49 protein-coding genes and 1 tRNA gene (1 of these 50 running past the window's edge) are annotated in these 57,671 nt (G+C 69.0%); 34 read left to right on the forward strand and 16 right to left on the reverse strand.

Translation table 11 applies throughout. From position 1 onward, the window contains the following. Together ACZ6Z4_RS37915 and ACZ6Z4_RS37920 are read right to left on the reverse strand one after the other, a co-directional pair. On the reverse strand, window positions 1-878 hold an 878-nt coding region (locus tag ACZ6Z4_RS37915; protein WP_465577053.1), incomplete at its 3' end, for a hypothetical protein. Then, the gene (locus ACZ6Z4_RS37920) at window positions 875-1,231 is read right to left on the reverse strand and encodes a helix-turn-helix domain-containing protein (protein ID WP_465577056.1); all 357 of its coding nucleotides are present in this window, start codon (window positions 1,229-1,231) and stop codon (window positions 875-877) included. The genes ACZ6Z4_RS37920 and ACZ6Z4_RS37915, both read right to left, overlap by 4 nt. Window positions 1,232-1,658: 427 nt before the next feature. Between ACZ6Z4_RS37920 and ACZ6Z4_RS37925 the strand changes: the two genes are divergently transcribed. Genes ACZ6Z4_RS37925 through ACZ6Z4_RS37950 form a run of 6 tightly spaced genes read left to right on the forward strand, consistent with a single transcriptional unit; the run spans window position 1,659 to window position 9,204 of the window. Continuing rightward, on the forward strand, window positions 1,659-2,951 hold the full coding sequence (locus ACZ6Z4_RS37925; protein WP_465577059.1) for an ABC transporter substrate-binding protein: 1,293 nt from the start codon (window positions 1,659-1,661) through the stop codon (window positions 2,949-2,951). After that, window positions 2,951-3,880 (forward strand): carbohydrate ABC transporter permease, encoded by a 930-nt coding sequence (locus ACZ6Z4_RS37930; RefSeq protein WP_465577061.1) that lies wholly within the window; start codon window positions 2,951-2,953, stop codon window positions 3,878-3,880. The genes ACZ6Z4_RS37925 and ACZ6Z4_RS37930 overlap by 1 nt, the downstream gene beginning before the upstream one ends. After that, entirely contained in the window at window positions 3,873-4,688 is an 816-nt protein-coding gene (locus tag ACZ6Z4_RS37935; protein ID WP_465577064.1) for a carbohydrate ABC transporter permease, read from the forward strand. Before ACZ6Z4_RS37930 ends, ACZ6Z4_RS37935 begins: the two co-directional genes overlap by 8 nt. 13 nt (window positions 4,689-4,701) lie before the next feature. Beyond that, the gene (locus ACZ6Z4_RS37940; RefSeq protein ID WP_465577067.1) at window positions 4,702-6,075 is read left to right on the forward strand and encodes a hypothetical protein; all 1,374 of its coding nucleotides are present in this window, start codon (window positions 4,702-4,704) and stop codon (window positions 6,073-6,075) included. Between the two features lie 10 nt (window positions 6,076-6,085). Next, complete coding sequence (locus ACZ6Z4_RS37945) at window positions 6,086-6,973, forward strand: MurR/RpiR family transcriptional regulator (protein ID WP_465577071.1); 888 nt, start codon at window positions 6,086-6,088, stop codon at window positions 6,971-6,973. A gap of 14 nt (window positions 6,974-6,987) precedes the next feature. Further along, window positions 6,988-9,204 carry an FAD-dependent oxidoreductase gene (locus tag ACZ6Z4_RS37950; protein WP_465577076.1) on the forward strand — a complete coding sequence of 739 codons (2,217 nt, stop codon included), beginning with the start codon at window positions 6,988-6,990 and terminating at the stop codon, window positions 9,202-9,204. Window positions 9,205-9,236: 32 nt separating this feature from the next. Here the strand turns inward: ACZ6Z4_RS37950 and ACZ6Z4_RS37955 are convergent, their stop codons facing one another. Further along, window positions 9,237-10,568 (reverse strand): hypothetical protein, encoded by a 1,332-nt coding sequence (locus ACZ6Z4_RS37955; protein ID WP_465577079.1) that lies wholly within the window; start codon window positions 10,566-10,568, stop codon window positions 9,237-9,239. A 988-nt stretch (window positions 10,569-11,556) separates the two neighbouring features. Beyond that, window positions 11,557-12,006 carry a hypothetical protein gene (locus tag ACZ6Z4_RS37960; RefSeq protein ID WP_465577082.1) on the reverse strand — a complete coding sequence of 150 codons (450 nt, stop codon included), beginning with the start codon at window positions 12,004-12,006 and terminating at the stop codon, window positions 11,557-11,559. Window positions 12,007-12,040: 34 nt separating this feature from the next. Between ACZ6Z4_RS37960 and ACZ6Z4_RS37965 the strand changes: the two genes are divergently transcribed. Continuing rightward, complete coding sequence (locus tag ACZ6Z4_RS37965) at window positions 12,041-12,550, forward strand: hypothetical protein (RefSeq protein ID WP_465577087.1); 510 nt, start codon at window positions 12,041-12,043, stop codon at window positions 12,548-12,550. A 1,320-nt stretch (window positions 12,551-13,870) separates the two neighbouring features. Here the strand turns inward: ACZ6Z4_RS37965 and ACZ6Z4_RS37970 are convergent. The 3 genes from ACZ6Z4_RS37970 to ACZ6Z4_RS37980 all read right to left on the reverse strand — a co-directional run bounded on the left by ACZ6Z4_RS37970 (window position 13,871) and on the right by ACZ6Z4_RS37980 (window position 18,077). Further along, a complete protein-coding gene (locus ACZ6Z4_RS37970) occupies window positions 13,871-15,244 on the reverse strand; it encodes a TrpB-like pyridoxal phosphate-dependent enzyme (protein WP_465577090.1) in 1,374 nt (457 codons plus the stop codon). Window positions 15,245-15,438: 194 nt separating this feature from the next. Next, the gene (locus ACZ6Z4_RS37975; RefSeq protein ID WP_465577093.1) at window positions 15,439-16,470 is read right to left on the reverse strand and encodes an adenosine deaminase; all 1,032 of its coding nucleotides are present in this window, start codon (window positions 16,468-16,470) and stop codon (window positions 15,439-15,441) included. A gap of 413 nt (window positions 16,471-16,883) precedes the next feature. Continuing rightward, the gene (locus tag ACZ6Z4_RS37980; RefSeq protein WP_465577096.1) at window positions 16,884-18,077 is read right to left on the reverse strand and encodes a pyridoxal phosphate-dependent aminotransferase; all 1,194 of its coding nucleotides are present in this window, start codon (window positions 18,075-18,077) and stop codon (window positions 16,884-16,886) included. A gap of 292 nt (window positions 18,078-18,369) precedes the next feature. Between ACZ6Z4_RS37980 and ACZ6Z4_RS37985 the strand changes: the two genes are divergently transcribed. From ACZ6Z4_RS37985 to rplA, 5 genes are all read left to right on the forward strand, one after another. Beyond that, a tRNA-Trp gene (locus tag ACZ6Z4_RS37985) sits at window positions 18,370-18,442 on the forward strand. Between the two features lie 55 nt (window positions 18,443-18,497). Continuing rightward, window positions 18,498-18,740 carry a preprotein translocase subunit SecE gene (gene secE, locus ACZ6Z4_RS37990; protein WP_145802759.1) on the forward strand — a complete coding sequence of 81 codons (243 nt, stop codon included), beginning with the start codon at window positions 18,498-18,500 and terminating at the stop codon, window positions 18,738-18,740. Between the two features lie 353 nt (window positions 18,741-19,093). Beyond that, window positions 19,094-19,948, forward strand: coding sequence for a transcription termination/antitermination protein NusG (gene nusG, locus ACZ6Z4_RS37995; RefSeq protein WP_465577553.1), 855 nt, complete (start codon window positions 19,094-19,096; stop codon window positions 19,946-19,948). Between the two features lie 9 nt (window positions 19,949-19,957). Beyond that, window positions 19,958-20,389 (forward strand): 50S ribosomal protein L11, encoded by a 432-nt coding sequence (gene rplK, locus ACZ6Z4_RS38000; protein WP_184798850.1) that lies wholly within the window; start codon window positions 19,958-19,960, stop codon window positions 20,387-20,389. 100 nt (window positions 20,390-20,489) lie between these two features. Further along, window positions 20,490-21,212 (forward strand): 50S ribosomal protein L1, encoded by a 723-nt coding sequence (gene rplA / locus ACZ6Z4_RS38005; protein WP_363672514.1) that lies wholly within the window; start codon window positions 20,490-20,492, stop codon window positions 21,210-21,212. 76 nt (window positions 21,213-21,288) lie between these two features. On the opposite strand, the gene ACZ6Z4_RS38010 is transcribed toward rplA, so the two are convergent. Together ACZ6Z4_RS38010 and ACZ6Z4_RS38015 are read right to left on the reverse strand one after the other, a co-directional pair. After that, window positions 21,289-22,134 (reverse strand): methionyl-tRNA formyltransferase, encoded by an 846-nt coding sequence (locus ACZ6Z4_RS38010; RefSeq protein ID WP_465577101.1) that lies wholly within the window; start codon window positions 22,132-22,134, stop codon window positions 21,289-21,291. Window positions 22,135-22,152: 18 nt separating this feature from the next. Further along, window positions 22,153-23,211, reverse strand: a complete 1,059-nt coding sequence (locus ACZ6Z4_RS38015) for an alpha-hydroxy acid oxidase (RefSeq protein WP_465577104.1) — start codon at window positions 23,209-23,211, stop codon at window positions 22,153-22,155. A 215-nt stretch (window positions 23,212-23,426) separates the two neighbouring features. Here ACZ6Z4_RS38015 and srmL point away from each other — a divergent pair, with 215 nt between their 5' ends. Further along, on the forward strand, window positions 23,427-24,539 hold the full coding sequence (srmL, locus tag ACZ6Z4_RS38020) for a PheS-related mystery ligase SrmL (RefSeq protein ID WP_465577108.1): 1,113 nt from the start codon (window positions 23,427-23,429) through the stop codon (window positions 24,537-24,539). Window positions 24,540-24,560: 21 nt separating this feature from the next. On the opposite strand, the gene ACZ6Z4_RS38025 is transcribed toward srmL, so the two are convergent. The 4 genes from ACZ6Z4_RS38025 to ACZ6Z4_RS38040 form a co-directional block, all read right to left on the reverse strand. Further along, window positions 24,561-25,949, reverse strand: a complete 1,389-nt coding sequence (locus ACZ6Z4_RS38025) for a GntP family permease (RefSeq protein WP_465577110.1) — start codon at window positions 25,947-25,949, stop codon at window positions 24,561-24,563. A gap of 61 nt (window positions 25,950-26,010) precedes the next feature. Further along, window positions 26,011-26,640 carry a bifunctional 4-hydroxy-2-oxoglutarate aldolase/2-dehydro-3-deoxy-phosphogluconate aldolase gene (locus ACZ6Z4_RS38030; RefSeq protein WP_465577115.1) on the reverse strand — a complete coding sequence of 210 codons (630 nt, stop codon included), beginning with the start codon at window positions 26,638-26,640 and terminating at the stop codon, window positions 26,011-26,013. Window positions 26,641-26,716: 76 nt separating this feature from the next. Then, complete coding sequence (locus ACZ6Z4_RS38035; protein WP_465577117.1) at window positions 26,717-28,351, reverse strand: N-acyl-D-amino-acid deacylase family protein; 1,635 nt, start codon at window positions 28,349-28,351, stop codon at window positions 26,717-26,719. Continuing rightward, window positions 28,351-29,658 (reverse strand): type III PLP-dependent enzyme domain-containing protein, encoded by a 1,308-nt coding sequence (locus tag ACZ6Z4_RS38040; protein WP_465577121.1) that lies wholly within the window; start codon window positions 29,656-29,658, stop codon window positions 28,351-28,353. The genes ACZ6Z4_RS38035 and ACZ6Z4_RS38040 overlap by 1 nt, the downstream gene beginning before the upstream one ends. A 112-nt stretch (window positions 29,659-29,770) precedes the next feature. Here ACZ6Z4_RS38040 and ACZ6Z4_RS38045 point away from each other — a divergent pair, with 112 nt between their 5' ends. The 6 genes from ACZ6Z4_RS38045 to rplL all read left to right on the forward strand — a co-directional run bounded on the left by ACZ6Z4_RS38045 (window position 29,771) and on the right by rplL (window position 34,437). Further along, entirely contained in the window at window positions 29,771-30,766 is a 996-nt protein-coding gene (locus ACZ6Z4_RS38045; RefSeq protein ID WP_465577126.1) for a sugar kinase, read from the forward strand. Continuing rightward, window positions 30,763-31,497, forward strand: coding sequence for an IclR family transcriptional regulator (locus tag ACZ6Z4_RS38050; protein WP_465577131.1), 735 nt, complete (start codon window positions 30,763-30,765; stop codon window positions 31,495-31,497). Before ACZ6Z4_RS38045 ends, ACZ6Z4_RS38050 begins: the two co-directional genes overlap by 4 nt. 10 nt (window positions 31,498-31,507) lie before the next feature. Beyond that, window positions 31,508-31,909 carry a RidA family protein gene (locus ACZ6Z4_RS38055; protein ID WP_465577134.1) on the forward strand — a complete coding sequence of 134 codons (402 nt, stop codon included), beginning with the start codon at window positions 31,508-31,510 and terminating at the stop codon, window positions 31,907-31,909. Between the two features lie 28 nt (window positions 31,910-31,937). Then, window positions 31,938-33,125, forward strand: a complete 1,188-nt coding sequence (locus ACZ6Z4_RS38060; protein WP_465577137.1) for an MFS transporter — start codon at window positions 31,938-31,940, stop codon at window positions 33,123-33,125. 236 nt (window positions 33,126-33,361) lie between these two features. Continuing rightward, window positions 33,362-33,985, forward strand: a complete 624-nt coding sequence (rplJ, locus tag ACZ6Z4_RS38065; protein ID WP_465577141.1) for a 50S ribosomal protein L10 — start codon at window positions 33,362-33,364, stop codon at window positions 33,983-33,985. Window positions 33,986-34,050: 65 nt separating this feature from the next. Then, window positions 34,051-34,437 carry a 50S ribosomal protein L7/L12 gene (rplL, locus tag ACZ6Z4_RS38070; RefSeq protein ID WP_355458816.1) on the forward strand — a complete coding sequence of 129 codons (387 nt, stop codon included), beginning with the start codon at window positions 34,051-34,053 and terminating at the stop codon, window positions 34,435-34,437. A 69-nt stretch (window positions 34,438-34,506) separates the two neighbouring features. Here rplL and ACZ6Z4_RS38075 read toward each other — a convergent pair whose 3' ends face one another. Both ACZ6Z4_RS38075 and ACZ6Z4_RS38080 read right to left on the reverse strand, forming a co-directional pair. Further along, window positions 34,507-35,229, reverse strand: a complete 723-nt coding sequence (locus tag ACZ6Z4_RS38075; RefSeq protein ID WP_465577146.1) for an acyltransferase family protein — start codon at window positions 35,227-35,229, stop codon at window positions 34,507-34,509. Then, window positions 35,226-36,647 (reverse strand): acyltransferase family protein, encoded by a 1,422-nt coding sequence (locus tag ACZ6Z4_RS38080; protein ID WP_465577150.1) that lies wholly within the window; start codon window positions 36,645-36,647, stop codon window positions 35,226-35,228. Before ACZ6Z4_RS38080 ends, ACZ6Z4_RS38075 begins: the two co-directional genes overlap by 4 nt. Window positions 36,648-36,665: 18 nt before the next feature. Here ACZ6Z4_RS38080 and ACZ6Z4_RS38085 point away from each other — a divergent pair, with 18 nt between their 5' ends. From ACZ6Z4_RS38085 to ACZ6Z4_RS38155, 15 genes are all read left to right on the forward strand, one after another. Then, entirely contained in the window at window positions 36,666-37,613 is a 948-nt protein-coding gene (locus ACZ6Z4_RS38085; RefSeq protein WP_465577153.1) for an ABC transporter ATP-binding protein, read from the forward strand. Beyond that, complete coding sequence (locus tag ACZ6Z4_RS38090; protein WP_363677111.1) at window positions 37,610-38,383, forward strand: MlaE family ABC transporter permease; 774 nt, start codon at window positions 37,610-37,612, stop codon at window positions 38,381-38,383. The genes ACZ6Z4_RS38085 and ACZ6Z4_RS38090 overlap by 4 nt, the downstream gene beginning before the upstream one ends. Window position 38,384: 1 nt before the next feature. Further along, the gene (locus ACZ6Z4_RS38095; protein ID WP_465577157.1) at window positions 38,385-39,212 is read left to right on the forward strand and encodes an MlaE family ABC transporter permease; all 828 of its coding nucleotides are present in this window, start codon (window positions 38,385-38,387) and stop codon (window positions 39,210-39,212) included. Further along, window positions 39,209-40,528: an MCE family protein gene (locus tag ACZ6Z4_RS38100; RefSeq protein ID WP_465577160.1), complete on the forward strand. Its 1,320-nt coding sequence runs from the start codon at window positions 39,209-39,211 to the stop codon at window positions 40,526-40,528. The genes ACZ6Z4_RS38095 and ACZ6Z4_RS38100 overlap by 4 nt, the downstream gene beginning before the upstream one ends. Beyond that, window positions 40,525-41,559, forward strand: coding sequence for an MCE family protein (locus ACZ6Z4_RS38105; protein WP_465577163.1), 1,035 nt, complete (start codon window positions 40,525-40,527; stop codon window positions 41,557-41,559). The genes ACZ6Z4_RS38100 and ACZ6Z4_RS38105 overlap by 4 nt, the downstream gene beginning before the upstream one ends. Then, window positions 41,556-42,569, forward strand: a complete 1,014-nt coding sequence (locus tag ACZ6Z4_RS38110; RefSeq protein ID WP_465577166.1) for an MCE family protein — start codon at window positions 41,556-41,558, stop codon at window positions 42,567-42,569. The genes ACZ6Z4_RS38105 and ACZ6Z4_RS38110 overlap by 4 nt, the downstream gene beginning before the upstream one ends. After that, entirely contained in the window at window positions 42,566-43,765 is a 1,200-nt protein-coding gene (locus ACZ6Z4_RS38115) for an MCE family protein (RefSeq protein ID WP_465577169.1), read from the forward strand. Before ACZ6Z4_RS38110 ends, ACZ6Z4_RS38115 begins: the two co-directional genes overlap by 4 nt. Then, window positions 43,762-44,994, forward strand: coding sequence for an MCE family protein (locus ACZ6Z4_RS38120; protein WP_465577173.1), 1,233 nt, complete (start codon window positions 43,762-43,764; stop codon window positions 44,992-44,994). Before ACZ6Z4_RS38115 ends, ACZ6Z4_RS38120 begins: the two co-directional genes overlap by 4 nt. Next, the gene (locus tag ACZ6Z4_RS38125; protein WP_465577175.1) at window positions 44,991-46,283 is read left to right on the forward strand and encodes an MCE family protein; all 1,293 of its coding nucleotides are present in this window, start codon (window positions 44,991-44,993) and stop codon (window positions 46,281-46,283) included. Before ACZ6Z4_RS38120 ends, ACZ6Z4_RS38125 begins: the two co-directional genes overlap by 4 nt. After that, the gene (locus ACZ6Z4_RS38130) at window positions 46,280-46,792 is read left to right on the forward strand and encodes a hypothetical protein (RefSeq protein ID WP_465577178.1); all 513 of its coding nucleotides are present in this window, start codon (window positions 46,280-46,282) and stop codon (window positions 46,790-46,792) included. The genes ACZ6Z4_RS38125 and ACZ6Z4_RS38130 overlap by 4 nt, the downstream gene beginning before the upstream one ends. Then, window positions 46,792-47,394, forward strand: a complete 603-nt coding sequence (locus tag ACZ6Z4_RS38135) for a hypothetical protein (protein WP_465577180.1) — start codon at window positions 46,792-46,794, stop codon at window positions 47,392-47,394. The genes ACZ6Z4_RS38130 and ACZ6Z4_RS38135 overlap by 1 nt, the downstream gene beginning before the upstream one ends. 256 nt (window positions 47,395-47,650) lie before the next feature. Continuing rightward, window positions 47,651-51,136, forward strand: coding sequence for a DNA-directed RNA polymerase subunit beta (rpoB, locus tag ACZ6Z4_RS38140; protein WP_363677095.1), 3,486 nt, complete (start codon window positions 47,651-47,653; stop codon window positions 51,134-51,136). 65 nt (window positions 51,137-51,201) lie between these two features. After that, window positions 51,202-55,062, forward strand: a complete 3,861-nt coding sequence (locus ACZ6Z4_RS38145) for a DNA-directed RNA polymerase subunit beta' (protein ID WP_363677093.1) — start codon at window positions 51,202-51,204, stop codon at window positions 55,060-55,062. A 211-nt stretch (window positions 55,063-55,273) separates the two neighbouring features. Further along, window positions 55,274-56,680, forward strand: coding sequence for a nuclear transport factor 2 family protein (locus tag ACZ6Z4_RS38150; RefSeq protein WP_465577185.1), 1,407 nt, complete (start codon window positions 55,274-55,276; stop codon window positions 56,678-56,680). After that, window positions 56,673-57,395, forward strand: coding sequence for a maleylpyruvate isomerase family mycothiol-dependent enzyme (locus tag ACZ6Z4_RS38155; protein ID WP_465577188.1), 723 nt, complete (start codon window positions 56,673-56,675; stop codon window positions 57,393-57,395). The genes ACZ6Z4_RS38150 and ACZ6Z4_RS38155 overlap by 8 nt, the downstream gene beginning before the upstream one ends. Here ACZ6Z4_RS38155 and ACZ6Z4_RS38160 read toward each other — a convergent pair. Further along, window positions 57,392-57,671 carry the 3' portion of a DUF1501 domain-containing protein gene (locus ACZ6Z4_RS38160; RefSeq protein WP_465577194.1) on the reverse strand. Its footprint extends 1,076 nt past the window's final position, so 280 of the gene's 1,356 nt are visible here — the last part of the coding sequence; its start codon lies beyond the right edge, outside the window — the gene reads right to left on this strand; the stop codon is at window positions 57,392-57,394. The two genes, ACZ6Z4_RS38155 and ACZ6Z4_RS38160, sit on opposite strands and share 4 nt — an antisense overlap.

Genomic DNA, 57,671 nt, shown 5'->3' on the forward strand with positions numbered 1-57,671 from the left:
CCTACGCTGATTCCCGAGAGGCTCACGGTTTCGGGCGTAATACCTGATGACAACACCCCCCCCCCCCCCCCCCCTCCTCCCCCCCCCCCCACCCCCCCCCCCCCCCCCCCCCCCCCCCTCGACACCACGACCCCGGCGATACTTGCCAGTGTTCCGAGCGCCTGCCAGTCCGGCGTCGCCCGAGACCGCACCACCCGCCCGTCGAGGAACAACCGGTTGCTCACCCACAACCACAACGCCCCGGCCAAGGCGCCGACCGGCAACGGCAACATCGTCCACGCCAACGAGTCGTGCCGAGGCGAGAAGCTGACCGCCCGTACGCCGTACGCCACCACCAGCGCGACCACCGCGGCGGGCACGGCGATCGCGAGCGCCGCGGCCCACGGTTTGTCGGCGACCGCGGTGGTGAAACCGCGGTGCCCGCGACAGAGCTCCTCGGCGTACGCATCCAGCGCGCCGGCACGGACCCGAGCCTCTCCGGTCCCGATCCACTGGATCCGGCCCGCGCAACGCTTGCCGCGACGCCCCGGCCGGAAGAGGAAGGTCAGGCTGCTCCCGTCGGCGTACACCGCCCGGCCCTCGACCGTCGAGAGGTCCGCCGGCCGCTGCACCCCGAGCAGGTCGTCCGCGGAGCAGATCGTCTGACCGCCGCCGTGCCAGCTGATCTCGACGCCGTGAAAGACACTCTCGCCGGGCGGTGCTGACTCGGGCAGCCAGGTTCCGTCCTCGAGGAAACGGAAGAGTTTGCTCAGCTCAGCGAGGCTGAAGCTCAGCGACGGGATGCAGGACTCTCCGGCCGGTGTCTCCGCGGGGAGCTCGCTGTCGTGCGGCGCGACCAGCCGACGAGGAGGCTGGGTCCTGGCGTCCTCCCACTTCATACCAGTGCACCGCCGCTCAGGACGCCGACCCGGCCGACGACCCACGCGCAGGCGGCAGGAGCCTGATGGCGGGCGTCGCGGGGGAGTGCGTCGATCGCTGTCCAGACCTCGTGCCAGGCGGAAACCTGGTGCTTGGGGACGCTGCACGCCGTCAGGAACGCACGCGTCAGCTCCCACGTCGGCAGCGTGCGGCCGGCCGCCGCCCGCACCAGGTTCGTGTGCGAGTAGTGGGCCCCGGGAGCGAGTTGCCGGTAGGTCAGTCCCGTAGCGGCGCGGAGCCTGCGCAGCCCAGCTGCGAAGGCCTTCAGGGGTGAGCCGTCGTCACAGACCAGTTCGGTTTCGACTCGAGGCATGACCTGCGGTGTTCCCTTCCGTCACGGAGCGTGTTCCCGGTGAGTAGCTGACAAGGGATGAAACTAATGCCACTCCGGCCTGTTCGAGCGCACTTTTTGGTGCAACTTCTGAGTGAATGCTGAACCGCTTTTCCGTGCTCTCCGCAATCGATCGGAAGCTGCCCGATCGCGCACCAGGGCAGGCCAAACCCATCCTTCGGGTCTGATCAAATATCCAGCCCTGGTGTCAACAACAACGGTGCTCCGCGGCGGCGGTTATGCGACTCGCCGGTTCTTTGCAGAGATCTGACGCGGTCGGGAATTGTCTCGGTGGCGACTACGCAAAGTAGTGAAATGGTGTCTGAAAAAGATTTGCATGAAGGGTTGGCAACTCGGGCTCACCTCGTTAATGTCTTGCAGCAATCCACGGTGAGGGGTTGGTGTGCGGATGCGGAACGAGATGTCCCGGCGTGGGTTTCTGGCCGGGGTGGGAGCGGTGGCCGCTGCGGCGGCGGGGTGTTCCTCGGGGAGCACGAGCAAGTCGAGCGTGCTGCAGGTGTGGGGTGGGGTGCCGGCGGCGTCCGGGCCGCAGAAGGTGGTCGACGCGTTCAGGGCGAAGTTCCCGCAGTACCAGGTGAACTACACGCGGTTCGTCAACGACGACCGCGGCAATCTGAAGCTCGACACCGCGTTGCAGGGTGGGCTGGACATCGACGTGTACTTCACGTACGCGCAGGCCAATCTCGCGCTCAGAGCAGGATCGGGGCTGGCGGCTGATCTGACCGATCGGGTCGCGGCCGATCCCGAGCTGAAGGTGTTCCTCGACACCGACCAGCCCCGCGCCTTCCTCGACAACGGGCGGATCAAGGCCCTCGCCACCGCCCGCGAGCCGTACTTCGTGCTGTTCAACGAGAAGCTCCGCGAGCAGGCCGGTGTCGAGCTTCCGCACGACTGGACCATCGACGACTACCGCGCGACCGCCAGGAAGCTGACCACTGACCGGACCTACGGCTGCTACACAATCCCGGACGTCCCGCGGATCAAGCTCGGCCCCAACTACTGGTACGACGGCGACCGCTCGAACTTCGGCGACCCGCACTTCGAGCAGGCGTTCGCGCTCGGCCGCGAGATGATCGCCGACGGCTCGGCCTTTCCCTGGCGCGAGGTGCTCGCCCGCCACCTCGACGCCTACCAGCAGAACTCGTTCCTCCAGCAGGAGTTCCACCTCTGGTCGACGGCGCCGTTCAACCTGCGCTACCTGTACGACGCGAAGAAGTACCCGCACGACTTCAAGGTCTCCTTCGCGCCGCCACCGACCGTGGACGGCGGCGACTGGAACGGCGGTTCGTACAACAACTTCGTGATGGTCAACCCGAAGTCCCCGAAGGCCGACGCGGCCTGGGAGTTCGTGAAGTTCTGGCTCACCGAGGGCTCCGGCCCGATGCTGGCCGGCGGCAAGCTGCCGACGCTCGGCAACGTCACCGACGACCAGGTCGTCGCCGGCGTCCTGGGCAAGGAGCCGGACAAGTACTTCGACGTCGACTCGTTCCGCCGGGTCGTGCTCGGCGCCGAGCCGAAGCTGGCCACCGACACCCGGCTGGCCGGGTTCCCCGAGATCAGCCTCGCGCACGGCCAGCAGCGCGACCTGTGCTGGCTGGGCGAGAAGGACTCCGGCCCGGCCATCCGCGACGTCCGCCGGCTGGCCGACGCCGCGATCGCCCGTACCGAGAGGAGCTCGTGATGGTCTCCGCCACCGTCACCGCGGCCCCGGCCGTCCGGACCGAGAAGCAGCCGGGGATCAGCCCGCGCGGCTGGATCGGTTTCCTGTTCATCGCCCCCAACCTGCTCGGCGTGGTCGCGTTCACGCTGATCCCGCTGGTCAGCGTGATCCTGCTCGCGTTCACCGACTGGAACCTGGTCTCAGGTTTCGGCGGGATCAGCTTCGCCGGCCTGGACAACTTCGTCGCGATCGCCAAGGACCCGGGCTTCTGGAACGCGGTCGGTCTCACCTTCGTGTACGTCGGCGTCAGCGTCCCGCTGACCGTCGTACTGGGTCTCGCGCTCGGGATCGCCCTGAACCGGCCGCTGCCCGGCCGTGCGGTCCTGCGCGCGATCTTCTTCCTGCCCTACATCGTGAACACGGTCGCGATCGGGATGACCTGGCTGATGCTGATGAACCCGAAGGCCGGCCTGGTCAACCAGGTGCTCGGGATCTTCGGCCTCGAGCCGGGCTGGTTCGCCTCGTCGCACTGGGCGCTGCCGGCGCTGATCGTGATGGCGGTCTGGGGCGGTGTCGGGTACTGCTCGCTGATCTACCTGTCCGCGCTGCAGGACGCACCGAAGCAGCTGTACGAGGCGGCCGACATCGACGGCGCCGGGGTCTGGGCGAAGTTCCGCACGATCACCTGGCCGTCGTTGCTGCCGACAACGATCTTCCTGCTGGTGACGCTGATCATCGGCGCCTCGCAGGGCTTCGGGCTGATCGCGCTGATCACCGCCGGTGGTCCGGGGGACGCTACGACGACGATCTCGTACTACATGTACCAGACGGGGTTCCAGTTCTACCGGTTCGGCTACGCCTCGGCGATCGGCCTGGTGACGTTCGCCGGCGTACTGGTCCTGACGCTGCTGACCTGGCGCGCCCAGCGAGGGAGGGCTCTGCATGAGTAAGAAATGGCTCTGGGGGATCCCGCTCTGGATCCTCGCGCTGGCCTTCCTGGCGCCGTTCGCCTGGATGCTGTCGACGGCGCTCAAACAAGACATCGACGCCTACAAGATCCCGATGCAGTGGATCCCCGACCCCTTCCAGTGGGACAACTTCAAGACCGTCCTGGTCGGCGAGACCTCGGTGCTGCCCGCGTTCGGCCGCTCCGTCTTCGTCGCCGTACTGCGGGTCGCGGGTGAGCTGCTGACCGCGACGATGGCCGGCTACGCCTTCGCCCGGATGACCTTCCGGGGTCGCGACAAGCTGTTCCTGCTCTACCTCGCGACCGCGATCATCCCCGCCCAGCTGCTGCTGGTCCCGCGCTTCATCTACTTCCAGAAGCTCGGCCTGTACGACACGCTGTGGGCGCTGATCCTGCCTGGGATGTTCACCGTGCTCGGCACCTTCCTGATGCGCCAGTTCTTCGTCGCGCAGCCGGCCGAGTTCGCCGAGGCGGCCCGGATGGACGGCGCGAACGAGTGGCAGATCTTCCGCCGGATCTACCTGCCGCTGGCCACGCCGGTGCTCAGCGCGCTCGGCATCCTCGCGTTCGTCTGGTCCTGGAACGACTACGAGACGCCGCTGGTGCTGATCAGCTCGCCGGAGCACTACACGCTGCCGCTCGGGCTGACGAACTTCGTCGATGAGCAGGGCTCGATCGCGCCCGGGCTGACGATGGCCGCCTCGGTGGTCTCGATCGTCCCGGTGCTGCTCGTCTTCGTGCTGCTGCAACGCCGCTTCATCGCCGCGATGACCCACACGGGCATCAAATGACAGGGAGTCTGCTGTGAACGTCTCAGGTGTCTTTCCGGAGCTCGCGCAGGTGGGGGACTTCGGCCCGCCGCGCAGCGAGCTCGGCGTCGGTTCGCTGATGCCGTGGAACGGGAAGCTCTACGTCCAGAACTACAACTCGCACAAGGCGGCCAGCGGGGGCGGGGTCAGCCTGCGCCGGATCGACCCGGACTTCTCGATGGAGATCGTCCCGGAGACGCTCGGCGTCGACGGCACCTACACGAACCGCTTCGTGCACTTCCCGACGTCGCAGCTGGTGCTCGGGCCGCACGTGATCGACCGCGAGCACAAGATCCGGACGATTCCCGAGCTCACGCCGTACCGGGTCTGCGGCACCTCGCGGCACCTGACCAAACCCGACACGCACGTGTACGTGCTGGCGATGGAGGGTGAGGTGTTCGAGCTCGACCTCACGACGTACGCGTGTGTGCAGGTCTTCGACCTCAACGACGAGCTCGGCACCGACGGCGAGATGAAGGTGCACTACAAGGACTGCTACACCAGCTTCGGCCGGTTCGTGGTCTGCTCGAACGAGTACGAGGAGGCCGACTGGGACGGGCGTCAGGCCCGCGGGCGACTGGCCGAGTACGACGGCCGCGAGTGGCGGATCCTGGCCCGCAAGCCGTTCACCGCGATCGGCGGCCGGCACGAGTTCGGCGGCACGATCTTCGCTTCCGGGTGGGACCAGGCCTCGGCGATCCTCGAGGTGTTCACCGAGGCGGACGGAAAGTGGACCCGCTACCGGCTGCCGAAGGCGTCGCACACCTTCGACCACAAGTGGCAGACCGAGTGGCCGCGGATCCGCGAGGTCGAGCACGAGCGGCTGCTGCTCGACCACCACGGCATGTTCTACGAGCTGTCGCCATGGGCGTACGGCGGCAGGATCTGGGGCGTCCGCCCGATCTCGACGCATCTGTGGGTGCTCGGCGATTTCTGCTCCTGGCGCGGGATGTTCGTCGCCGGCGCGGACAACGCGTCGCCGAGCCACGGGCTGAACCCGACGACCGCCGAGCCGCAGTCGGGGCTGTGGTTCGGCAAGACCGACGACCTGTGGGGGTTCGGGAAACCGTCCGGTTGGGGCGGGCCTTGGTGGGAGACGCCGGTGGTCGCCGGGGAGCCTTCGGATCCCTATCTGATGACGGGTTTCGACAACAAGTGTCTGCACGTGGAGAACCTGGGCTCTTCGGCCATGACCGTGACGCTGGAGATCGACTTCCACGGGCACGGGCGGTTCGGTGCCTCGACCGCGTTCACCGTCGAACCCGGATCGCTGCACACACACGTTTTCCCGCCGGGCTTCAGCGCGCACTGGGTACGTCTGGTGCCGGACACGGACGGGATCGCCAGCGCCCAGTTCGTCTATACGTGATGATCGCGGAATGGGAAACGACGTGGACAGAGCCGACACCCCCAGCCCGCTGCAGCTCGCGAAACGGGCGCTGCCCGACCTGAACGGCGCGATGCTGCGGGTCGCCGAGCAGATCCTGGCCCACCCCGACGACGTCGCGCGCGGGTCGATCACCAAGCTGGCCGAGGCCGCGCAGACCTCGGCCGCGACGGTGACGCGGCTGTCCACCCACCTCGGTTTCGCGGGCTACCCGGCGCTGCGGGCCGCGCTCGCGATGGAGGTCGGACGCGGTCTCGAGGCCGGCTGGGCCAGCGACATCGGGCTCGCGATCGGGCCGGCCGACCCGCCGGAACAGGTGCTGAACGTGCTGGCGTCGACCCAGGCCAACGCCCTGCGCAACGCGCTCGCCTCGATCGACCTGAACGCGGCGACGCGGGTCGCGGACGCGATCGCGGGCGCCCGGCGTACGCACATCTACGGCGAGTGGGGCGACGCGATCCCGGCCCGCGAGCTGTACATCCGGTTGCTGCGGATCGGCATCCCGGTCTGGTTCTTCGACGGCCCGCAGTCGGCGCAGATCGCCGGGGGACTGCTCGGCGCTTCTGACGTGGCGCTTGTCGTCACCCGCTCCGGGACCGATCCGACGACCCTGGACTTCGTCCGCCGCGCGGCCGCGCAGGACGCCTTGACCGTCGCGATCACCGGCGTCGCCGCGTCGCCGGTCGGCGAGCTGGCCGACGTCACCTTCGACACCGGTACGCCGGTCGGCGGCACCTGGACCGAGTTCTTCGCCGGGCGCGCCAGCGACACGTTGACCGCCGGGCTGCTGTTCGTCCTGGTCGCGCAGCGCGTCCCCGACCACCTCACCGCGAACCACCCGAACGGGCCGGGGCAGCCCGTCGTACATCCCGACACGTAGAAGGGTCTTCCTGCATGCAGCAGCTCGACGTCCGTACCGATCTGACCGTTGTCGGCGGAGGTCTCGCCGGCGTCTGTGCCGCGATCGGCGCCGCGCGGCAGGGCCTGAGCGTCGCGCTGGTGCAGAACCGCCCGGTGCTCGGCGGCAACTCCTCCAGCGAGGTCCGCGTCTGGGTCTGCGGCGCGACCGCGCACGGCGTACAGCACTTCGCTCGGGAGACCGGGATCATGGGGGAGCTGTTCGTGGAGAACCAGTACCGGAACCCGCAGGGGAATCCGTACTACTGGGATCTGGTGGTGCTCGAGGCTGTGCGGGCCGAGCCGAACATCGCGTTGTATCTGAACACCGACGTTCGTTCTGTTGCGGCCGGGGACGGCGAGATCCGGTCGGTGACCGGGTGGCAGATGGGGTCGGAGAAGGAGATCACCTTCCACAGCCCGGCGTACGCCGACTGCTCGGGCGACGGACTGATCGGTTTCCTGGCCGGCGCGGAGTTCCGGACGGGGCGCGAACCGCGGTCGGCGTACGGGGAATCGTGGGCGCCGGAGGTGCCGGACGACAACACACTCGGCAGCACGATCCTCTTCTACAGCAAGGACGCCGGGGAACCGGTCCGTTTCGTCCCGCCGTCGTTCGCCCGCGACATCACGGAGACGTCGATCCCGTCGCGCCGGGTGATCCGCACGGACGCGTACGGCTGCGCGTACTGGTGGATCGAGTGGGGCGGCGCCCTCGACGTCGTCGACGACAACGAGGCGATCCGCGACGAGCTGCAGGCCGCGGTGTACGGGATCTGGGACCACATCAAGAACTCGGGCCTGTACGACGCCGACAACCTCACGCTGGAGTGGATCGGCGCGGTCCCCGGTAAACGCGAGTATCGCCGCTTCGTGGGCGACCACGTGCTGACGCAGCACGACGTACTGGGGCAGGTTCTCTTCGAGGACCGGGTGGCTTTCGGCGGCTGGTCGATCGACCTGCATCCGCCCGGCGGCATGTACGCCACCGAACGCGGCTCGAAACACTGGCACCCCGACGGGAACTACCACATCCCGTTGCGTTCGCTCTACTCGCGCAACGTCCGCAACCTGTGGATGGCCGGCCGCAACATCTCCGCCAGCCACGTAGCCTTCGGCACCACCCGCGTGATGGCCACCTGCGCCGTCCTCGGCGAGGCGGCGGGCGTCGCGGCAGCCGTTGCCCTCAGCAACGGGCTCACCCCTCGCGAGCTGGCCACCGAACACTTCCCGCTTGTCCGCCAAGCCCTGCACCGAGCCGACGCCTCAGTCCTGGGCGTCCCCGACACCGACCCCGCGAACCTCGCACTCACGGCCACCGCCACCGCGTCCTCAACCCTGCGCGACCTCTCCGTGGAAGTCTCCAACGGCACCTGGTCCTTGGACGCCGACCTCGCCATGATCCTCCCCGTCGACCCTTCTTTCGACGGCCTGGAACTCCTCGTCGACGCCACCGAGCCCACCACCCTCACCGCAGAACTCCACGACCCGCTCAAACCCCAGAACTACCTCCCCCTGGCCCACCTCTCCACCTGCACCGTCACCGTCCCTGCCGGCGAGAAGCTCTGGATCCCTCTGCCGTTGTCCCACCACCCTTCGACTCCCTCGAACGTCGTTCTCGTCCTGAAATCCAACCCCGCTCTCTCCGTCCACACCGCCCCCACAGCCCTCCCCGGCACCCTCTGCTTCACCCACCGCACGCCGTCCCCCGACGAGCAGTACACCGACCAGTTCCGCCCCTGGAAACACGTCCTTCCCCGAGCCGGCCTCTGCTACCGCGTCCTCACCCCCACCAGCGCCTACGACCCCTCAAAAACCATCGGCGGCTACTCCCGCCCGTACGGCGGCCCCAACCTCTGGTCCTCCGAAGACCTCGCCTGGGACCCCACCCCAACCCTCACCCTCACCTGGCCGACCCCGGTCTCGTTCTCGGAGGTCGTGGTGATCCTCGACGACGACGTAGAGGAAGACCTCATCAACCTCCACCACCACCGCTCGCCCCACGAGGTCCTTCCGACCCTCCTCCGCGACTACACCCTCGAAGCTCTCACCCCCGAGGGCACGTGGACCGAGCTGGCCACAGTCACCTCCAACCGCCAACGCCTGCAGCGCCACGCGCTACCCGAGGGAGTGGAGACCACCGCCCTCCGCCTGACAGCCCAAGCCACCAACGGCTGCCCGAGAGCCCACGTGGTCTCAATCCGCGCGTACTGAGGAGGTGAGCTTCGCCGCGCAACGGCTGACGATCAGGCGCTGGCCTTGGCTTTGGGTTTGTCCGGTGTGGGTTTGGGGCGGCGAAGGAACGTCCGGGCCGCCACGTGGAGCTGGGCGGCGGCTGCGACGCCGGTATAGCGGTCAGTGCGGGACATGGCGGCGATCTCGCCGACGCGGTGGATCAGTGGGCGGACACGGAACTCGATCGGAATGTCGAGGACCGTGTTCAACGCCTCCAGAGCGCCATCGAGTTCGCCCAGCTCCAGGTGGGCCTTCACCTGCTGCAGGCGGACCATCCGCTCCGCCCCGGCGTTGCGCTTGGCGTCGGTTGCCCGCTCGAACAGCGTCGCGCTGTGGTCGGCCCAGCGAAGCGTCTCCCGGGCCTGCCCGAGCGCGAGGTGCGCATCCGACCAGAGCCCCTCCGCGCGGGCCGACGTACAGAGGAGGAAACCGGAGAGTTCCGGCCGATGCCCCGGTACGGACATCCGCTGCGCGTCGGCGAGCGCCGTACGGGCTTGCTCGGTCCGCCCGGCGCGAGCGAGGTCGACCGCCAGCGCGCTGGCCAGGAACAGCCGCGACGAGCCAACGGCGTACCGCAGCCCGGACTCGGCGTACTCGGCCGCACCGGTGAAGTCGTCCTGCCAGAACGCCGTCGTGTGCTGCGTCGCGCGGACCCACGCCCGCAGGTCGTTGTGGTCGGCGGCGTCGGCGCACGCCCATGCCGTCCGGGTATGGATCTCGGCAAGGTCCGGGCGCCCGAGATCGACCGACATCCAGCCGAGGATGGTCAGCGCCCAACCGGCCGCCGAGTAGAGATCACGGGTCTGCGCCGGCGACTGCCGCCCGCCGAGCAGCTCGAACGCGCGGTCGCGAATCGCCCGCGACCGCAGGAACAGCTCCTTGGTCGGAACCCGCAGGTACTGCCGCGAGACCCGCTCGATGTCCGAGTGCAGCTGCTCGACGGTCAGTTCCCCGACGTTCGACGTCTCCGCCATCGGCAGGATCGACACCGACTCGTCGGCCGTCCGCACCATCTCGGCCTCCAGCCCCACCATCGACGAGATGCTCGCCTCCAGCTCCCCCTGCCCCGGCCGCGTCCCCGGCGAGAACCCGAGCTCGTTGTCCGTAGCAACGTTCAGCACCTTCCGCAGCCCCGCCCGGTACGCCGCCCCCGGCCAGCGCACCACCCCGCGTTCCAGCTTCGCGATGTAGTGCCCGTCCAGCTCGTAGTCGATCCCCGTGGTCTCCCACAGCCACCCACAGACCGCGTTCGCCAGCTCCCCCCGAGACATGCACTCACCCGGCACCACCCGCGACGGAATCCGCTCCCGAGCGTCCCGCAACAATCCGTTCACCTCCGACATGCCGCAACTGTAGGAGCGCGACCACGCTCGGTGACCACCGTTTCGCCCCCTGTGGACGAACTGCCCCACGATGCCCCGAGATGCCCCGACGATCTGCCCTGGACTTCCCCACTCAGGCACTGACGGGGCGTGCAACCGCTGCTTCCCACGCTGCCCAGCAGCCTGCCCCGCTGGTCGCAGGGCAAGCAGCACACCACTCGAGTACCGCAGGGCAACAACTGATCTGCCCCGCAGCTACCACCGGCGGCCACGTGCTGCTACCGCTGCCCAGCCCAGCCCAGCCCAGCCCAGCCCAGCCCAGCCCAGCCCAGCCCAGCCCAGCCGGGCCCAGCCCAGTCCAGCAGGGCCCAGCCCAGCCAGCCGGGCCTAGCCCGCAGCCGCACGGCACTGTCTGCCGCGCACCTGCACCACTGGCCACACGCTGCTACCGCCCGCCAGGACAGCCACCGCTGGCGCTGACCGCCCCGCTCTGCGCCGAACGTCGCCTGCCCTACCGCTGCCGCAGGCCTCCGGGGAACACCAGCCGCACCAAGCTGCGCCAACCTGCCCCGACTTGCCCCACGCCGACCCCGGTTGAGATGCCCTCCGGGCAACTCCCGTGGGCATCCCCGTCGCGGCGCCTGCCGACAACTCCCGCGGGCGCCCCCGAGGGCAGCTCGTGCGGTGCGCCCGCGCCGGCATGCTGTGCCCAGTTGATCTGCCCCGACTTGCCCCGCGTCGCCCCCGGTTGCGGTGGGTCTGCGGGCCCCCGGTGGGCGCCTCCTGTCGCGACGCCCGCCCGCGGGCGCCCCTGCAGAGAACCCTTGCGGGCAGCTACTGCGGTGCGCCCGTACTGGCATGCTGTGTCCGGTTAATCTGCCCCGGCCTGCCCCGGCCTGCCCCGGCCTGCCCCGGCCTGCCCCGGCCTGCCCCGGCCTGCCCCGGCCTGCCCCGGCCTCCCGCGTCCCGAGCGGTGCTGGATCCCACGTGGACGAACCAGCGCAACCGATCAGCCCGCCGGCTCCTCCGGCGGCATCAAACTGTGCGCCGGATCCCCCGGCGTCCGCCGGTCGCGCTTCATCTCCGCCTCGCGGACGTGGCGTACGCCGCCGCAGAACTCGTCGCGGGCTTGAGCTTCGAAGTCGGTGAAGGTGGCGAAGTAGCCGGTTTCGTAGTCGTCGACGATCTGGAACGTCCAGCGGTCCTGGATGACGTTGCGGCCGAGTAGCTCTCGTTCGATGCGGTCGGCAAACTCTTCATGGCCGGCTTTGCGGAACAGGTCCACGACCTCGTCCAGTTCGTTGTCTGCTCGCCCGGTCAGTTCGTGGAAGCCGTACAGGTATCCACGAGCCCGGTTGACGGTTTCGAGGGCGTGCGTGAGGCGCCCGACAGCGAGCACCGTCTGGTCGTCGAGGCCCTCGATCCTTGGCCGCGGGGAGTCTTGCGCGTCGTCGCTCATGAGTGCCCTGTACCCGCCCGCTAGGGTGGAACGCGTGCCGGAGGAAGCGATCACCACGCTACGGGCCGAGCTGGGCGGATTCGGGCGAGCGGAGGTTGGATTCGCGCTTCTGGAAACGTTCCTTCAGGTCGCAGGTCCCTGGGGAGTCGAGGCGGTCCTCGACGGGCGGCGTCTGTTGCTTCCGGACGAGATGACCGATGACCGAGCCCTGGTCCAAGGTCTCATCGAGCAGTCGAACACCTGGCCGGTCGAGAAGTGGGGACCTTTCACCGTTCACGAGCGGCGGTTCGACCTCGACGACGACCAGGCCCGGTGGGACTACACACGCCTCGCCTACTGTTCGTCGGCCGCCACCGTCTGGAGCCGAGGCCGCAACACGACGTACTTCGAGGTCGTCGACCACCACCGCGCGACGTACTGGCTTCCCACCAGTCTCAAGGACCAGTACTTCGCCACCCTCGAAGCCAAACGCTGGCAGATCCCGTCCGACTGGCTCACTGCAGTCCCCAAACAGCCCAAGCCGTGGTGGAAACGCGGCCGCTGAACCGGGTACGCCGGACGGCCGCGCGACCGCTGCAACGCTGAGCTGGGCATGCCGGACGCCCGACCGCTGCACCGGGGAGGCCGGACGCCCGACCGCTGCAACCACGTGACCGGATGCACCACCGCGAGGCACGCGCCACCGCTGGTGCGCGCATGAGGCGCGAGGTACGCGCCAGCACGAGGGGTGTGGCACCGCGGGGCACGCACCAGTACGAGGAGTGTGGCACCGCGGGGCACCCATCAGCCCAAGCGCACGGCAGCGCGACGCACGCAGCACCGCGAGATACGCGCGTCCCCGCCCGTGGCATCTGTACGGCCACGCGTGTGAGCGGGGCGCGCACCAGCGCAAGGTACGCATCAGCGCGAGGTGCACACCAGCGCGAGGTACGCACCAGTGCGAGGCACGCGCCAGCGCAAGGCGCGCGCAGCGCGACGGACGCAGCACCGCGGGTACGGGTGTCCCCGCCCGTAGCATCAGCACGGTCACACGTGCGAGCGCGAGGTAGGCACCAGTGCGAGGGGTCCGGCACCGCGGGGCACGCACCAGCCCAAGGCGAACGGCAGCGCGAGGTACGCCGCACCGCGGGGTACGCGCGTCCCCGCCCGTGGCATCAGCACGGTCACGCGTGCGAGCGCGGTGTGCGCAGCAGTGCGGTGCGCGCAGCAGTGCGAGGCGCGCAGTACTGCGAGGCGCGCAGTACTGCGAGGTACGCGCGTCCCCGCCTGTGGCGTCAGCACGGTCACGTGTGCGAAGCGCGGGTGCGCGTACCAGCGCGAGGGGTGCAGCACCGCGGGGCACGCACCAGCGCAAGGCGCGCAGCAGCGCGACGGACGCAGCACCGCGGGGTACGAGCGTCCCCGCCTGTGGCATCAGCACGGTCACGCGTGCGAGCGCGAGGTACGCACCAGCGCGAAAGGTCCGGCACCGCGGTGCACGCACCAGCGCGAGGGGTGCGCACCGCGGGGCACGCGTCAGCGCAGGGCGCACGGCAGCGCGACGGACGCAGCACCGCGAGGCATGCGCGTCCCGCCCGTGGCATCAGCACGGTCACGCGTGCGAGCGGGTGCGCGCACCTCGCGAGGGGTGCGGCACCGCGGGGCGCGACCAGTGCGAGGGGTGCACCGCAGCCGGGCACCCACAGCGCGATGCGCGCAGCAGCGCGAGGCGCGCAGTACTGCAAGGCGCGCAGTACTGCGAGGTACGCGCGTCGCCGCCTGTGGCACCAGCACGGTCGCGTGTGCGGGAACAGGCTTGATGTTAGGGGAGTCGTTGGGGCGGCTGGAGCCCGGCCGTTCTCGGGGACGGCCGGGCCGGGTGGGGTCAGTTGACGGCTGGGAGTTTTTCCAGGGCTGCGGCTACTGAGGCTTGGAGGTCGGCGTCGTTCCAGGAGCGGTCGGTAATGGTGCCGGCCAGGTAGGAGTCGTAGGCAGCCAGGTCTAGGTGGCCGTGGCCGCAGAGGGCGGTGAGGATGACTTTTTCCTCGCCGGATTCCTTGCAGGCTTGGGCTTCTTCGATGGCGGCGGCCAGGGCGTGGGTGGGTTCGGGGGCGGGGACGATGCCTTCGGTGCGGGCGAAGAGGACGCCTGCGGCGAAGCACTCGGACTGGGGTTTGGCTACGGCTTCGATCTCGCCGGTTTCGTAGAGGTGGCTGATCAGGGGGCTCATGCCGTGGTACCGGAGGCCGCCGGCGTGGATCGGGTCGGGGACGAAGTCGTGGCCGAGGGTGTGCATCTTCATCAGGGGAGTCATGCCGAGGGTGTCGCCGAAGTCGTAGGCGTAGGTGCCCTGGGTGAGGGTGGGGCAGGCGGTGGGCTCGACGGCGCGGACGACGGGGGACTGGCGGCCGGCCCACTTCTCGCGGAGGAAGGGGAAGGCGAGGCCGCCGAAGTTGGAGCCGCCGCCGGTGCAGCCGACGATGACATCCGGGGTCTCGCCGACCATGGCGAGCTGCATGAGGGCTTCTTCGCCGATGATCGTCTGGTGCAGGAGAACGTGGTTGAGGACCGAGCCGAGGGCGTAGTGGACTGACTCGTCCTGGACTGCCATCTCGACTGCTTCGCTGATGGCGATGCCTAGCGAGCCGGTCGAGTTGGGGTCTTCGGCGAGGATCTTGCGGCCGGCCTCGGTGAGGTCCGAAGGGCTGGGGTGGACGGTGGCGCCGAAGACGCCCATCATCGCGCGGCGGTAGGGCTTCTGGTCGTACGACGCACGGACCTGCCAGACCTCGCATTCCAGGCCGTACTGGGCGCAGGCGAACGCCAGCGCGGTGCCCCACTGGCCGGCGCCGGTCTCGGTGGTGAGCTTCCGGATGCCGGCTTTGGCGTTGTAGTACGCCTGGGGGACCGCTGTGTTCGGCTTGTGTGAGCCGGCGGGGGAGACGCCTTCGTACTTGTAGTAGATCCGTGCGGGGGTGTCGAGGGCCTTCTCCAGGCGGTGCGCGCGGTAGAGCGGGCTGGGGCGCCAGAGGCGGTAGACGTCGAGGACCTCGCCGGGGATGTCGACGTACTGGTCCTGGGTGACCTCTTGGAGGATCAGGTCCATCGGGAAGAGCGGAGCCAGGTCCTCGGGGCCCACGGGCTGGCCGGTGCCGGGGTGGAGGACCGGGGGCGGCGGCGCCGGCATGTCGTGCAGCACGTTGTACCACCGGGTCGGCAGCTCGTCCTCGGGCAACAGGATCTTCGTCGGCGTCGTCATGGAGCAAGTCTGGCGCGGGCGGGGGTGGTGGGCAACGAACTGAACCGGACCTTATGGGGCCCTTTTCGGACTTTGATCGTTCGGTTGCTGGTGACGTTGGGGATGACGTCGGCGGGGTGGTTGTGGGCTTGTGCTTCGGCCGGTGAGGTGCCGTGGGGTGCGGGTGGTGCCGAGATAGGCGGGATCGGAGCGCGTCAGTACGTCGTACTGTCGGTGTCCAGCCAGGTGTCGATGTCGGTTAGTAGGGCTTTTTGGGTTTCGGCGGGGGCTGTGGAGGCCAGGACTGAGCCTCGGGCCAGGTCGGCTAGTTCTTCGTCGGTGAAGTTGTGGATGGTGCGGGCGGTTTCGTACTGCTCTGCTAGGCGGGAGCCGAAGAGGAGGGGGTCGTCGGCGCCCAGGGCTATGCGGGCGCCTGCCTCGTAAAGGTGGCGGAGGGGGACGTCTTCGGGGCGTTGGTAGACGCCTAGGGAGACGTTGGAGGCTGGGCAGACCTCGAGGGCTACTTGGGCGTCTACTACTCGTTTGAGGACTTCGGGGTCTTCTACTGAGCGGACGCCGTGGCCGATTCGGCCGGCGCCTAGTTCGTCGAGGCAGGTGCGGACGGTGGAGGGGCCGCAGAGTTCGCCGCCGTGGGGGACTGCTAGGAGGCCGGCGTTGCGGGCTATGCGGAAGGCGGGGGCGAACTCGGAGGTGGTGCCTCGGCGTTCGTCGTTGGAGAGGCCGAAGCCGACCACGCCGCGGCCGACGTACTGGGAGGCCAGGCGGGCGAGGGTGCGGGCGTCAAGGGGGTGGCGGGTGCGGTTGGCGGCGATCACCACCTGTACGTCGATGCCCGTCGTCGTGGCCGCGTCGCGGGCGGCGTCGAGGACCAGGTCGGTGAACTCGGTGATGCCGTGGAAGCGGTTCGCGTAGCCGGAGGGGTCGACCTGGATCTCGAGCCAGCGGGAGCCGTCGGCCGCGTCGTCCTCGGCGGCCTCACGGACCAGACGGCGGACGTCGTCCTCGGTGCGCAGGACGGAGCGGGCGATGTCGTAGAGGCGCTGGAAACGGAACCAGCCGCGCTCGTCGGCCGCGGAGAGGTCCGGCGGCCAGTCGGTGCGGAGTGCGTCGGGGAGGCGGACGCCGTGCTTGTCGGCGAGCTCGACCAGGGTGAGGTGACGCATCGACCCGGAGAAGTGCAGATGCAGATGGGTTTTCGGCAGCAGCCGAAGGTCGCGTGGCGCCATCACAGAAGGTTACCGACAGATCGCTCGGGTCAGGAAACCGGGCGGTGTGGGAAGAGCTTGATCGTACGGCGGGGGGCTGGGGCGGGCGGAGATGCGGCCGGGAAGGTTGGCGGGGGTTGAGGTGCCTGCGGCCGGAGAAAAGCGTTGTGGGACGGAGGGCCGCGGAGTGGTGGGGGTGGTGGGCCGGGCTCGATGGGCTGGGGCGGCGTGATGCGGCCGGGGAGGTTGGCGGGGGCTGGGGTCGCGGCGGCCGGAGGAAGGCGGAGTGGGGCGGGGGCCCGGAGGAGGTGGATCGGGCTGCGGGAGGGCGTGGGGCTGAGGGGATGGTGGGCGGGCTGGGGGAGTGGCGGGCGGGCTGTGGAAAAGCGAACGGCCCGCCGGAGCAGGTCCGGCGGGCCGTCGTACAGCTGCGATCAGCTCAGGAGCTTGGCGATTCTGGAGACGCCTTCGGTGAGGTCGGCGTCGCCTAGGGCGTAGGAGAGGCGGAGGTAGCCGGGGGCTCCGAAGGCTTCGCCGGGGACTACGGCGACCTCGGCCTCGTCGAGGATGATCTCGGCGAGTTCGGCGGAGGTGGTGGGGGTGCGGCCGGCGATCTCGCGGCCGAGGACGCCCTTGACGGACGGGTAGGCGTAGAAGGCGCCGGTGGGTTCGGGGCATTCGACGCCGGGGATCTCGTTGAGCATCGAGACCATCAGCTTGCGGCGGCGGTCGAAGGCGACCTTCATCTCGTCGACGGCGCTCAGGTCGCCCTCGAGGGCGGCGATGGCGGCGCGCTGGGCGACGTTGTTGACGTTCGAGGTCTGGTGCGACTGCAGGTTCGTCGCGGCCTTGATGACGTCCTTCGGGCCGATCATCCAGCCGACCCGCCAGCCTGTCATCGCGTAGGTCTTGGCGACGCCGTTCAGGACGACGGTCTGGTCGGCGATCTCCGGCACCGCGACCGGCAGCGAGGTGAACTTGGTGTCGCCGTAGGTCAGGTGCTCGTAGATCTCGTCGGTGATCACCCAGATGCCGTGCTCGAGGGCCCAGCGGCCGATCGCCTCGATCGCCTCGGGGGTGTCGACGGCGCCGGTCGGGTTCGACGGGGAGCAAAACAGCAGCGCCTTGGTCTTCTCCGTGCGGGCCGCCTCCAGCTGCTCGACGGTGACCAGGTAGTTCTGGCTCTCGTCGGCCAGGACCTCGACCGGGACGCCCCCGGCCAGCTGGATCGTCTCCGGGTACGTCGTCCAGTACGGCGCGGGCAGCAGCACCTCGTCGCCCGGGTCGAGCAGCGTCGCGAACGTGTTGTAGACCGCGTGCTTGCCGCCGTTGGTCACCAGGACCTGGGCCGCCTCGATCTCGTAGCCGGAGTCCCGCTTGGTCTTCGCGACGATCGCCTGCTTGAGCTCGGGCAGACCGCCGGCCGGGCTGTAGCGGTGGTTCTTCGGATCGCGGGCGGCCGTGACGGCGGCCTCGACGATGTAGTCGGGCGTCGGGAAGTCCGGTTCGCCGGCGCCGAAGCCGATCACCGGGCGACCGGCCGCCTTGAGCGCCTTCGCCTTGGCGTCGACCGCCAGCGTGGCCGACTCGGAGATTGCACCAATCCGTGCAGAGATGCGGGAAGCCATGCCCCCATCCTGGCACCACCGGTGCGTGGGTGACATCTCGGTATCGCTTGCTGACACCGGCCGGTCCCGGGTGGTAGCCGCCGCGACGGGAACCATCCCGACCCGGGTGGCGTTCAAACCCCTGGAAGGCTGTAAGGTTCTGCTCGCGGTACGGCGCCCGGTGGGGTCGTGGCGGGGTAGGCCTCAGTTCGACCAGGTGGCTTCGACCCCGTACACTCTTCTAGTCCGGGCGTAGATGGCCCTGATCCGGCATGCCCGAGATCAGGTCAGCGGCGTCCGGGAGAGATTGCAGAGGGCACTAGCTCAACTGGCAGAGCATCGGTCTCCAAAACCGAAGGTTGGGGGTTCAAGTCCCTCGTGCCCTGCAACTCCTGACCGGCGCAGGGCCGGTCAGGCCGCCGCTAGCGAAAGAGGTAGGTCGTGACGGAGACGCGCACCCCGGCACCGTCCGGCGCCGGCAAGCCTGCGGAAGGCAAGTCGGGAAACCGGCTGCTGCGTTTCTACCGCCAGGTGGTCGCCGAGCTCCGCAAGGTCGTCTGGCCGACGCGCAAGCAGCTCTCCACCTACTTCGTGGTCGTGCTGACCTTCGTGGTGTTCGTCATCGCGATCGTGTCGGTGCTCGACCTCGCCTTCGGCTGGGCGATGTTCAAGATCTTCGGCTGACCGCCCGCGCCGCAGCGATCCACCGGCGCGCGGTCCCCAGGTGACCGGCGCAGACAACACCCGATGCAGAGATGACGGAGTACAACGTGTCCGAGCGTGACGACGAGGTCCTCGACGATTTCGAGGACGACTTCGACTTGTCCGCTGACGCCGACGACGATGACGACGTCGACCTGGATCTCGACCTGGACCTCGACGACGACGATGACGACGTCGAGCTGTCCGACGACGATGACGACGACCCGTTCGCCGACGTCGACGACGACAAGGCCGAGGCCGAGTACGCCGCCGACGACGACGCCGAGGACGGCGACGCCGACGAGGACGACTCCGACGACGAGCCGGTCGTGATCGTGGCCGCCGACGACGACGCCGAAGACGCCGAGGTGGTCACCGCCGCCGACGTCGACGACGCCGCGGAGGAGCTGGCCGAGGAGACCGCCGAGGTCGCGCCGGACGACACCGAGGAAGAGGTCGAGGACGACGCGGTCGTCTTCTCCGCCGGTGCCGACGATGACGACGCCGACGAGGACGAGGACGACGACGCCACCGGCGAGGCCGCGGAAGAGGCCGAGCCGGAGGAGCCGGGCGACCCGCTCGAGGAGCTGCGCGCCACGCTGCGCTCGCAGATCGGCGACTGGTACGTGGTGCACACGTACTCGGGGATGGAGAACCGGGTCAAGTCGAACCTGGAGAACCGGATCACCTCCCTGAACATGGAGGACTACATCTTCGAGATCGTCGTGCCGACCGAAGAGGTCGCCGAGATCAAGAACGGGCAGCGCCGGATGGTGAAGCGCACCGTGCTCCCCGGCTACGTGCTGGTCCGGATGGACCTGACCGACGAGTCCTGGTCGACCGTGCGGCACACGCCGTCGGTGACCGGTTTCGTCGGGAACAGCCAGAAGCCCGTACCGCTCAGCCTCGAAGAGGTCGAGAAGATGCTCGCTCCGGCCGTCGTGGCGGCGGCCGAGGCGGCGGCGGCCGAGACCGGCGCCGCACCGACGAAGACCGCGGCCAAGAAGAAGGTCGAGGTCGCCGACTTCGGTGTGGGCGACTCGGTCATGGTCGTCGACGGGCCGTTCGCGACCCTGCACGCCACGATCACGGAGATCAATGCCGACGCCCAGCGGATCAAGGCGCTGGTGGAGATCTTCGGCCGGGAGACCCCGGTGGAACTCAGCTTCAGCCAGATCCAGAAAGTCTAAGGACCCGAAATGCCTCCCAAGAAGAAGATCGCTGCCCTGGTCAAGGTGCAGCTGCAGGCCGGTGCCGCGACGCCGGCACCGCCGGTCGGTACCGCTCTCGGTCCGCACGGCGTCAACATCATGGAGTTCTGCAAGGCGTACAACGCCCAGACAGAGTCCATGCGTGGCAACGTCGTACCGGTCGAGATCACCATCTACGAAGACCGTTCCTTCACCTTCGTCACCAAGACGCCGCCGGCGCCGGAGATGATCAAGAAGGCCGCCGGTCTGCAGAAGGGCTCGCCGGTCCCGCACAAGGAGAAGGTCGGCAAGATCACCAAGGACCAGGTCCGGGAGATCGCCACCACCAAGATGCCGGACCTGAACGCCCGCGACATCGACGCCGCGATGAAGATCATCGAGGGCACCGCGCGCTCGATGGGCGTCACGGTCGACAAGTAGCACCTCAAAACCACAGCAGGTGTGGGAAGGGCAGCGACAGCTGTCCGCGACCACCACAACGGACGACGAGCAAGCCGTCCGGCACACAGGAGAAAACGTAATGGCACAGCGCAGCAAGGCGTACCGCACGATCGCGGAGAAGATCGACTTCGATCACCTGTACAGCCCGCTCGAGGCGATCAAGCTCGCCAAGGAAGCGGCCGGCAGCAAGAAGTTCAACTCGACGGTCGACGTCGCGATGCGGCTCGGGGTCGACCCCCGCAAGGCCGACCAGATGGTGCGCGGCACCGTCAACCTTCCGCACGGTACCGGCAAGACGGCACGGGTCCTCGTCTTCGCCACCGGTGAGAAGGCCGAGCAGGCCAAGGCGGCCGGCGCCGACTTCGTCGGCGACGACGACATGATCAAGAAGGTGACCGACGGCTGGCTGGACTTCGACGCCGTCGTCGCCACCCCCGACCTGATGGGCAAGGTCGGCCGGCTGGGCCGCGTGCTCGGACCGCGTGGTCTGATGCCGAACCCGAAGACCGGCACGGTCACCCCGGACGTGACGAAGGCTGTCACCGACATCAAGGGCGGCAAGATCGAGTTCCGGGTCGACCGGCACGCGAACCTGCACTTCATCATCGGCAAGGCGTCGTTCGACGAGGCCCAGCTGGTGGAGAACTACAGCGCCGCGCTGGAGGAGATTCTCCGGCTGAAGCCCTCCAGCTCCAAGGGGCGCTACATCAAGAAGACCGTCTTCTCGACCACGATGGGTCCGGGCGTCCAGGTGGACCCCAACGTCACCCGCAACATGCTGGGCGAGGACGACAACGCCTGAGCTTCGGCTCACCTGTAGCACCCGAAAGGCCCCGGTCGACCGACCGGGGCCTTTCACTGTTCAACACCGCGCCGTCTCAGACCCGCGCCGCCGTCAGGCGGAGCGCGGCGTCGGCGGTCCGGACGGTGAAACCGTCGTGATGGGTCGCGACGATGCTGCCCGGCGCACCGGCCCTGGCCTCGGTCGGCTCGGTCCGGGCGACCAGGTACTCGGCGCCCTCGAGGCGGACCCGGGCCATCACCGCGGTGATGTTGAGCGCCGCGGCCTTCCGGCGTACGACGGCCGACGGCTCGGTCAGGTCGAGCACGTACTCCTCCGGCGTGAACCGCGGCGCCTCCGTCACCTTCGCCGGGTCCTGCGGCTCGCCGCGGTCACCGGCGACGGCCCGCGGAACGGCCTCGTCGAGGCAGGACGTGAGCAGCGTCCGCCAGCACTCCATCAGCGGGCCGCCGTTCAGGTCAGCCGGCAGCGGCATCGAGCGCTGCGCGAGCACCGCGCCGGTGTCGAAACCGGGCTCGGTCCGGTGCACGCTCGCGGCGACCTCGTCGGAGCCCTCGTAGATCAGCCGCTGCGGGTTCGGGCCGCGGCCGATCGGCAGCGGCGACGGGTGGCAGTTCAGTGCGCCGTACCGCGGGACCTTCAGCACCTCGTCGGGGATCAGCCGGGGGAACGCGGCGGAGATCACGAGGTCGGGCTCCATCGCCTCGATCACCGGCGCGGCGACCGCGCGCAGCTTGTTCGTCACCAGCACGTTCAGCTCCGCGGGCACGCTGGCGATCAGCGGCGGGGCGGTCGGGTCGTAGCGCTCGCCGCCGACCGGCAGCGTGACGAGCAGGACGATCTCGTGGCCGTTGCGGGCGGCCCATTCGGAGACGACGCGGTACCCGGCCTGGAAGGTGTTCAGGGTGACGATTCGGAGCATGGTCACATCGTTGCACCGTCAGTGATCGGCGCCCGGAACGCGGCAAGAACTCGCCGCCGCGACCAGGTCGGGTGTGACCGCGGCCGGAGTGGGCACGCCGGCCAGGGCGAGGGCGTGCGCCAGTTCGTCGTACAGGTCGGTGAGGAGGCGGGTGACGCCGGGGGAGCTGCCGACGGACAGGGCCCAGAGCGCCGGGCGGCCGACGAAGACGGCGCGGGCGCCGAGCGCGAGCGCGGCCAGGACGTGCTCGCCGCGGCGGATGCCGCCGTCGACATAGACCTCGGTGCCTGGGACAGCCTGGACGACCTCGGGCAGCGCGTACGCCGTGGCGACCGCGCCGTCGAGCTGGCGGCCGCCGTGATTCGAGACGATCAGGCCGGCCGCGCCCGCGTCGACGCAACGCCGGGCGTCGTCACCGCGCAGAATGCCCTTCACCACCACGGGCAGATTGGTGTGTTCGTGCAGCCAGCCGATCACGTCCGGCGTCAGGTCGTCGGCCTTGGCCAGGTCGTCGTCGGAGTACGCCGACTCGTCGACGTTCGCGCGCAGATGCCCGGGCTGCACGACCTCCCACACCGTCGGCCCGTCGTCCTCCTTGCGGCCGACGACCGGTGTGTCAGCAGTCAGTACGACGGCCCGCGCACCCGCGGCCACCGCCGCGTCGAGCATCTGCCGGGTGTAGTCGCGGTTGCGGGTCACGTAGATCTGCAGCCACCACGGCGCTCCGGCCGCGGCGATCTCGGCGTACGTCGTACCGGCGTTGCTGGAGACGCCGAGCACCGACCCGGCCGCTGCTACTCCGGCCGACATCGCCGCCTCGCCGTCGGGATCGGCCTGCCGCTGCAGGGTTGTCGGCGCGACCAGGACCGGACCGGCGACCGGAGTGCCGAGCACTGTCGTCGCCGTGCTGATCGAGGACACGTCGGTCAGCACTCGCGGCCGGAACCGGTACGACGACCAGGCGGCGACCGCCTCGCCGACGCTGACGCCGCCGGCCGAGCCCTGCCGGAAGTACCGGTGCACCGCCTCGGGCAGCTTCTCCGCCGCGGCCGCTTCCAACCCGTCGATCCATCGCATGCCCCCGATCCTCGCACCCTGGGGATATCCGCGGGTGGGTTTTCCAGCGGCCCGGTAGAGTAGAGGCATGCAGCAGCACGGGCAGCGATTTCCGCGCCCCGGCCGGCACAGCGGTGCCGTCGGGGTGGGCCGCTGCTGCGCTCTCTCCCTGAGGTGACCGCGGCCGGTCGGGGTGTGTGGTTTCCCCCGGACCTGCTCATCTCAGGAGATTCATCATGGCTGTCCTCACCACCTCTGAACTGCACGCTGCCCTCGCCCTGCGCGACCTCGCCGACCCGGCTCAGGGTCCGCACGCGATCCAGCTGATCGTCGACGCGCTCCGCGTCGCGCTCAACCGGGCCTGGCCGTACACCGAGACCTGGGTCCGGCGCGACCACCCGGTCGTGCCGCTCGCCGACAACTACGACAACCTCGGGTACGCCGCCGACGCGGTCACCCGTGATGCCCGCTACACCCGCTACGCCTCGGACGGCGAGGTGCTGCGCAGCCACACCTCGGCGATGATCCCGCCCGCGCTGCGAGAGCTGGCGCAGTCACAATCGACCGACGTACTGATGATCTGCGCCGGGATCTGCTACCGCCGCGACTCGGTCGACTGGCAGCACACCGGTACGCCGCACCAGCTCGACGTCTGGCGGATCAGCCGTGACGTCGAGCTCGGCGAACCCGAGCTGGAGCAGCTGATCGAACGCCTGGTCAGCACGGTCCTGCCCGGCCGGATGTACCGGACCGTTCCGGCCGTGCACCCGTACACGACGCACGGGCGGCAGATCGACGTCCTGCTCGACAACCAGTGGATCGAGATCGGCGAGTGCGGCGTCGCGGCGCCCGCCGTCCTCAGGCGGGCCGGGCTCGACGAGCGCTGGACCGGGCTCGCGATGGGCCCGGGGCTCGACCGGCTGATGATGCTGCGCAAGGGGATCCGCGACATCCGGTTGCTGCGGTCGACCGATCCGCGGGTCGCCGCGCAGATGCTGGATCTGCAGCCGTACAAGGAGGTCTCGGCGATGCCCGCCGTACGCCGGGACCTCTCGGTCGTCGTCGGTCCGGACACCGATCTGTCTCCGGAGCTGCTCGGGGACCGGGTCCGCGCCGTGCTCGGAGAGGACGCGGCCGAGTCGGTCGAGGTGCTGAGCGAGACGTCGTACGACGAACTCCCGGACGCCGCCCGGCAGCGCCTGCAGCTCGCGCCCGGGCAGCGGAACGCGCTGGTCAGGCTGGTCCTGCGGCCGGTCGACCACACGCTGACCGACGCCGAAGCCAACCAACTCCGCGACCAGGTCTACAAGGAACTGCACGAAGGCCCGGTCGTGGAGCTGATCGGCTGAGCGCCGTGGCGTTGCTCTGGGTCAAATGATGGCCCAGAGCAACGCCGCCATCCCGAAACCGACCAGAGACAAGACGGTTTCCAGGACCGACCAGGTCAGCAGGGTCTCCTTGACGGTCATGTTGAAGTACTTCGCGACGATCCAGAAGCCGCCGTCGTTCACGTGGCTGAGGATGATCGAGCCCGCGCAGATGGCGGCGGCGATCAGCGCCAGGTGGGCTTGCGAGTAGCCGTCGGCGGTGAGCAGCGGGCCGACGATACCGCCGGTGGTGACGATCGCGACCGTCGCCGAGCCCTGCGCGATGCGCAGACCGCAGGAGATGACGTACGCCAGGAGGAGCACCGGGAGACCTGCGCTGGACAGGCTCTTGGCGAGCGCGGCTCCGACGCCGGTGGCCGAGATGACCGCGCCGAAGAAGGCACCGGCGCCGACGACGAGCAGGATCATGCCGACCGGCTTCAGCGAGTTGCTGCTCAGCTCGCTGAACTCGGCGTTGCTCATGCCACGCCGTACGCCGAGCAGGTAGTACGCGAGCAGGACGGCGATCAGCAGTGCGACGGCCGGGTTGCCGAGGAAGGTCAGGACGCTGAGCAGGTCGCGGTCCGGGTCGAGGATCAGCGTGCCGAAGGTGGCGCCGAGGATCAGGATCAGCGGCAGCACGATCACGCTCATCACCAGCGCCAGCGAAGGCTCCGGCCGCGATTCCTCCTCCGGCGCGACGTAGTCGGCCGGAACGCTGACCGGAACACGCGGCGCGATGTAGAGCGGCCAGAGGATGCCCGCGACGGCGAACGCCGGCAGGCCGCAGGCGAGACCGATGATGATCAGCCAGCCCATGTCGACGTGCAGCAGCCCGGCGACCGCGGTCGGGCCGGGGTGCGGTGGCAGGAACGCGTGCGTCATCGACAGGCCCGCGAGGACCGGGAGCGCGTAGAGGACCAGCGACTTGCCGCCGCGCTTGGCCGCGACGTACACGAGCGGGGCGAGCACGAAGATGCCGATGTCGAAGAAGACCGGGATGCCGAAGATCAGGCCGACCAGGCCCATCGCGACCGGCGTCCCCTTCGGGCCGAACAGCTTCAGCAGGCGACGACTCAGCACGTCGGCACCGCCGGAGCGTTCGAGCAGCGCGCCGAGCACCGTGCCGAGGCCGATGATCACCGCGATGTGGCCGAGGATGCCGCCGAAGCCCTTCTCCAGCAGCGAGTCGCTGGACTTCAGCGCCGTACCGACGATCGTGCGGACGTTCAGCCCGGCCGCCAGGGCCAGGAACAGGCTGGTGGCGAGCAGCGAGATGAACGGTTCGAGCTTGACCTTGATGATCAGGAACAGCAGCAGCGCGATCGCTACCACGCACAGCAGCAGCAACCCGGGGGTGCTGGTGTGCAACCAGTCGATGGCTCCGGACATGGGGGACTCCGAGGGGTGGGGAGGGACCGCGGTCGGGACTACCGCGGTACGGGCACTGCGGTCAGCTCAGAGCTGCACAGAAGGACTTCGCCTTCGCGGTGATGTCGGACCAGTTGCCGGCCGCGACGTCGGCGGGGGAGACGACGTCGGTGCCGGCGCTCACCGCGAGCGCGCCGGCGTCGAGGAACGCGCGCGCGTTCGCCGAGTTGACGCCGCCGGACGGGACCAGCGGTACGCCGGGGAACGGGCCGTTCAGGTCCTTCAGGTACTTCGGGCCGAACTGGTGGGCCGGGAAGATCTTCACCGCGTCCGCGCCGAGCGCGATCGCGGTCATCACCTCCGACGGGGTGAGCGAGCCGAGCACGATCGGTACGCCGGCGTCGTGCGCGGCGGCGACGATCGCGGCGGCCTCGGGGCCCTGGCCGGGAGTGACCAGGAACTTGGCGCCTGCATCGACCGCTGTACGGGCCTGGGCCTCGGTCTGCACGGTGCCGGCGCCGACGACCGCGCCGGTGTCGCCGGAGGCGGCGCGCTCGAGGTGCTTGGGGAGGTCGGGGGTGGTGAAGGTGAGCTCGATGACGTGGATGCCGCCGGCAACGAGCGCCGAGCAGAGATCGCGGGCGTCGGTGATCTCGGGGGCGCGGACGACGCTCAGCACGCGGTCGGCGCGGAGGAGGTCGAGGGTGGTCATGCGGATCCTTTCGTGGGGGTGGGGCGGAGATCCGTCGGGGAGACAGGTGGAGGCGGGGGCTGGTACTTGGGTGGCGTCAGGGAGCGCGGCGGATTGCTCGGCCGGGGAGGGCGTCCGTTCGTGCGCCGTTCTCGATGACGGGGACTCCGGCGACAAAGACCCAGGGAATGCCTTCGGCTTGCTGGCGGGGTCCGGCGAACGTCGCGGTGTCCTTGACCGTCTTCGGATCGAACAGGACCAGATCGGCGTGGTACCCCTCGCGGATCAGGCCGCGATCGGTCAGACCGAGCCGGCGCGCCGGGCGGCCGGTGAGGTGGTGGACGCAGTCGGCGAGGTCGAGGACGCCGAGCTCGCGGACGTAGTGGGCCAGGTAGCGCGGGAAGGTGCCCCAGGCGCGCGGGTGCGGTTTGCCGCCGACCAGGATCGCGTCCGAACCACCGGTGTGCGTCGGGTGCTGCATGATCGCCTGCACGTTCTCCTCGTGGCCGACGTGCTGGAGGATCGTGGTCGCCAGGTTGTCGCGGATCAGGAGGTCGAAGAAGACCACCGCCGGTGGCTTGTCGATCCCGGCCGCGATCTCGGCGACGGTGTTGCCGACGGCACCGGAGAGCGTCGGGTTCTTCACGCCGCCGATCTCGATCGTCTGCCAGTCGGTGACGCAGCCGTGGCAGCCGTCGGTGCCGACCTGCTCCAGCTCGTGGGTGATCCGGGCGCGGTCGTCGTCGTTCTGGAGTCTGGCGAGCAGCGCGTCGGGGCCGCCCTCGGCGGTCCAGCTCGGCAGGATCGCGGCCAGGGTGGTTGCCCCGGGCAAGTACGGGTAGGTGTCGGTGGTGATGTCGACGCCCTGGGCGAGGCCGTCGTCGATCATCGCCAGCAGGTCGACGCCGCGGCCGCGGTTGGGCTCGAAGTTCATCGTCGCGTGGGTGAGGTGGAGGGCGCAGCCGGAACGCTTCGCGACGTCGATCATCTCGGCGTACGCGTCGAGGGCGCCCTTGCCGTACGAGCGCTGGTGCGGGCTGTAGTAGCCGCCGTACTCGGCGACGACCTGGCACAGCTCGACCAGTTCCTCGGTGGTGGCGAACATGCCGGGGGTGTAGGTGAGGCCGCTGCTCATGCCGACGGCGCCTTGCTGGAGGCCTTCGGCGAGGAGGCGCTTCATCTCGGTCAGCTCGGCGGGGGTCGCGGGGCGGTTCTCGGTGCCGACGACCATCATCCGGAGGGTGCCCTGGGGGACCAGGTACGCCGCGTTGCAGGCGATGCCCTGGTCGAGGCGGGCGAGATAGCCCTCGACGGAGTCCCAGGAGAAGTCGAAGTCGTCGGGCTCGCCGTTCCAGCCGGCGATCTGGCGGCGGACGGCGGTGCGCGTCGGTGCGTCGATCGGGGCGAAGGAGAGGCCGTCCTGGCCGAGCACCTCCAGCGTCACTCCCTGGCTGACCTTCGCGGTGTGGTCGGGGTTGGCGAGGATCTGCAGGTCGGAGTGAGCGTGCATGTCGATGAAACCGGGGGAAAGCACCAGCCCAGAAGCATCGATCGCCCGCCCGCGGCCCTGCGGGCCGCGGGCGGGGGGAGGGGAAGGGGCGGTGGCCCCGGGGCCCTCGCCTTCGGCTGGGCGCGGGGTGATCGTGGCGATCCGGCCGGCCTCGATCTGCACGTCTGCGGCATAGGCGGGGGCGCCTGTTCCGTCCAGCACCGTGGCGTTGGTGATGTGCATCAGAAGAACGTCCTCACCAGGTCGACCACGACCGGGTCCGCGGCGTCCGGGTCGTCGATGACCGGGATCAGGCCCCACTTGTCGAACGCCGTACAGGGGTGGGAGAGGCCGACCCGGAGCTCGTCGCCGATGACGACCGGTGGTTCGCCTTCGAAGCGGAGGAAGCCGTGCTGGTCGTTGAGCTTGGTGACGGTCAGGCCGGACAGGACGGTGGGGGACTCGCCGGCACTGCGCGGGCGGAGGAGTTGCGGCTCGGGCATGCCCTCGTCGAAGGGGAGGTCTCGTTTGCCGGCGTCGAAGATGGCCAGGCCTGGTTCAGGCTGGGAGGTGACGCGAACCCAGCCGTGCATGGACGGGATCAGGCGGCCGCCGTCGGTGCGCGGCGCGGAGCCGAGGGGCGAGATCTCGCGGTAGTAGCCGTCGTCGTGGGCGATGTACGCGCCGGACCGCAGCACCACCCGCGCACCGGAAGCCGACAACGGCCCCAACACCTTGGCGACCTGCTCGAAGTACGCGCTGCCGCCTGCGCTGACCACCGGAACGATGCCGGCCGGGTAGAGGTCAGCCAAGGCAGCGTGCACGTCGGCGAGGGTCTGCAGGTACGCGCGGACGTGTTCGAGCCCGGCCTCGTCGGCGCCGTGGGCGATGGCTCCCTCGTAACCGGCGACGCCGGCGAGGCGGAGAGTGGAGGACGCGGCGATGGCCTCACCCACGGCGAGGGCTGTCTTCAGGTCCCGCGCGCCGGTGCGGCCTCCAGCGCCACCCATCTCGACCAGTACGTCGAGCGGCCGCGCGTCCGCCCCGACGTGCGCGGCCCGCGCCGCCTCCAGCTGCTCGACCGTCTGCACCGAGTCGGCCCACACCAGCACCTCGAACGCCGGGTCCGCGGCGAGCTCGTCGGCGATCCAGCGCAGCTGCAGCGGGGAGATCACCGCGTTCGCGACCATCACCCGCCGTACGCCGAACGCCCGCGCGACGCCGAGCTGGAACCCGTTGGCCAGCGTGATCGCCCACGCGCCGGCGTCGAGCTGGGCCGCCCAGAGCGCCGGGGCCATCGTGGTCTTGCCGTGCGGCGCGAGCTCGACGCCGTGCTCGGCGCACCAGCGCGCGAGCGTCGCGAGGTTGTGCTCCATTCCCGGGCCGGACAGCGTCAGCAGCGGGGTCGGCAGCTGGGACAGCCGGGGCCGGGCGGCGAGGATCTCGCGGACGGTCCGGCCCCACCACGCCGGGGGCAGCGCCTTGTCCTGCCAGCTGACCGGCTGGTCCGCGAGGGCGGCGACCGCGGCGGCGTCGTAGGAAGCTGTCATCAGCTGATTCCTCCATGATTGCAAGGCGTGCAACGAGCGTTGCGCATTCTGACCACTCGGTTGTAGCATCGCGCCAGAACTCCCGTCAACGGACTGCGAGAGAGGACACCCGATGGTCGACCCGGTGCCCCGCGCGGTCTGTCTCGGCGAGGCGATGATCATGCTCGCCGCCGATACGGGTGCCCCGCTGGAGGATGTCGAGACGTTCCGGCGGTCGGTCGGCGGTGCCGAGTGCAACGTCGCCGGTGGGCTGGCCGCGCTCGGCGTTCCGACCGGCTGGATCTCGCGGCTGGGTGCCGACGGGTTCGGGCGGCACGTGCTGCAGGACCTGCGCGAGCGCGGCGTCGAGGTCGGTGGGGTGGAAGACGATCCGGTGCGGCCGACCGGGCTGTACGTGAAGCACAGCCGGGCGGGGCGGACGCGGATGCACTACTACCGGTCCGGCTCGGCGGCGTCGGCGATGGATCCGGGGTTTCTGGATCGGCCGGCGGTGCGGAACCGACTGGTCGGGGCCGAGTTGGTGCACACGACCGGGATCACCGCCGCGCTGTCCGACGAGACGGCGGCGATGCTGGATCGGCTGGCGGCGCTCCGGGAAACGCTCGGTTTCGTGCTGAGTGTGGATCTGAACTGGCGGCCGGCGTTGTGGCGGGAGAAGGACCCGGCGCCGCTGTGGCGGTTGCTGCGGGCGGCGGACGTGGTGCTGATCGGGGCGGACGAGGCGATGCTGTTCGCGGGGACGAGTGACCCGGACGAGCTGCGCGCCTTGTTGGGGCCTAGGGCAACGATCGTGGTGAAGTCGGACGCGCACGTGGCGACGGCGCTGGAGGCTGATGGTCACCGGACAGAGGTCCCAGCCCTCACCGTCGACGTGGTCGAGCCGGTCGGCGCAGGCGACGCCTTCGCGGCCGGATTCCTCGCCGCCACGCTCGAAGGTCTGCCGATGGAGCAGCGCCTCCGCTCGGGCCATCTCAGCGCGGCTGCCGTCCTGACCGTGCCGGGCGACCACGCGCAGCCGCCGGAGCCGGCGGTACGGCGTACGTTGCTGGAGTGCTCGCCCGACGCCTGGGCGACGACGAGCTTCGGGCCGAGGGGAGTGCTGGTGTGAGTCAGAGTCTGGGCCGTGCCCTGCAGATCCTGGTCAGTCTCGGTGAGGGCGACCGGTCGCTCGACCAGCTGGCGACCGAGCTCGACGTGCACAAGACGACCGTGCTCCGGCTGCTCCGCACGATGGAGGCCGAGCGCTTCGTACGCCGGGACGAGGCGCACCGCTACCGCCTCGGCTCCCGACTCTTCTCGCTCGCCGACGCGTCCCGCGAGCAGCACGTCGTCCGGGACGTCGCCGCGCCGCACCTGCGCACGCTGAACCAGCGGACCGGGCAGACCGTGCACCTGGCGGCGTACGAGAACGGGCAGGTCATCTACATCGACAAGCTCGACAGCGTGCAGTCGGTGCGGATGTACTCGCAGGTCGGCGTCCCGGCGGCGCTGCACTGCACGGCTGTCGGCAAGGTGCTGCTCGCGGCCCAGCCGAAGCGGCAGCGCGAGGCGCTGCTCGCGACCATCGAGTACCACCAGTTCACGCCGAACACGATCACCGGACCGGACCAGCTGCGCGACGAGCTGGACCTGGTCCGGGCACAGGGCTGGTCGCACGACCGGGCCGAGCACGAGTCGTTCATCAACTGCATCGGCGCACCGATCACCGAGCGCTCCGGCCGGGTGGTCGGGGCGGTGTCGATCAGCGTGCCGGACGTCCTGCTGAACTACGACCAGGTCCTGGAGCTGCTCCCGGACCTGCTCACCACCACCGCCGCCATCGGCGCCGACTACTCCTAGAGAGGCTTTCATGTCCGACAAGACCGCCGTGTCCACCACCGACGCCCCCGCCCCGATGCCCGTGTTCTCCCAGGGGGTCCGCAAGGGCAACCTGCTGCAGGTGTCCGGCCAGGGTTCGGTCGACCCGGCGACCGGTCAGTTCGTCAACGAGGGCGACGTGAAGGCGCAGACCATCCGGGTGCTGCAGAACATCGAGGCGATCCTGAAGGCCGGCGGCGCCACCTTCGACGACGTCGTGATGCTGCGCGTCTACCTCACCGAGCGCGAGCTGTTCGCCCCGATGAACGAGGCGTACGCCGAGTTCGTCGGCCCGCGCTGCCCGAGCGGCGTGCTGCCGTCGCGGACCACGGTCTTCACCGGCCTCCCGCTGGAGCCGATGCTGGTCGAGATCGACGCCCTCGCCTCCCTGTAATTCATTCGGGAGTGAAACAATAGGCGGGATGGCAGATCCCGTCAGTCTCTGGAAGATCGCCCCCTCGGTCTACCTGCCGGCGCTGCTCTACGGCATCGGCCAGGGGGCGATCGCTCCCGTGGTCGCACTCTCGGCGCGGGATCTCGGAGCGTCGTTCGCGGTGGCCGGTCTGGTCGTCGCGGCGGCCGGCGTCGGGCAGGTGATCGGCGACATCCCCGCGGGCACGCTGACCACGAAGGTCGGTGAGCGGCGCGCGATGCTGCTGGCGACCGTGCTCGTCTCGGTCGCGCTGGTCGCCTGTCTCGTCGTACCGAACGTGTGGGGTCTCGCGCTCGCGATCGGTGCGACCGGTCTGGCCGGCTCGGTGTGGGGGCTCGCCCGCCAGGCATATCTGAGCGAAGCGGTTCCGCTGGAGCTGCGGGCGAGAGCGCTGTCGACGCTGGGTGGCGTGCAGCGGATCGGGTCCTTCATCGGCCCGTTCCTCGGCGCGTTCGTGATGCGCTTCCTCGGCACCGACGGCGCGTACTGGGTGCATCTCGTCGCCGCCGCGCTGGCGTGCGTCGTCCTGCTCAGTCTCCCCGACATCGAGTCCGTACGCCGCAACCGCCTGGCCCGCCCGGTGGTCGTGCAGTCCACCCGCGCGGTGATCCGCGAGCACTTCCCCGTACTCCGGACGCTCGGCGTCGGCGCGCTGCTGGTCGGCGCGGTCCGGGCGTCGCGTCAGGTGGTGGTCCCGCTGTGGGCCGAGCACATCGGGCTCGATCCGCAGACGACCAGTCTGATCTTCGGCGTCTCGGGCGCCGTCGACATGCTGCTGTTCTATCCGGCCGGCTCGGTGATGGACCGTTTCGGGCGCAAGTGGGTCGCCGTACCGTCGATGACCGTGCTCGGCATCGCGCACCTGCTGCTGCCGCTGACGCACTCGGCGGGCGCGCTGACCGCGGTCGCGCTGCTGATGGGCGTCGGCAACGGGCTCGGCGCCGGGGTGATCATGACGCTGGGCGCCGACGCGTCGCCGCCGGTCGGCCGGGCGCAGTTCCTCGGGGCGTTCCGGCTGTTCGCCGACTCCGGCAGCGCGGGCGGTCCGTTCCTGCTCGCGGCGGTCACCGCGGTGAGCGCGCTCGGCCCGGCTATCGTGGTGATGGGCCTGACCGGAGGCGCTGCCGCACTCGCGATGCGCCGCTGGATTCCACCCCGTCCGCGACCGTCGGAGTAACCGATTTGGTGGGACACGCACGGCCGGTTACCCTTGACACTGCCGAAGACCGCTGGTTGTCGCTTCCGAGCGACTGAAGGTCCCACGAAGGTGGGCGGCCCGCGCAGGTGACTTGGAAGTGTGACAGTACGACGTATGTTCACGCCCTTGCGCCTGCGCAAGGGCGTTTTCGTTTGTGGGTCGGCGGCATGGCAGACAAGTCCAACTCTGTCGGAAGACAGAGCGGAAGGAGACCCATGGCGAGGCCGGACAAGGCTGCCGACGTCGCGGAGCTGACTGAGAACTTCAGGAGCTCCACCGGCGCCGTGCTGACCGAGTACCGCGGACTCACCGTGGCGCAGCTGCGGCAGCTCCGCACTACGCTCGGTGACGACGTGAACTACGCCGTGGTGAAGAACACGCTGACCAAGATCGCGGCCAAGGACGCCGGGGTGGAGTCGTTCGACTCGCTCCTGCAGGGTCCGTCGGCCATCGCCTTCATCAAGGGCGACGCGGTGGTAGCGGCCAAGGGGCTGCGTGACTTCGCCAAGGCCAATCCCCTTCTCGTCATCAAGGGTGGTGTGCTGGACGGCAAGGCACTCAACTCTGACGAGATCAACAAGCTCGCTGACCTGGAGTCGCGTGAGGTCCTCCTCGCGAAGCTCGCAGGTGCGATGAAGGCGGCCCCGCAGCAAGCGGTGTCGCTGTTCGCTGCTCCGCTGTCGCAGGCCGCGCGCCTGTTCGCGGCGCTGCAGGACAAGCTGCCGGCCGACGCCGCCCCCGTGGCGGACGAGGCTCCGGCCGCCGAAGCGGTGCAGGACGCACCCGCTGACGCGCCTGCCGAGGCGAGCACCGAGGAGACCGCGCCGGCCGAGAGCTGACGCGTTCGCTTCACGCAGTACCCCATCAGTGATCACCCGTTTGACGTTTAGGAAGGACCGCCACCATGGCGAAGCTCAGCACCGAAGAGCTGCTCGGCCAGTTCAAGGAACTGACCCTGCTGGAGCTCTCGGAGTTCGTTAAGGCTTTCGAGGAGGAGTTCGGCGTCACCGCCGCCGCCCCGGTTGCCGTCGCTGCCGCCCCGGGTGCCCCGGGCGCCCCGGCCGAAGAGGCCGCGGAGCAGGACGAGTTCGACGTCGTTCTCGAGTCGGCCGGCGACAAGAAGATCCAGGTCATCAAGGAGGTGCGTGGCCTCACGAGCCTCGGCCTGAAGGAGGCCAAGGACCTCGTCGAGAGCGCGCCGAAGGCCATCCTGGAGAAGGTCGACAAGGCTGCCGCGGAGAAGGCCAAGGAGGCCCTCGAGGGCGCCGGCGCCACCGTCACCCTCAAGTGACCTGTGCGGCGTGAGCCGCACAACCAGTAGTACAGCGAAGGGCGGTTCCCGCGAGGGAGCCGCCCTTCGTCATGCCCGGCGGTCGAGGCGGCGGGCGAGGTCCAGCACGAAGCGACGCGCCGGTACGCCGACGTACCGGTGGGCGCCCTCGGCAACCAGCACGGTGAGACCGATCCAGCACAGCGCCAGCAGCGCGTTGGAGATCGTGCCCGCGTGCACCGGCCCGAAGCCGTGGATGACCAGGGTCTGCAGCAGGAAGAGCGGGTAGCCGATCACACCGATCCGGACCAGGAACGCGGGCGCCGGCCAGGAGAGTGAAGGCAACCGGCCGAGCACGAAGGTCAGCGGCCGGTTGAGCAGCGGGAACGCCACATAGAAGAGGACCAGCGCAGCGACGAACCAGGTCTGGTCCGACCACACGGCGCGGACCCAGTCCTCGCCGTTCAGCTTGCCGAGCAGCAGGACGACCAGTCCGACGGCCAGGTACAGCGGGACGATGCGCGCCACGCGGGCCGCGGCGTACCGGCCGAGCACGCGCCGGCCTGAGGCGTAGGACAGGCCCGGGTAGTTGTAGGTCAGCACGAAGGCCGACAGCAGAAAGAAGAAGACGGCGGCCACCGAGGCCGTCACCTCGACCAGGTCCTGCAGATATCCCGGCGCACCACGCCAGACTCCGACCGTCGACGCGACGACCGCCAGCCCGGCCAGACCGCGCAGCGCGGTGACGCCCAGGAGCTCGGGTCTCGGATGCGAGAGAGCGGCGCCTTCGGTGACCGATGTGAGACCGCTCACGCTGAGGCTCCTGACGTCGTACGCTCAGTGACCGCGGGACGCGACCGGGGGACCAGTCTCAGCACGGCTCGCCGAGCGGGGACCTCGATCAGCCGGTGCGCGCCCTCGCCGATCAGCAGGCACAGCGCGGCAACGACCACGACCCCGGCGTACGACGCCCAGACCGCGGGATGGTCGAGCATGCTGCCGCGGTCCTTGCCGAGGAACGACAACAGCGGCCGGTGGGTCAGGTAGACCGCGTAGCTCGCCGTACCGAGCGTGACGAGGGTGCGGGTCGCGAAGAACCGCGACAGCCACGCACCGGGCGCCGCAGCGAGCGCCAGCAGCAGTACGGCGAACGGCACCGTCCACATCGCGCCGTAGAACGCGGGCAGCATCCAGCGCGCGTGCGAAGGCCCGGCCGCGGCGACCACGAGCACCACCACGACGCACGCGGCCTGCACCCAGCCGGCGACCTTGGTGCGCAGCTTGAATCCCCGCAGCAGCAGGAACGCCAGCGACACCCCGATCACGAATTCGGACAGCCGCGGCAACGGGTTCCGGTAGAGCCAGCGGTGACCCGACGAGGGATCTTTCACCGACAGGAACGCCCAGCCCTCGGCGGTGAACAGCGCGACCAGGAACACCTGGACGGCGAACGCGAACGCGATCAGCCCGAGCAGCCCGGCGACGCCGAAACGCTTGGACAGCAAGGCAACCAGCGGCACCGCGAACGGGAACACGGCGTACAGGAAGAGCTCGACGCAGATCGACCAGCCGGGCGGGTTGTAGCTGGCCTGGCCGATCGCGTAGTCACCCGACCAGGCCTGGATCGCGAGCAGGTGCCGCCACAACGACTCCTGCGGTACGTCGTGCGCCGCGCGCTGCAGAACCAGGTAGAGCAGCACCACCCAATAGAGAGGCATCACGCGGGCGATCCGGGCGACGTAGAAGCGCCACAGCCGACCGGGGGAGGACACAGTCAGCGTCGAGTAGTTCCAGGCCAGTACGAGCCCGGACAGCATGAAGAACAGCGGGACGCCGATGTAGCCCGACTGGACCAGGTTGCGTAACGGTTCGGGAGCCGAAGTTGGTAACCCGATGTGATGAAGCACCACGGCGAGTGCTGCCGCGGCGCGGACTCCGGTCAGCGCTAGGATCTCCGAGCGCGGGTGCGGGAGCCGGTCCCCGTGCTGCGGCGAGGTGAGACCTTGCGGCGGCCTGCGCCGCAGCCGGTTCAACCAGGTAGCTGACCGCGGCACGACTTCCTCCGGCACCTGGAACTCTCTGTGATGGCACACAGCACGACGTGCAGGACTGTACCCCGAACCGTTGTCATCACCTGGCAGACAGGGGTTACGGAAAAAGGTACTCGTGCGTAACCTAGGGCACCGCGCCCTCGTTGAGCCGGTGGAACGTCGTCGGTCGGGGGCTGACATTTCCCGTGAGGAGGACCGGTGGGCGTAGAAGTCCGCGTCGAAGGACTCACGAAATCCTTCGGAAAGCAGCTGATCTGGGGCGATGTGTCGCTGACGCTGCCGGCCGGCGAGATCTGCGTGATGCTGGGCCCTTCCGGTACCGGGAAGTCCGTTTTCCTCAAGACCCTGATCGGATTGCTCAAGCCCGACAAGGGCCATGTGCACATCGAGGGCGTCGACATCGCCACCTGCCGCGAGCGCGACCTGTACGAGATCCGCAAGCTGTTCGGGGTGCTGTTCCAGGACGGCGCGATGTTCGGCTCGATGAACCTGTACGACAACGTCGCCTTCCCGCTGCGGGAGCACACCCGCAAGTCCGAGTCCGAGATCCGCTCCATCGTGATGGAGAAGATGGAGATGGTCGGGCTGGTCGGCGCGGAGAAGAAGCTGCCCGGTGAGATCTCCGGCGGGATGCGCAAGCGGGCCGGGCTGGCCCGCGCGCTGGTGCTGGAGCCGGAGATCCTGCTCTTCGACGAGCCCGACTCCGGGCTCGACCCGGTCCGGACGGCGTTCCTGAACCAGCTGATCATCGACCTGAACGAGATGACCCAGGCCACCTGCCTGATCGTCACCCACGACATCAACACCGCCCGTACGGTGCCGGACAACATCGGCCTGCTGTACCACCGGCACCTGGCGATGTTCGGGCCGCGCGAGATGCTGCTGTCCAGCGAGGAGCCGGTGGTCCGCCAGTTCCTGAACGCGCAGCGCGTCGGCCCGATCGGCATGTCCGAGGAGAAGGACGCCGACGAGCTGGCCCGCGAGGCCGACCAGGAGCTGCCCCCGCTCCCGCCGATCCCGCTGCAGCAGCTCCCGAGCAGCGGAATGCAACGGCCCACCCAGCGCCCACCGGGTGAATGGTGCGAGGAGAACGGAGTGACCCCGCCGCCAGGCTCCTTCGCCTCCGACGTGGTGGGAGCAACGTGACCGTTTCGACCACCGCCCCCCTGAAGGCCGCCGGTTCGCTGTTCGCATTCGCGCTGGACACTGCCCGCGCGTCCGTACGGCGGCCGTTCCAGCTGCGCGAGTTCCTGCAGCAGGCGTGGTTCGTGGCCAGCGTGACGATCATTCCGACCGCGCTGGTGGCGATTCCGTTCGGTGCGGTGATCGCGCTGCAGGTCGGTGGGTTGATCAAGCAGTTCGGCGCGCAGGCATTCACCGGGTCGGCCGCGGTGCTGGCCGTCGTCCGGGAGGCCTCGCCGATCGCGACCGCGTTGCTGATCGCAGGCGCCGGTGGATCGGCGATCTGCGCGGATCTCGGCTCGCGCAAGATCCGCGAGGAGCTGGACGCGATGATGGTGCTCGGCATCGATCCCATCCAGCGGCTGGTGGTCCCGCGGGTGCTGGCGACGATGCTGGTCGCCTTCTTCCTCAACGGTTTCGTCAGCGTGGTCGGTGTGATGGGCGGCTACGTCTTCAACGTCGTGCTGCAGGACGGCACTCCAGGCTCCTACATAGCGAGCTTCACCGCGCTCGCGCACCTGCCCGACCTGTGGCAGGGGCAGGCGAAAGCCCTGGTGTTCGGGTTCATCGCGGCGGTCGTTGCCTCGTACAAGGGTGTGAACGCCGGCGGCGGCCCGAAGGGCGTCGGGGACGCGGTGAACCAGTCGGTCGTGATCACCTTCATGCTGCTGTTCGTCGCGAACTTCTCGATGACCGCGATCTACTTCCAGCTCGTTCCGCCGAAGGGGGCCTGACGTGTCGGCCCTGGACTACCTGATCAAGAAGCCGCTGAACTCGCTGGACCACCTCGGCGAGCAGCTCGCCTTCTACCTCAAGGCGCTCGCCTGGTCGGGCAAGTCGATCACCCGCTACCGCAAGGAGATCCTGCGGCTGCTGGCCGAGGTCACGCTCGGCACCGGCGCGCTCGCGGTGATCGGCGGCACCGTCGGCGTGATCACGTTCCTGGCCTTCTTCACCGGCACCGAGGTCGGCCTGCAGGGCTACTCGGCGCTGAACCAGATCGGTACCTCGGCCTTCGCCGGTTTCGTGTCGGCGTACATCAACACCCGCGAGATCGGTCCGTTGATCGCCGGGATCGCGCTCGCCGCGACGGTCGGCTGCGGGTTCACCGCGCAGCTCGGCGCGATGCGGATCAGCGAGGAGATCGACGCCCTCGAGGTGATGGCGATCCCGTCGCTGCCGTTCCTGGTCACCACCCGGATCATCGCGGGCCTGATCGCCGTCGTGCCCTTGTACGTCGTCGGCCTGCTGTCGTCGTACTTCGCCACCCGGCTGACCGTGACCACGTTCTACGGGCAGAGCACGGGCACGTACGACCACTACTTCCATCTGTTCTTACCACCCGGTGACGTGCTCTGGTCGTTCGGCAAGGTGCTCGTCTTCGCGGTGCTGGTGATCCTCGTGCACTGCTACCACGGGTACCACGCGACCGGCGGCCCGGCCGGCGTCGGCGTCGCGGTCGGCCGCGCGGTCCGGACCTCGATCGTGGTGATCAACGTGGTCGACCTGCTGCTGTCGATGGCGATCTGGGGTACTACGACCACCGTGAGGCTGGCCGGATGACTCGACGCGTGCTGGGAGTCGCCTTCATCGGTGTGCTCTGCTTCCTGCTCTGGCTGACCTACGCCTTCTACGCCAAGGTGTTCACCGACACCGTCGACGTGCGGCTGAAGACCAGCCACATCGGCCTGCAGCTGAACACGCACGCCGACGTGAAGCTGCGCGGCATCATCGTCGGCGAGGTCCGGTCGGTCTCCACCGACGGGGACGAGGCGACGGTGAACCTGTCGCTGAAACCCGACCAGGTCAAGGAGATCTCCAGCGCGGTCAGTGCGCGGATCCTGCCCAAGACGCTGTTCGGCGAGAAGTACGTCGCCCTGGTACCGCCGCCGGGCAACGAGAACGCCCGGCACATCCGGGCCGGTGACGTGATCGCCCGGGACAAGACCGCGGTCGGCATCGAGATCGAGAAGGTGCTCAACGACGCGCTGCCGCTGCTGCAGGCGGTCGACCCGGCCGACCTGAACGCGACGCTGAACACGCTGGCCACCGCGCTCGAGGGCCGCGGTACCGAGATCGCCGAGACGCTGACCCAGCTCGACGGGTACCTGAAGAAGCTGAACCCGAGCGTCCCGAAGCTGATGGAGGCGCTGACCAAGCTCACCCAGGTCTCCCAGCTGTACGGCGACGTCACGCCAGACCTGGTCCGGGCCCTGCGCAACCTGACCATCACCGGCAACACCGTGGTGGAGAAGGAGCAGCAGCTGCAGAAGTTCTTCACCGACGTGCAGACCCTGTCCGGGACGGCGAACGGCTTCCTGCGCGAGAACGAGGACCGGGTGATCCGGCTCGGCGAGGTCAGCCGGCCGGTGCTCGACCTGCTCGAGCGGTACTCGCCGGAGTTCCCGTGCTTCCTCAAGGTGATGACCGACACCGCCCCGATCCTGAACGACACGTTCCGCGACGGCGCGCTGCACATCAACCTGGAGCTGATCACCAACCAGCCCACGCCGTACCAGCCGAACGAGCTGCCGGCGTACAAGGACAGGCGCGGGCCGACCTGCGTCGGCAAGAACTACAGCCACCCGGGGGAGAAGCCCGGGCCGTACACGCAGCAGAACCCGGCGCCGTACATCACCGGTGAGGACGGCGTGATCGGCGACCACAACAAGCTCGAGCGCTTCCCGCTGAACCTGCAGCTGAACCGGGCCGCGCCCGGCTTCGCGCTGGACACCGGCGGTGCCGGGACGCCGGCCGAGCAGAAGGTGGTCAACTCCTTCGCCGGTCCGGCGATGGGCGTCCCGGCCGGCGACGTACCGGACCTGACCACGCTGATGATCGGCCCGCTGGTCCGCGGAGGGCAGGTGAACCTCAAGTGAAGCTGCTCGACCGCAAGACCTCGATCGACAGCGTCCGGCTGGCGATCTTCGTGGTCGTGACCACGGTGGCCACCGCGCTGCTGGCGGTCACGATCGGGAACATCAGCTTCACCCCGACCACGAAGTACAAGGCGGTCTTCACCGACGTCGTCGGCCTGAACAAGGGTGACGACATCCGGATCGCCGGCGTCCGGGTCGGGCAGGTGGACAAGATCGCGCTCAAGGACGACACGCTCGCGCTGGTCACCTTCAGCGTCGACTCCAAGCAGGTGCTCGACACCGCCACCCACGCCACGCTGCGCTACCGCAACCTGGTCGGCAACCGGTACGTCGCGCTGACCGAGGGTGTCGGCGGGGGTCAGCGGATGAAGGAGGACGACACCATCGACAAGGACCGGACCACACCGGCCCTGGACCTGTCGGTGCTGTTCAACGGGTTCAAGCCGCTGTTCACCGCGCTCACGCCGGCCGACGTGAACCAGTTCGCGTTCGAGGTGATCAAGGTCCTGCAGGGCGAAGGCGGCACCATCGAGAGCCTGCTCGCCCGGACGGCGTCGCTGACGACGACGCTGGCCGACGCCGACCAAGTCGTCGGCGACCTGATCACCAACCTGACCTCGACGCTGCAGATCGTCTCCCAGCGGCAGCAGAACTTCTCCCAGCTGCTGGTCAACCTGCAGCAGTTCATCACCGGCCTGAGCAAGGACATCCAGCCGATCCTCGGATCGCTCGGCTCGATCAACTCGCTGAACACCAAGACGGCCGGCCTGCTGCAGCAGACCCGGGTGCCGATCAAGGCCGACCTGGACCGGCTCCGGCAGGTCTCGACGACGCTCGACGACACCCAGGCGATCTGGGTCAAGACGCTGCAGAAGATGCCGGACAAGCTGAACACGATGACCCGGACCGCGTCGTACGGCTCCTGGTTCAACTTCTTCCTCTGCGGTTTCGACGGCAACGTCACGCTGCCGCTGGGGACCCGGATCCCGGTCTCGTACGACAACAACTCCGCAAGGTGTGATCACCGGTGAAGCCGTTCCGCGAGCAGAACCAGCTGACCATCGGCGTGGTCGGGCTGACCGTGATCGGGCTGGTCATGCTGGCCGCGTTCAAGGCGCAGGACCTGCCGCTGATCGGCGGCGGGACCAAGTACTCCGCGCAGTTCTCCGAGGCCGGCGGGCTGAAGAAGAACGACGAGATCCGGGTCGCCGGGGTCCGGGTCGGGCAGGTCCGCGGGGTCGAGCTCGAGGGCACCCACGTCCGGGTCGACTTCGTCGTCGACCGCGGCGTGAAGCTCGGCGAGCAGACCGGCGCCGAGATGAAGATCAAGACGCTGCTCGGGCAGAAGTACGTGAAGCTCAACCCGGCCGGTGGCGGCGAGCTGAAGGAAGGCGCCGAGATCCCGCTGGCCCGCACGGTCTCGGCGTACGACGTGGTGGACGCGTTCACCGATCTGGCCAACACCACCGAGCGGATCGACACCGCGCAGCTCGCGCGGGCCCTGGACACGTTGTCGACGACCTTCAAGAACACGCCGGAGGAGGTGCAGGCGTCGCTGACCGGGCTGTCCCGGCTCTCCCGCAACGTCGCCAAGCGCGACGAGGAGCTGAAGACGCTGCTCAAGCACTCCGACACCGTCACCAAGGTCCTGGCCGACCGCAACCAGCAGCTGATCAAGCTGATGAAGGACGGCAACACCGTGTTCCAGGCGGTGCAGGCCCGGCGCGCGCTGATCCACCAGCTGCTGGTCTCGACGCAGAAGCTGTCCGCGCAGGTGACCGCGCTGATCCGGGAGAACCGCAAGGACCTGACACCGACGCTGCAGAAGGTGAACGCGGTGCTCGCGATCCTGCTGAAGAACCAGAACGCCCTGGACGCCAGCATCAAGGGGCTGGCGCCGTACGCGCGGGTCTTCACGAACACGCTCGGCACCGGGCCGTGGTTCGACACCTACGTGCAGAACCTGGCGCCGGTCCCGGAGATCCCGCTGCCGCCGCTCATCCCGGGGCTGCCGCCGATCCTGGGTGGTGGTGGGCGGTGAAGCTCGCATCGTTCTCCCGGCTGATCGCGATCGGCGTCGTGCTGGTCGTGCTCGCCGTCAGCGTGGTGTCGTTGTGGCCGAACCCGGAGCGGGTCAGCGCCACGGCGTACTTCCCCCGTGCGGTCAGCGTCTACCCGGGCTCCGACGTCCGGATCCTCGGCATCAAGGTCGGCGAGATCGAGAGCGTGACGCCGGCCGGGCGGACCGTCCGGGTGAAGTTCTGGTGGGAGGCCAAGCACAAGGTGCCGGCCAACGCCAAAGCCGTGATCGCGTCGCCGTCGATCGTCGCGGACCGCTACATCCAGCTGACCCCGGCGTACTCCAAGGGCGACGTGATGGCCGACGGGGCGCAGATCCCGCTCGAGCGCACCGCCGTACCGCTGGAGCTGGACCAGATCTACCAGAGCCTGAACGACCTGTCGGTCGCGCTCGGCCCGAAGGGCGCCAACGACCAGGGCGCGCTGTCGCGGCTGCTGGACGTCTCGGCCGCGAACCTGAACGGCCAGGGCGCCAAGCTGAACCAGACCATCACCGACGTCTCCAAGCTGTCCCAGACGCTGGCGGGCAACTCCAAGAGCCTGTTCGCGACCGTGCGGCAGCTGCAGACGTTCGTCTCCTCGCTGGCCGCGAACGACGCGCTGGTGAAGCAGTTCAACACGAACTTCGCCGCCACCTCGACGACGCTGGCCGGTGAGCGCAAGGACCTGGCGGCCGCGCTGAACCTGTTGGCCACCGCGCTCGGCGAGGTCGCGTCGTTCGTCAAGGACAACCGGTCGTTGCTCAAGACGACGATCTCCGGCGCCACCGACATCTCCCAGATCCTGGTCAAGGAGAAGGCCGCGCTGGCCGAGATCATCGACACCGCGCCGCTCGGCCTGGGCAACCTGGCCCGGGTCTACAACCCGCAGTTCGGCACGCTCGACCAGCGGATCAACCTGGCCCAGTTGGACGACCCGGCGACGTTCATCTGCTCGCTGCTGATCCAGGCCAACCAGCCGCTGTCGGCCTGCTCGGCGCTGAAGCCGATCTTCGACGCGCTGCCGAAGCTGCCGCTGATCAGCCAGCTCACCGGCGGTGCACCGGCCAGCGGCGGCCCGGCCGGTACGCCGTGGGCGCCGCCGCCGGCACCGAAGCTGCCGACGCCCGACCCGGTCGACCCGTCGCTCGGCGGGCTGTTCCCGGGAGGCACGCGATGAGGCGCCGGACGGCGTTCGTGGCCGGCGTGGTCGCGATGGCGACGCTGCTGTCGGGCTGCGACTTCAGCGTGTACTCGCTGCCGCTGCCCGGTGGCGCGAAGATCAAGGGGCCGTCGTACACGGTGACGGTGGAGTTCACCGACGTGCTCGACCTGGTGCCGAAGTCGACGGTCAAGGTGGACGACGTCACCGTCGGCACCGTCGAGAAGGTCTGGCTGGACGGGTTCGTGGCCAAGGTCCGGATCAAGCTGCCCAAAAGCCTCGACCTGCCCGACAACGCCCGCGCGACGATCCGCCAGACCAGCCTGCTCGGCGAGAAGTTCGTCTCGCTGGCGCCGCCGACCGGCGCCGAGAAGCCGCACGGCAAGCTGGAGAACGGCGAGCTGATCCCGCTCTCGCGGACCACCAGCAACGTCGAGGTCGAAGAGGTGCTGTCGGCGCTGTCGCTGCTGCTCAACGGCGGCGGCGTGGCCCAGTTGCAGATCATCACCCAGGAGCTCAACAAGGCCCTGACCGGCAACGAGCCGGCCATCCGCAGCGTGCTCACCCAGCTGAACACCTTCGTCGGCACGCTGGACACCAACCGGCAGAAGATCGTCACCGCGATCACCGCCGTCGACGCGCTGGCCAAGAAGCTGAACGCGCAGAAGGCGACGCTGGCCACCGCGATCGACTCGCTGCCGAAGTCGATCAAGACCCTCGACCAGCAGCGGGCCGCGCTGGTCAAGACGCTGCAGGCCCTGGCCACGCTGGGCAACACCGCGACCCGGGTGATCACGGCGTCACAGAAGGACCTGGTCGCCAACCTGCAGTCGCTGTACCCGGTGCTGACCAAGCTGGTCGAGGCGGGGGAGAACCTGCCGAAGTCGCTGGAGCTGCTGCTCACGTACCCGTTCCCGGACGCCGCGGCGGACGCCGTACAGGGTGACTTCACGAACCTGGTGATCACCCTCGACGTGGACACCCAGAAGGCGCTCAAGGGCCTGATCGGGCTGGACCTGCCGACCGTCGGCCCGACCGCGCTGCCGACGGCGAACATCAGCCTGCCGCTGCACAACTCGCCCAAGTTCCCGCCGAAGTCCGGCGGCCTGCCGCCGCTGCCGCTCCCGACCGGTACGGCGACCAGCTGCATCACGCTGCTCGGTCTCCCGGTCTGCACCCCGACGCTGAACCGGCCGGCCTTCGACCCCGAGCTGGCCAAGGTCCTGATGCCGGGGGTGGCCAAGTGATCTCCAAGACCGTCCGGGTCCAGCTGATGGTGTTCCTGCTGATCACCGTCGTCGGCATCGCCTACGTCGGCGGCAAGTACGCGCAGGTCGACCAGCTGCTGTTCGACGACGACTACACGGTCAGCGCGAGCTTCGCCGAGTCCGGCGGCATCTTCACCGGCGCCGAGGTCACCTACCGCGGCCAGCCGGTCGGCCGGGTCGGCGAGCTGACCCTGCTCGACGACGGCGTCGAGGTCGACCTGGACATCGAGAAGGACCAGAAGATCCCGAACGACCTGGTCGCCGTGGTCGCCAACCGGTCCGCGATCGGCGAGCAGTACGTCGACCTGCAGCCGCGCCGCGACGGCGGTCCGTTCCTGCAGGACAAGTCGAAGATCGCCCGCGCCGACACCGCGCTGCCGATCGACACCACCGAACTGCTGCTGAACCTCGACCAGCTGGTCAACTCCGTCGACAAGACCAGCCTGAAGACCACCGTCAAGGAGCTCGGCGACGCGCTCCGCGGCAAGGGCAGCGACCTGCAGAAGATCATCGACAGCTCCGGGCTGCTGATCGACGACGCCGACGCGAACATCGCCCAGACCATCAAGCTGATCAACGACGGCAACACCGTGCTGGCCACCCAGGTCGCCAGCGGGGACGCGATCCGGACCTGGGCGAAGAACCTCGCGCTGCTGTCCGACACGCTGGTCAGCTCCGACGGCAGCCTGCGCAAGATGATCGACCAGGGCTCCGGCGCCTCGGAGCAGTTGACCGGGCTGATCTCGGAGAACCGGGCCGACATCGCGGTGCTGCTGGGGAACCTGCTGACCGTGAACGAGCTGACCGCCGTCCGGCTGGACGCCGTGGAGCAGCTGCTGGTGGTCTACCCTGCGGTGGCGATGGGCGGGTACGTCGTACCGGCCAAGGACAAGGGGACCGGGCACTACGACGCGCACTTCGGTCTGGTGCTCGGCTTCTCACCACCGGCCTGCCGCGCGGGCTACAACGGGACGGACAAGCGGGTGCCGCAGGACACGACCGACAAGCAGGCCAACACGAAGGCCTCGTGCACGGCCGGGCCGAGCACCGGGCAGAACGTCCGGGGCGCGCAGAACAAGCCCTCGCCGTCGTCGCGCGAGGGGCTGAACCGGACCGGGTACGGCGTGGGCTACGACCCGGCGACCGGCGAGGCCGGCGGCACCGGTGGGATGCCCGAGCTGGTGCTCGGCTCGACCGGCGGCCAGGCCGACTACCTGGGCGCGGACTCCTGGAAGGCCCTCATCCTCGGACCGGTGACCGGCAAGTGACCGACTCGACGCCTCCGGTCCGTTCCCGCCGTGGCCCGCTGATCGTGATGTGGGCGCTCAGCGTGCTGCTGATCGTCGCCCTCGCGGGCGTCACGGTCTCGGTGCTGGTGCTGCGCCGGCAGGACGTCCGCGACGAGAACCGGGTCGGCGCGATGCGCGCCGCCCGGCAGCTGGCGCTGGACTTCACGACGTACAAGTACGAGACCTGGGACGCCGACGCGCAGCGCGTGCTGAACGACTCCACGGGACAGTTCAAGGAGGAGTTCCAGGCCGGGTCGAACTCGGTGAAGACCGAGGTGGTGGCGAACAAGGCGACCTCCAAGGGCGACGTGAAGGAGGCCGCCGTGGTCTCGAACGACAAGGACTCCGCGCAGGTGCTGGTGATCGTGAACGCCGTGGTCACCAACACGGCCGCCAAGGACGGCGTGGAGCGCCGGTACCGGATCAAGCTCGACCTGGTCCGCGACGCCGACCGCTGGCTGACCGCCGACCTGCAGGTGGTCGGCTGATGCCCCGCAAGATCGCCGGCCAGCGGCGCCACGAGAAGCCGGTCACTGTCAGTGAGCAAGTGATCGTTGAAGAGGAAAAGACAGAAGAGAAAGTAGAGAAGGCAGAGAAGCCTGCAGCGAGTCGTACGAACTTGGTACTGACGGTGAGCTTGTCGGTACTCATCGTGCTCGTCCTCGCTCTGGCCGGTATGCTGGGTGTGAAGGCCTGGCGTGGCCAGCAAGCCGAGGATGCCCGCTCCCAGGCCGTCAACGCCGGCCGCCAGGCCGCCGAGACCGCGCTCAGCTACGACTACCGCACGCTCGACAAGAGTTTCGCCGCCGCCCGCGCCACGATGACGCCGGAGTTCGCCGGCAAGTTCGACGAGACCGCCAAGGTCGCCGGCGAGCTGGCCACCAAGACCAAGGCGACCGTGCGTGCCGAGGTCCGTGAGGTGGGCGTCCGGGATGGCGACGCGGACCGCGTCACGCTGGTGATCTTCGTGAACCAGACCACCACCAGCACGATCACGCAGGGTAAACCCAGGGTCGATCTGAACCGGACCCGGTTCACGATGGTGCGAAACGGCTCGCGATGGCTGGTCCAGGAGATCGCCGGACTGTAGTCTGCTGGTGACTGAGGAACGGATCGACCGGACGGCTCGCGGGTGTCTTCCCGCTCGAGATCCCGGGTCGGTTCTTGACTCAGTAGGTGGTCCGACGGCATAGTGTTGGACCCCATTGGACAGTCTTGCCCTCATCGGGTAGCCTATTGCTTTGCGCTGCCTCTACTCCTCACTCTGGCTCAGGTCAAGACTTGACTAGGGGAGTTCGGCGTGCGCTCCCAGCACCGAAGTTTGCGAGCCCGTGGAAGGACGCCCCTTGGTCGCCTCGCGCAACCCCCAGTCCGACAGCATTACCGACGTTTCCGGCTCACCACGCCGCATCTCCTTCGCCAAGATCTCCGAGCCTCTCGAGGTGCCGGACCTTTTGGCGTTGCAGGTGGACAGTTTCGACTGGCTGGTCGGCAACGAAACCTGGCAGGGCCGTGTGGCCGCCGCCGAGGCCGAAGGGCGGACGGAGCTTTCCGGCCCGTCCGGCCTGGAAGAGATCTTCGAGGAGATCTCCCCGATCGAGGACTTCAGCGGCACCATGTCGCTGTCGTTCCGCGACCACCGGTTCGAGCCGCCGAAGAACACGGTCGACGAGTGCAAGGAGCGCGACGTCACCTACTCGGCGCCGCTGTTCGTCACCGCCGAGTTCATGAACAACGAGACCGGCGAGATCAAGAGCCAGACCGTCTTCATGGGCGACTTCCCGCTGATGACGCGCAAGGGCACCTTCGTGATCAACGGCACCGAGCGTGTCGTGGTCTCGCAGCTGGTCCGCTCGCCCGGTGTGTACTTCGAGCGCACGCCGGACAAGACGTCCGACAAGGACATCTTCACCGCCAAGATCATCCCGTCGCGCGGTGCGTGGCTGGAGTTCGAGGTCGACAAGCGCGACCTGGTCGGTGTCCGGCTGGACCGCAAGCGCAAGCAGAACGTCACCGTGCTGCTCAAGGCGCTCGGCTGGACCGACGCGCAGATCCTCGAGGAGTTCGGCGAGTACGAGTCGATCCGCCTCACCCTGGAGAAGGACCACACCTCCGGGCAGGACGACGCGCTGCTGGACATCTACCGCAAGCTGCGCCCCGGCGAACCGCCGACGCGCGAGGCCGCGCAGGCGCTGCTGGACAACTACTACTTCAACGGCAAGCGCTACGACCTGGCCAAGGTCGGCCGGTACAAGATCAACAAGAAGCTCGGCCGTGACGAGCAGCACGACACCGCGGTGCTGACGATCAACGACATCGTGGCGACCATCAAGTACCTGGTCGCGCTGCACGAGGGCAAGACCGAGCTGGACGCGCCGCAGGGCGAGATCGTCGTCGAAGAGGATGACATCGACCACTTCGGCAACCGCCGGCTGCGCACCGTCGGCGAGCTGATCCAGAACCAGCTCCGCACCGGCCTGGCCCGGATGGAGCGGGTGGTCCGCGAGCGGATGACGACCCAGGACGTCGAGGCGATCACGCCGCAGACCCTGATCAACATCCGTCCCGTGGTGGCGGCGCTGAAGGAGTTCTTCGGCACCTCCCAGCTGTCCCAGTTCATGGACCAGACCAACCCGATCGCGGGTCTGACCCACAAGCGCCGCCTGTCGGCGCTCGGCCCGGGTGGTCTGTCGCGTGAGCGGGCCGGCTTCGAGGTCCGCGACGTGCACCCGTCCCACTACGGCCGGATGTGCCCGATCGAGACCCCGGAAGGCCCGAACATCGGCCTGATCGGCTCGCTCGCGACGTACGGCCGGGTGAACCCGTTCGGCTTCGTCGAGACGCCGTACCGCAAGGTCATCGACGGCCGGGTCACCGACCAGGTCGACTACCTGACCGCCGACGAGGAGGACCGGTTCGTCATCGCGCAGGCCAACGCCGCGCTGACCGACGACGACGCCTTCGCGGAGGACCGGGTGCTGGTCCGCCGGCGCCACGGTGAGGTCGAGCTCGTGCTGGTCGAGGACGTGGACTACATGGACGTCTCGCCGCGCCAGATGGTGTCGGTCGCGACGGCGATGATCCCGTTCCTCGAGCACGACGACGCCAACCGCGCGCTGATGGGCTCCAACATGCAGCGCCAGGCCGTGCCGCTGATCACCGCGGACGCTCCGCTGGTGGGTACCGGCATGGAGTACCGCGGTGCGGTCGACGCCGGTGACGTGCTGGTGTCGGACAAGGCGGGTGTGGTCAAGGAGGTCTCGGCCGACCTGATCGAGATCGCCGCCGACGACGGCACCTACCAGACCTACCGGCTGGCCAAGTTCCGCCGCTCGAACCAGGGCACCTGCATCAACCAGCGTCCGCTGGTCGACGCCGGTCAGCGGGTCGAGGTGAACAGCCCGCTCGCCGACGGTCCGTGCACCGACGAGGGCGAGATGGCGCTCGGTCGTAACCTGCTCGTGGCGTTCATGCCGTGGGAGGGTCACAACTACGAGGACGCGATCATCCTCAGCCAGCGCGTCGTGCAGCAGGACCTGCTGACCTCGATCCACATCGAGGAGCACGAGGTCGACGCCCGCGACACCAAGCTGGGCCCGGAGGAGATCACCCGCGACATCCCCAACGTCTCCGACGAGATGCTGGCGGACCTGGACGAGCGGGGCATCATCCGGATCGGCGCCGAGGTCACCACCGGTGACATCCTGGTCGGCAAGGTGACGCCGAAGGGCGAGACCGAGCTGACCCCGGAGGAGCGGCTGCTGCGCGCGATCTTCGGTGAGAAGGCCCGCGAGGTGCGCGACACCTCGCTGAAGGTCCCGCACGGCGAGAACGGCACCGTCATCGGCGTCCGCGTCTTCGACCGCGACAACGGCGACGAGCTGCCGCCGGGCGTGAACCAGCTGGTCCGCGTGTACGTCGCCCAGAAGCGCAAGATCTCGGTCGGCGACAAGCTGGCCGGACGCCACGGCAACAAGGGCGTCATCTCGAAGATCCTGCCGGTCGAGGACATGCCGTTCATGGAGGACGGCACCCAGGTCGACATCATCCTGAACCCGCTGGGCGTGCCCGGCCGGATGAACGTCGGTCAGGTCCTCGAGACGCACCTGGGCTGGGTCGCCAGCCGCGGCTGGAAGGTCGACCCGGACAGCCCGGAGGAGTGGGCGCAGCGGCTGATCAAGATCGGCGCCGGCGAGGCCGAGCCGATGACGAATGTCGCCACGCCGGTCTTCGACGGCGCCAAGGAGGAGGAGGTCACCGGCCTGCTCGGCTCCACGCTGCCGAACCGCGACGGCGACCGGATGGTCGACAGCACCGGCAAGGCCAACCTGTTCGACGGCCGCTCGGGTGAGCCTTTCCCGGCACCGGTCGGGGTCGGCTACATGTACATGCTGAAGCTGCACCACCTGGTGGACGACAAGATCCACGCCCGCTCGACCGGTCCGTACTCGATGATCACGCAGCAGCCGCTGGGTGGTAAGGCGCAGTTCGGTGGTCAGCGGTTCGGCGAGATGGAGGTGTGGGCCCTCGAGGCCTACGGTGCCGCCTTCGCGCTGCAGGAGCTGCTGACGATCAAGTCGGACGACGTGGTCGGTCGCGTCAAGGTGTACGAAGCGATCGTCAAGGGCGAGAACATCCCGGAGCCGGGTATCCCGGAGTCCTTCAAGGTTCTCGTCAAGGAAATGCAGTCCCTGTGCCTGAACGTTGAGGTGCTCTCGTCCGACGGAAGCCGGGTCGAGATGCGCGACAGCGAAGAGGACGTCTTCCGCGCTGCGGAGGAGCTGGGGATCGACCTGTCCCGGCGGGAGCCGAACAGCGTCGAGGAGGTCTGAGCGGCCTGCCGCTCGACATCAACAGCCACTCGGACCTTCAGTACATCTTTAGGAGATAACACATCGTGCTCGACGTGAACTTCTTCGACGAGCTTCGGATCGGCCTGGCCACCGCGGACGAGATCCGCCAGTGGTCGCACGGCGAGGTCAAGAAGCCGGAGACGATCAACTACCGGACGCTCAAGCCGGAGCGTGACGGTCTGTTCTGCGAGAAGATCTTCGGTCCCACCCGGGACTGGGAGTGCTACTGCGGTAAGTACAAGCGCGTTCGCTTCAAGGGCATCATCTGCGAGCGGTGTGGCGTCGAGGTCACCCGCCAGAAGGTGCGCCGTGAGCGGATGGGCCACATCGAGCTGGCCGCGCCGGTCACCCATATCTGGTACTTCAAGGGTGTCCCGTCGCGACTGGGCTACCTGCTCGACCTCGCCCCGAAGGACCTGGAGAAGGTCATCTACTTCGCGGCGTACATGATCACCGACGTCGACGACGAGGCGCGGCACCGCGACCTCGCGTCGCTGGAGGGCCGGACCGACGTCGAGCGCAAGCAGCTCGAGAACCGGCGCGACAACGACATCGAGACCCGGATGAAGAAGCTGGAGGAGGACCTGGCGCAGCTCGAGGCCGAGGGCGCCAAGGCCGACGTCCGGCGCAAGGTCAAGGAAGGCGCCGAGCGTGAGGTCAAGCAGCTGCGCGACCGTGCGCAGCGCGAGATCGACCGCCTCGACGAGGTCTGGACCCGGTTCAAGAACCTGAAGGTCCAGGACCTCGAGGGCGACGAGATCCTCTACCGCGCCATGAAGGAGCGGTTCGGCAAGTACTTCGAGGGCGCGATGGGTGCGGCCGCGATCCAGCGCCGGCTGCAGACCTTCGACCTGAAGGCCGAGGCCGACAACCTGCGCGAGACGATCAAGACCGGTAAGGGCCAGCGCAAGACCCGCGCCCTGAAGCGGCTCAAGGTCGTCACCGCGTTCCTGGCGACGAACAACAGCCCGATGGGCATGGTGCTCGACTGCGTCCCGGTGATCCCGCCGGACCTGCGGCCGATGGTCCAGCTCGACGGTGGCCGGTTCGCCACCTCGGACCTGAACGACCTGTACCGCCGGGTGATCAACCGGAACAACCGCCTCAAGCGGCTGCTCGACCTCGGCGCGCCCGAGATCATCGTCAACAACGAGAAGCGGATGCTGCAGGAGGCCGTCGACGCGCTGTTCGACAACGGCCGCCGCGGTCGTCCGGTCACCGGCCCGGGCAACCGGCCGCTGAAGTCGCTGTCCGACATGCTCAAGGGCAAGCAGGGTCGCTTCCGTCAGAACCTGCTCGGCAAGCGCGTCGACTACTCCGGCCGTTCGGTCATCGTGGTCGGCCCGCAGCTGAAGCTGCACCAGTGCGGTCTGCCGAAGGCGATGGCGCTGGAGCTGTTCAAGCCGTTCGTGATGAAGCGGCTGGTCGACCTCAACCACGCGCAGAACATCAAGTCCGCCAAGCGGATGGTCGAGCGTCAGCGCGCCCAGGTCTGGGACGTGCTGGAAGAGGTCATCACCGAGCACCCGGTCCTGCTGAACCGTGCGCCCACCCTGCACCGGCTGGGTATCCAGGCGTTCGAGCCGCAGCTGATCGAGGGCAAGGCGATCCAGATCCACCCGCTCGTCTGCTCCGCGTTCAACGCGGACTTCGACGGTGACCAGATGGCGGTGCACCTGCCGCTGTCGGCCGAGGCCCAGGCCGAGGCGCGGATCCTGATGCTGTCGACGAACAACATCCTGAAGCCGGCCGACGGCCGTCCGGTCACGATGCCGACCCAGGACATGATCATCGGCATCTACTTCCTGACCATGCTGAAGGACGGTGCGCTGGGCGAGGGCCGGGCGTTCGGTTCCGTGGCGGAGGCCCTGATGGCCTTCGACCGCAAGGAGCTGTCGCTGCAGGCCAAGATCACCCTGCGCCTGGACGAGGCGGCCGCGCCGGAAGGTGCGCTCGAGCTCACCGACGGCGGGTTCTCGCTGGAGACGACGCTGGGTCGCGCCCTGTTCAACGAGGCGCTCCCGGCCGACTACACCTTCGTGGACGCCGAGGTCGGCAAGAAGCAGCTGGGCTCGATCGTCAACGACCTGGCCGAGCGCTACTCCAAGGTCCAGGTGGCGAACTGCCTGGACGCGCTGAAGGACCTCGGTTTCCGCTGGGCCACCCGCTCGGGTGTCACGGTGTCGATCGACGACTTCAGCACGCCGCCGTCGAAGCCCGAGATCATGGCCCGCTACGAGTCGCAGGCCGAGAAGGTCCAGAAGCAGTTCGAGCGGGGTCTGATCACCTCGTCCGAGCGGCGTCAGGAACTGATCGAGATCTGGACCGGAGCCAACGCCGAGGTCGGCAAGGCGATGGAGGAGAACTTCGAGAAGGCCAACCCGATCTGGATGATGGTCCACTCGGGTGCCCGAGGCAACATGATGCAGATCCGGCAGATCGCCGGAATGCGTGGCCTGGTGGCCAACCCGAAGGGCGAGATCATCGCCCGGCCGATCAAGTCCAACTTCCGCGAGGGCCTGTCGGTGGTCGAGTACTTCATCGCCACCCACGGTGCTCGTAAGGGTCTTGCCGACACCGCGCTGCGGACCGCCGACTCCGGGTACCTGACCCGTCGTCTGGTGGACGTCTCGCAGGACGTCATCATCCGCGAGGAGGACTGCGGCACCGAGCGCGGCCTGCCGAAGAAGATCGGCGAGCCGGGTCCGGACGGCCGCACCGTGCACGCCGAGAACGTCGAGACCAGCGCGTACGCACGCACCCTGGCCCAGGACGTGACCGGTCGCGACGGGACCGTCGTACTGACCGCGGGCAGCGACCTGGGCGACGTGTCCATCGCGGCCCTGGTCGAGGCCGGTGTCGAGGAGGTCAAGGTCCGCTCCGTGCTGACCTGTGACGCCAAGACCGGAACCTGCGCCAAGTGCTACGGGCGTTCGCTGGCCACCGGCAAGACGGTCGACATCGGCGAGGCGGTCGGCATCATCGCGGCCCAGTCCATCGGTGAGCCCGGTACGCAGCTGACGATGCGGACCTTCCACACCGGTGGTGTCGCGGGTGATGACATCACCCACGGTCTGCCGCGTGTGGTCGAGCTCTTCGAGGCCCGCCAGCCCAAGGGCAAGGCGCCGATCTCGGAGGCCGCCGGCCGGATCTCGATCGAGGACACCGACAAGACCCGGAAGCTGGTGCTCACCCCGGACGACGGTTCCGAGGAGGTCGCCTACCCGGTGTCGAAGCGTGGCCGCCTGCTGATCGAGGAAGGTCAGCACGTCGAGGTCGGTCAGCAGCTGACGCAGGGTACGCCGGACCCGCAGGAAGTGCTGCGGATCCTGGGTGTGCGCAAGGCGCAGGAGCACCTGGTCGACGAGGTCCAGGCCGTGTACCGGTCGCAGGGTGTGGCCATCCACGACAAGCACATCGAGATCATCGTCCGGCAGATGCTGCGCCGGGTCACGGTGATCGAGTCGGGCGACGCCCAGCTGCTGCCGGGTGAGCTCGCGGACCGGATCATGTTCGAGGCGGAGAACCGCCGCGTCGTGGCCGAGGGCGGTACGCCGGCCTCGGGCCGTCCGGTGCTGATGGGTATCACCAAGGCGTCGCTCGCGACCGAGTCGTGGCTGTCGGCCGCCTCCTTCCAGGAGACGACCCGGGTCCTGACCGAGGCCGCGATCCACGGCAAGTCCGACTCGCTGGTCGGTCTGAAGGAGAACGTGATCATCGGAAAGCTGATCCCGGCGGGTACCGGCATGGACCGTTACCGCAACATCCGGGTGGAGCCCACCGAGGAGGCGAAGGCCGCGATGTACTCGATGGTCGGCTACGAGTCGTACGACTACGACTTCGGGCCGTCCGCCGGGCAGTCGGTCCCGCTGGACGACTTCGACCTCGGTTCCTACCAGAACTGAGCCGAAGCACCGCACACCGCCGAGGGCGGCATCCCCACCAGGGGGTGCCGCCCTCGCGGCGTTCCGGGGGTCTGTCGGTACGGCGTACGCGGGGCCCGGCGGCGTACCTCAAACGCTTGTCCACGGTCGTTTCCGGCGTGTCGGGACAGGTCTGGGCAAGCCTCGCGGGGTGGCGGCTGCAAGTGTCCGTGGGATAGGCCAAGATGACTCCATGACGGATCTCCCGCCCTACCTGCGGCCCTTTGTTCTGCCGGTCGCCGACACCGGGGAGGTGCGGGTGGAACGGGTCGGTCAGGTCGACCTCTACCACCCGGCCGGTACGGCGCGGACGGGTGCGATCCTCTTGGTGCACGGGGGTCCCATGCCGCCCGATCTCGAGGTGCTGCCTCGGGACTGGCCGGTGTTCCAGGGATACGCGACCGCGGCTGCCCAGCGCGGTCTGGTGGCTGCTGTGGTCGACCACGGACTGATCCGTGGCTACGACCAGCTGGTGGCCGCAGCCGACGACGTGGAGGCCGCCGTCGGTGTACTCCGGGCCGACCCTCGGGTGGATCCGGGGCGCGTCGCGCTCTGGTTCTTCTCCGGCGGCGGACTGCTCGCGGGGGAGTGGCTGGACAGCCGGCCGGACTGGCTGCGCTGCCTGCTGCTGACCTACCCCCTGCTCGCCACCCCGCCCGGTGTCGACGAACTCGTCGACGCCTCCGAGGTGATCGGCAAACACAAGGATCTGGCCGTACTGCTGACCCGGGTCGGACGCGAGCGTGAGGAACTCGCGGGCCCGGTCGAGGAGTTCGTCTCCGCCGGCGGCGCTGCGCTGGACATCATCGACGTACCGAAAGGGCAACACGGCTTCGACATGCTCGACCACACCGAAGAATCCCGCGCCGCGGTCACCAAGGCGCTGGACTGGGCCATCGCCCACCTGGGCGAAGACCCCACCGCGACCTCCACCTCCACCCTCCCGATCCCCACTCCCACCACCGAGCCGGTGACCCCCACCAGCACCCCGGCCCCGAAGAAGACCACCCCGAGCCGCAAGCCGGCCGGCGACACCCCGGCCCGCAGCACCCCCGCGGCCACGACGGCCGGCGCGACTACCGCGAGCGGCGTGACCACGGCGGCGGGCGCGACTACCGCGAGCGGCGTGACCACCGCGACCGGCGCGGCCACCGCGACCACCGCCGAAGGCGGTTGGTCTTCCGGGGCGGCGGGCTCATCCACCCCCACCTCCACCCCCGTTCCGTCAGTGGCGCCTGATCTGACGGCTGTGGTGGCGACCGCCTTCTCGTTCGACACTCCGGCGACGCGGGTGATCGATCGCGAGCACTCGACGTACGCCGCGCACGATCTCGAAGCGTTCCTCGCGCTCTACTCGCCGACCGCGCAGCTGCAGTTCGCGGACGGCGCGGTGCTGCGCGGGCGGCGGTCCCTGCGGGAGTACTACCGGCCGCTGTTCGACGCCGGCAAGTGCAAGACCGAGCTGCAGCAGCGGATGATGCTCGGCGAGTGGGTGGTGGAGCAGGCCGTCCGCCACGACACCGACCAGGGTCCGCTGCCGACCATCGTGCTGTACCGCGTGCAGGACGGGCTGATCGTCGAGGTCCGTTTCCTTGCTTGACCTGCTCGGGGAGCTCGACCGCACCGCGGCGGAACTGGCGGAGGTCTTCGACTCCGTCGACCCGGCCGCCGCGGTGCCGAGCTGCCCGGGCTGGACGGTCGCCGACCTCGCGCTGCACATCGGCTCCGGCCAGCGCTGGTCGGCGTCCGTCCTGCTGTCCGGCCGCGAGCAGCAGCGCCCGGAGGTGCTGCTGACGACGATCTCCTGGTCCGACTGGTACGCCGGTACGACGGCCGCCCTGCTCGCCGCGATCCGCGCGGTCGACCCAGCCGAGCCGTGCTGGAACTTCGCGCCGGTCGACCAGCGGGCCGCGTTCTGGCCGCGGCGAAGGCTGCACGAGACGACCATCCACCTGATCGACGCCCTCCAAGCAGCGGGCAGAACAACCGACGGCATCTCTCCGGCGGTTGCTGCTGATGGGGTCGATGAAGTGTTCGGGGTGTTCATGCCGCGGGTGCTGGCGCGCGGGTTCGCGCCGGCGGTGACTCGGCGGATGGGTGTGCTGGCGGTCGACACCGGCGACGCGTGGACGCTGACACCGGCGGACGGAGCGCCGTCAGTCGAACGCGGGAAGGCCGACGGCGACGTCGTACTGACCGGCCGGGCCGAGGACTTGTTGCTCGCGCTGTGGAAGCGGATCCCAGCCGAGCAGCTCACCATCGAAGGCGACCAGCAGATCGCCGCTGAGTTCTTCGCTCAGCGCGTGACCTCCTAGCCCATCAGCCCCAGCGGCTTCGGCTTCCAACCGGGGAAGACCTTGCCGGCCTGCGCCTCGCTCAGACCGAGCCGGCCCATCACCACGTCCGACAGCACGTCGCGGTAGTCGTTCGTCCCCGGCACGTCACCCTGGTCGAGCACCTTCGGCGACAACCCCTCCCACCGCCCGTGCACCCCACCCTTGACCCGCCCGCCGAGCACCAGCGCCACCCCACCGTGCCCGTGATCCGCGCCGCTGTTGCCGTTCTGCTCGACCCGCCGGCCGAACTCGCTC

Source organism: Kribbella sp. NPDC104740, assembly GCF_055583505.1.

Bases quoted from the DNA above. Each gene is read 5' to 3' on its own strand.
- ACZ6Z4_RS37920 (WP_465577056.1), bottom strand. From the start codon at position 1,231: ATGCCTCGAGTCGAAACCGAACTGGTCTGTGACGACGGCTCACCCCTG.
- ACZ6Z4_RS37925 (WP_465577059.1), top strand. From the start codon at position 1,659: ATGCGGAACGAGATGTCCCGGCGTGGGTTTCTGGCCGGGGTGGGAGCG.
- ACZ6Z4_RS37930 (WP_465577061.1), top strand. From the start codon at position 2,951: ATGGTCTCCGCCACCGTCACCGCGGCCCCGGCCGTCCGGACCGAGAAG.
- ACZ6Z4_RS37935 (WP_465577064.1), top strand. From the start codon at position 3,873: ATGAGTAAGAAATGGCTCTGGGGGATCCCGCTCTGGATCCTCGCGCTG.
- ACZ6Z4_RS37945 (WP_465577071.1), top strand. From the start codon at position 6,086: ATGGGAAACGACGTGGACAGAGCCGACACCCCCAGCCCGCTGCAGCTC.
- ACZ6Z4_RS37950 (WP_465577076.1), top strand. From the start codon at position 6,988: ATGCAGCAGCTCGACGTCCGTACCGATCTGACCGTTGTCGGCGGAGGT.
- ACZ6Z4_RS37955 (WP_465577079.1), bottom strand. From the start codon at position 10,568: ATGTCGGAGGTGAACGGATTGTTGCGGGACGCTCGGGAGCGGATTCCG.
- ACZ6Z4_RS37960 (WP_465577082.1), bottom strand. From the start codon at position 12,006: ATGAGCGACGACGCGCAAGACTCCCCGCGGCCAAGGATCGAGGGCCTC.
- ACZ6Z4_RS37970 (WP_465577090.1), bottom strand. From the start codon at position 15,244: ATGACGACGCCGACGAAGATCCTGTTGCCCGAGGACGAGCTGCCGACC.
- ACZ6Z4_RS37975 (WP_465577093.1), bottom strand. From the start codon at position 16,470: ATGGCGCCACGCGACCTTCGGCTGCTGCCGAAAACCCATCTGCATCTG.
- ACZ6Z4_RS37980 (WP_465577096.1), bottom strand. From the start codon at position 18,077: ATGGCTTCCCGCATCTCTGCACGGATTGGTGCAATCTCCGAGTCGGCC.
- rplK (WP_184798850.1), top strand. From the start codon at position 19,958: ATGCCTCCCAAGAAGAAGATCGCTGCCCTGGTCAAGGTGCAGCTGCAG.
- rplA (WP_363672514.1), top strand. From the start codon at position 20,490: ATGGCACAGCGCAGCAAGGCGTACCGCACGATCGCGGAGAAGATCGAC.
- ACZ6Z4_RS38010 (WP_465577101.1), bottom strand. From the start codon at position 22,134: ATGCTCCGAATCGTCACCCTGAACACCTTCCAGGCCGGGTACCGCGTC.
- ACZ6Z4_RS38015 (WP_465577104.1), bottom strand. From the start codon at position 23,211: ATGCGATGGATCGACGGGTTGGAAGCGGCCGCGGCGGAGAAGCTGCCC.
- srmL (WP_465577108.1), top strand. From the start codon at position 23,427: ATGGCTGTCCTCACCACCTCTGAACTGCACGCTGCCCTCGCCCTGCGC.
- ACZ6Z4_RS38025 (WP_465577110.1), bottom strand. From the start codon at position 25,949: ATGTCCGGAGCCATCGACTGGTTGCACACCAGCACCCCCGGGTTGCTG.
- ACZ6Z4_RS38030 (WP_465577115.1), bottom strand. From the start codon at position 26,640: ATGACCACCCTCGACCTCCTCCGCGCCGACCGCGTGCTGAGCGTCGTC.
- ACZ6Z4_RS38035 (WP_465577117.1), bottom strand. From the start codon at position 28,351: ATGCACATCACCAACGCCACGGTGCTGGACGGAACAGGCGCCCCCGCC.
- ACZ6Z4_RS38040 (WP_465577121.1), bottom strand. From the start codon at position 29,658: ATGACAGCTTCCTACGACGCCGCCGCGGTCGCCGCCCTCGCGGACCAG.
- ACZ6Z4_RS38045 (WP_465577126.1), top strand. From the start codon at position 29,771: ATGGTCGACCCGGTGCCCCGCGCGGTCTGTCTCGGCGAGGCGATGATC.
- ACZ6Z4_RS38055 (WP_465577134.1), top strand. From the start codon at position 31,508: ATGTCCGACAAGACCGCCGTGTCCACCACCGACGCCCCCGCCCCGATG.
- ACZ6Z4_RS38060 (WP_465577137.1), top strand. From the start codon at position 31,938: ATGGCAGATCCCGTCAGTCTCTGGAAGATCGCCCCCTCGGTCTACCTG.
- rplJ (WP_465577141.1), top strand. From the start codon at position 33,362: ATGGCGAGGCCGGACAAGGCTGCCGACGTCGCGGAGCTGACTGAGAAC.
- rplL (WP_355458816.1), top strand. From the start codon at position 34,051: ATGGCGAAGCTCAGCACCGAAGAGCTGCTCGGCCAGTTCAAGGAACTG.
- ACZ6Z4_RS38080 (WP_465577150.1), bottom strand. From the start codon at position 36,647: ATGTCAGCCCCCGACCGACGACGTTCCACCGGCTCAACGAGGGCGCGG.
- ACZ6Z4_RS38100 (WP_465577160.1), top strand. From the start codon at position 39,209: ATGACTCGACGCGTGCTGGGAGTCGCCTTCATCGGTGTGCTCTGCTTC.
- ACZ6Z4_RS38120 (WP_465577173.1), top strand. From the start codon at position 43,762: ATGAGGCGCCGGACGGCGTTCGTGGCCGGCGTGGTCGCGATGGCGACG.
- ACZ6Z4_RS38135 (WP_465577180.1), top strand. From the start codon at position 46,792: ATGCCCCGCAAGATCGCCGGCCAGCGGCGCCACGAGAAGCCGGTCACT.
- ACZ6Z4_RS38150 (WP_465577185.1), top strand. From the start codon at position 55,274: ATGACGGATCTCCCGCCCTACCTGCGGCCCTTTGTTCTGCCGGTCGCC.